This is a genomic window from SAR202 cluster bacterium, from assembly GCA_009392515.1.
GTDB lineage: Bacteria > Chloroflexota > Dehalococcoidia > Lucifugimonadales > UBA6952 > UBA6952.
Window position 1 is genome coordinate 1 of record VFGE01000031.1, and the last position, 57,671, is coordinate 57,671.

The following is a 57,671-nucleotide window of genomic DNA, read 5'->3' on the forward strand; positions in this document are numbered from 1 at the left end:
GAAAATCAGACAATTTTATTTTTGGGAAATAGTGCAAATTATAATGAAGGTCACATTGAAAAATCATATTGGCTTCCAAAGGATTGGCTAGAAATATATATAGAAGCTGTTGTGCCCAATAATAATGATAAAGTGGTATTGGTTTGTAATGATGGACTTAGGTCAGCATTATCAGCAAAGATATTGGACGATTTAGGATATAGCAATACTGTGGTTTTAAGTGGTGGTTTAGAGGCATGGAAGTCTAATAACCTGCCATTAACTACTAAAAGTGATAACAAATATGATTATCCGGATGATGTTTTTGTACACCCTCTTGGGAATCGTGAACTTATGCTTAAATACTTAACATGGGAAAAAGCTTTAGTTCAAGAAGATCAAGAATAATTAGGTCAGTTCTATTTTATAAACTGAGAACCCATTTTTATAGTAAATTTTCTTAAATCCTTGCTGAATCATGAAATCAAATTTATCTAGGCCTTCTTTTGGATAATAAATTTTTTCTAATTCCCCAACATAGATATATTCAATATTATATTTTTCTGCTATATCTTGGGCCAACTTTTTATTTTCTGTTGAAAAGAAAACTTTTACATCTTGGATCCTTGTGTTTATTTCTTCAATAGACTCTCCGGATGTTCTTTGTTGTGTTTGATGCCATCCCCATCCGATGACTGTAGGGTTTCCAGTATATATCGATATACGGTTGCCCCACATGTATCTATGAGGTTCAGTAGTAGCTTCAGCTATAACAGGTGATCCTGGTATATTATTTCGTATCCACATAATACCTTCTAAATCATGGTTTAAATTTAAACCATTCATTTCAGGATTCCAGAGAGGTGCTTTAGTATCTGTATACGATGCGTATTGCATAAATTCCATACCATTTAAACTTTTGAATTCTGTGGTGAATCGATTATTTACTCTTGAGGTTGTACCAAATATAGCAAATAAAGATGCATTTATAACAAAAAATCCAAGTAAAAATATCCAAAAGAATGTAACAATTCGGTTATTAAATATTAATTTAGAATTTATAGATTCGAGTAATATAGTGAGTAAAAACGCTGAGCCAATAGAAAAGAGAATCCATGCTTGATTGTAGAACTTAAAGACTGTGTTCATTCGATTTATATCATTATCAATAGTAAATATGTCTACAAAAATACAAATACTTAACGAAAGTAATATGAAAAACAAGGGAAATAAATAGTATCGATTTCCTAAAGAATTCATATATAAATCTGGAATCATTAATTTAAGCATTATTATTAAAATGACAATAATACCAACGGTAAAATATCCAAAATATAGTGTGAAAGATAGGATCACCGTAATTGCTGAAATAAGAATAATACTAATTGGGAAAATTAGGTTTCTTGGGATAGGTAAAGATGTGTAAAAGCTGAGTGTTTTTAGAAGAAAATATGAAAGAAGTATGAAAAGAAAAAATCCATATATCGATAGAAAATCCGAAATAGCTGTTTGTTCATTACTTAGATGGAATCCTGACGTGTAGATTGTATTATCCAAATGATATGGTAGATATAACAGGTACGAAATAGTAATAAGTGACGAAGAAATTAAGATGAGTTTTGTAATTTTTTGTTGAATCGATGATAGTGAAGTAAAAATCCCAATAAATATAAAAAATAATGAAATGACTAAATATGTTGGATAATCCCAGGTGTTAATTACGGAAAGAGATCCCAATATTAGTGCAAAAGATAAAAAACTTGCGATAAATTTTTTTGTAAAAATTCCCTCCTGTTTTAGTAAGTTAGTACAAACATTTAAACCTACAAGTATTGCTAATATGGTAAATGGAAGGGCGATTAAATGGGCATGTAAATCAGCGAATAGAAAGGTCCAAAAAGGGAATTCTGTGATACTAAATTGTGGTTCCATCATTCTACTTGGTCCCCACCAGTCAAATCGTGTTGGGTTCATGAGATAACTTGGATTATCAATGATTTGAAAAAGTATTCCAAAATTACCTGATAATGTTATGAGAAATAGAGTAACAAAACCAGCAAATATAGATGTTCTGCTGAGATGTATTTTTTCACGGTAAAGAGAATAAATATTATATCCAATTGAGAATGAGAGAATTGCAGTAAATGCATACAAAGTTGGGATGGCAAGATTGTACGCGATTTCTGGAAGAATACCAGAAAGGATTATGTACACAGCTATAAAAAACTGTCCAAAATAATAGTAATTGATATACCCACCGGCAAACCATGGATCGTATGGCGGCATTGTTGTTGATTTTATAATTGCATTTAGATAGGCAAAATCCATTGGTTTTTCACCACCTAGATATGGATGCCATAAATCCGGATTAAACCATCGTATTAGTACAAATAATCCAAATGCTGAAAGAAATATCAAATCTTCTATAACAAATAGTTTGATATTATTTTTTATCGTTGTGACTATATAATCTTTGTTTGTATAAAAAATTCTTATCGAAACTGCACTAAGTATAACCACAATTAATATTATTGAAGACATTGTAAATGTAAGGATATTTAAATAAACAAACATCCATGTGATGTATGCGATTACAAATAGTGAAAGTAATTTATTGATTCCAAATCCTTTATCGGGTAAACCGTGAAAGATAATTAGGGATATAGGTAAAAAAAGAATTGTTACAATTTCTAATAAGATAAACCATGATAAAACGGGTAGTTTTGCAATTAATATATTTTCAGAGAAAATATTATTCCATGTTCCACCGTTGCTGTTTGTTATTTTGTCTTCAAGAGTAAGCATAGAATTTAGCTTGGATGGGTAATTTGTTCGTCCACTATAAATAGTTTGGTATATTTGGTCCGGTTTATAGTGTTGGGTATTCTGAAAAATTAGTACTACAGGGTGATCATAATTTACAATGTCGTTGTCACCATAACCTAGGTTTAAATAAAATCCTGAATTGTCATCCGTTGGAAACCCGATTGGTGTAGGTATGTTATTGATGGAGAAAGTATCATGTTGGAAATGGATACCTGCGATTTCTGGATATTGAGTAAATGATTTAATTAGTGAATATCCTAATTTTTGATTGAAAAGATTATTGTAATATGAAGCGCTAATTGGATATTGGGATGAATTATTAAATATGGCATTGTAAGTTCTATTACTATAAAAGATCAAATACTCAGATGATGACAAATCTATGGCTATATCAAATCCTTTATCTTGTGTGTCAGATTCAAATATTGGTATTTGTTTTACTTGATAACCATAAATATCAGGGATGGATTCATCCCAGTGATTATCATTTATAATTTTTGTTCCTTTTGGGATATTCCCATTGATCCATTTACTTGCCTGAACGGCTGTATGGTCTTTTGTGTACATATTTGTGTATGCCAGACCATACAAAATTGATGATGCAGCTAGTATTGCAATTATTATTGAAAAAACTGGACTTAAAAGGTTCTTTTTTTGACCTAAATAATTTTGTATTTTGAATAAATATCCAGAACCTATAATGATCATTATGGGTATAAGGGGATACATATATCGAGAAAATTTAACATCTACTGTTGCAATAGTTATGAAATAAGCAAATCCCCAGACTAAAAGAAGAATTTCATTCATTTTGGGATATTTAAAGTTATAAATAATTGCTGATGTAAATAATACCCATAGCGAGACACCTGTTAGTAATCCAATGTTCCATTTAGTTGTTTGCAGAAATTCATAAATAAAATTTGGAGAATTTAAATACTGAATGGTATATGGAACTATACCTGCAGTATTTACAATGTTGATTTCTCGAGTATTCCATTCCCAAAATTCTTGAAAATCTAGTATTGAATAGGGATTTAGAACTATATAGGTGGAAAGTATAACAAATCCTGTGATTAGAAATAATTTGAATTGACGAAAATGTAAGGTAATTGATTTATGATCAATTTTAGAGATCAGAAACAGAAGAAATAAAATAGAAAGTGGTATTCCTAGTGATAATGCACTGATTTTGAATGAGAGTGCGAGGCCAATACAAAATCCAGTAACAAGATAGTGTTTGAGGGATTGTTTATTATATAACTTAAGCATGGACCAAAAACTAGCCAGAATGAAAAATACTGAAAATGGCTCAGGTCTATAGTAGTGACTATGCTGAATACTTGTTGGTAAGAAGGCAAACAGAACAAGAGAGAACAATGCTGCCCTGCTTCCAAAAATGTTTTTAGCAATCAGATATATAAATACCATTGAACCTATATCAGCTATAATCGAAAGTGGTCTACCTATAAGGTAAAGATCATATACACCAAGTGTGAAAAAAGGAGAAAGAATTATTTTAAAAAATAATAATAGATAAATTATTGTGCTTCCTATTGGAAACCAGTGTGGGTTTAAAGGACTTTTATCACTATTTAAAAACGTTTGTACTGAAGGCAGTCCAGGCTCGGTTAATTCAAATGGTGGCGCTTTGATACAATCAAGATACCCCAAAGAATTCATGAGGACTTTATACATGCAGTCTACACGCATATATATGGATCGTTCGTCAGGATGAAAATAATAACCACTATCCCAATTCACTCCATACAAGCGTATCAGGAAACCTATAACTATTATTGTAATTATTATAGGTTTATTTGTGAATCCGGCATTGTTTTTAAATAATTTATTTTTCCAGTTAATCACCAGGTTTATCAAGCCTAGGGTCTTTGGTTTATTTATTAGCAATAAATTTTAACATTTCAGCTGTTCTGCATGAATATCCCCATTCATTATCATACCAGCCTAGTATTTTAACCATTGAATTACCTAATACCATTGTGGATAAAGAATCGAATATACAACTATAAGGACTGCCTCGGAAGTCACTAGATACTAAGGGTTCGTCACAATATTCAATTATTCCAGCCATAGAACTTTCAGCTGCATTTTTATAAGCTTGATTAATATCTTCAGATGTTACTTTTTTATCTAATGTAGCTACAAAATCAACTACAGATACGGTTTGGGTTGGAACACGGAGGGCAACACCATGAACCTTTCCTTGTAATTCTGGCATTACAACAGCGCATGTTTTTGCAGCACCAGTAGAGGTAGGAATTATATTCCCGGCTGCAGTTCTTGCTCTTCGTAAATCTTTATGGTTCCCATCGAGGACTTTTTGGTCATTTGTGTAGGAGTGTACCGTTGTCATTAAACCTTGGTTTATACCAAAATTATCATGAAGTACTTTCACTAGTGGAGCTGCGCAATTCGTAGTACATGATGCATTGGATAGTATTTTATGGCTATCTGGATTATATTCATTTTCATTTACTCCTAAAACCATTGTCAGATCTGCATTGGATGCTGGAGCGGTTACTAAGACTGTTTTCGCACCATTGTTGAGGTGTATAGATGCACTTTCTCTATCCGTTAAGTTGCCAGTAGATTCTACAACTATATCAACTTCATATTTAGACCAGTCTAAGTTCTCAGGATTACGGTCACTTGTTTTATTTATTTTATGACCATCTATTTCAAGAATGTTTTCATTGTGTGTAACTGTGCCATTATAGGTTCCATAGGTACTATCATATTTGAATAAATGAGCGTTAGTTTCAATACTGCCCCCATCGTTGATGGATACTACTTCTAGGTCATTTTGATATTGTTCCATTATAACCCTAAGTATTTGTCTTCCAATCCTTCCAAACCCGTTTATACCTATTTTTGTTACCATGATTTAATCCTTATTATTATGATAAGAAAGGAAATGCCGATTTCCCTGCGTATGATACACTTCCTTTTAACTCCTCTTCAATACTTAATAATCGATTATATTTCGCGACTCTTTCACTTCTTGCAGGTGCTCCAGTTTTTATTTGCCCAGCACCTGTTCCGACCGCTAGGTCAGCAATAGTTGTATCTTCGGTTTCTCCAGATCTATGACTAATCACATTGCTCCATTTAGCATTCTTTGCTAATTCGATTGCATCAAAAGTTTCAGTTATACTTCCAATTTGATTAAATTTTATAAGAATAGAATTACTGCTAGTTTTTTCAATTCCTTTTGTTAGTCTTGCAACATTAGTGGTATATAAATCATCCCCAACTAATTGAATTTTATTTCCTATTTGTTGAGTTAAGTTAGCCCATCCATTCCAGTCATCCTCTGCTAATCCATCTTCAATACTTAATATAGGATATGAATTTACTAAATTAATTAAATATTCGACCATTTCATCACTATCTAGATTTAGATTATCTTTTTTTAGTTCATACTTTGAATCTATATAGAATTCTGAAGCAGCGACATCTAAACCCAAATAGCAATCTACTCCTATCTTATAACCTGCATTTTCTATAGCTTTTAATATTATTTCTATTGCAGCTTGGTTAGATTTCATTTCTGGAGCAAACCCACCTTCATCTCCTACATTAGTTGATTTACCTTCTTTAGAAAGTAAAGATTTGAGAGATTGGTATGTTTCTGCACCAAATTGTAAAGATTCAGTGAAAGAGTTTAATCCAGAAGGTATAATCATAAATTCTTGAATATCTGTGGAGTTTGAAGCATGACTACCCCCATTTAAGATATTAAACATTGGAACAGGTAAAGACATTTTGTTATTGGTTATATTGGATATGTATTGATATAAAGGAATTCCATTTGAATTTGAAATTGCATGAATTGTTGCAAGGGATACTCCTAAAATAGAATTTGCTCCTAAATTAGCTTTATTTTCAGTGCCATCTAATTCAATTAAAGTTTTATCAATAGTTTCAATATCGGTGAATTTCATACCTGATAATTTATTCGCAATAGTATTATTGACATTGGTAACAGCTTTTAATACGCCCTTGCCAGAAAATCTATTTGGATCATTATCTCTTAATTCAATTGCCTCATGTGCACCTGTGCTAGCTCCCGATGGAACGTTAGCAGTACCGATACTATTATCTGATAAAGTAACGGAGACTCTTATGGTTGGATTAGATCTGGAATCTAATATTTCTTGAGCAATTATTGATTTTATCTGAAAGTTATCTGACATGTTTTTCCTTATTTATCGTATAAATACTGAAATTGAAGCACTGTTTATTGCATCCATAATTATGTCAGGATAAATTCCTAGACCAATGACCCCAATTAGAGAGGTGATTAACACCAATTTTTCTATATTAGTTGTAGAGATTGTTTGAGTATCATTAGGTTCATTAACATACATTTCTTTTATAACCATTAAATAATAATAAAGAGAGATCAGACTGTTGATAAGTGCAATAATTACCAACCATAAAAGATCTTGTTCTACTGCCGATAAAAATAGGTAAAACTTAGATATAAAACCTACAAAAAATGGCAAACCAGCAGTTGACAACAAGGCAACAGTTATACTTAGAGCAAGAAATGAATTAGTTTTATATAGCCCTGATAAATCACTAATGTTTTCTTTATAAGTTTGATTATAAAAACATATTAAAGCGGCAAATATTACTAAGCCTGAAAAAGCATAACCTATAGAGTGCAATATTATTGCACTATAGGAGTCAACAGTGTTTGCAGCTAATCCAACAAGAATATATCCCATATGACTGATTCCTGAATATGCAATAAGTCTTCTATATTTCGTTTGCGCTATAGCTGTAATGTTCCCTAATGACATGGTTAGAATTGCCAAAATAGCAACAATAATTACAAGGCTTGAGTGAGACCCCTCAAAAATTTCAGAAAAAATTCTTAGTATTAGGGCGATACCAGCGAGTTTTGAAGCTGTAGCTAAGTAACCAGCTATTGGTAATGGTGCTCCTTCATAAATATCTGGAGCCCAAGTATGAAATGGAACTGCAGCAATTTTAAATCCTAGACCTGTAATTAAGAGGAAAAGACCGAACATGAACAGTGGTGGTAGGCTTTCGTATTGAGACGCATATAAACCTATTGATGAGAAGAAAGTTGGATTAACAATATCATTTTTTATAAGTTCAGTATAAATTTGACTAATACCATAAAGAACTAATGCTGAGGTAAATCCACCAAGTAAAATATATTTAATACTTGATTCGTTTGTTTTTTCAGGATCGTTTCCAAGTGAAACTAATATGTATAGACTGAAGCTTAGTAGTTCTAAACCAATGTATGCAGTTAGTAATTCATTTGCAGCTGACATTATCATCATCCCTGCAATTGAAAGAATAATTAATCCATAAAATTCACCTTCATGATTTACATGTTTATCAACGTAATCGATAGACATAAGGATTACAAAAATACCCAGAATAATAAATATAAATTTAAAAAGTAAAGAAAATGAATCTAATTTTAATAGCCCACCATATACTAGTAAGTCTTTCATTTGATTATGGTCAGTAGTAGATAAAATATGAATATTTCCAATATCAAAAAAGAAAGTAATATAAATTGCTGTAAATATAAGTCCAGTTACTGATGCAAAAGGTAGAATATATTTATTTCTTATACGAGTAAAAATTCCAATACCAATTATTATAAATCCAAGAGCAGTAATTAAGATTTCAGGTATGAGGTATGATAAATTGTTTGTTATATTTTCCATGAACTATCCAGCTAAAAATTTGACAAATATGCATTAATTAATTGTTTTACTGATTCATCGACAGCATCAATAAAATATATTGGTAAAACTCCCATAAATACGATAAAGAAAGCAAGAATTATGGACGGTATCAATTCAAATCTACTAATATCAGGTAAATTTGCCCATTTTTCAGAAACAGTACCAAAAAATATTCTGGCAATTAATCGTAAGATATATATAGCTGTTATAGCTGCACCAATTACTCCTAGTATTGCCATAAGTGGATTTGTTTGAAATACTCCAATAAATATGAATAATTCTGCAACAAAACCACTTAATCCAGGTAACCCTAAAGAAGTTAAACCTGCTATGACAAATAAAGTTCCAGTAATACCCATAGGTTTAATTAAACCATCGAGTGTTTCAATGTCCCTGCTATGTGTTCGTTCATATATTACTCCAACTAATGCAAAGAATAGTGCGGTCATTATTCCATGTGAAAACATCTGAAGAACTGATCCAGCTGTACCGATGACATTTAAAGTTGCAAGCCCCATTAATACATATCCCATGTGACTTACACTACTATAACCAATGACATATTTCAGATCTTTTTGAGCCATTGCAGATAATGCTCCGTATACTACATTTATTGTACCCAGAATAAGTAAGAGCCACATCCATTCTTGTGCACCTGCAGGTAAAAATTCAATACATCGTAAAATTCCATAAGCTCCTAATTTCATTAATATACCTGCGTGGACCATACTTACAGAAGTTGGTGCTGCAACGTGACCGTCTGGAGACCAAGTGTGAAAAGGCCACAAACCAGCCAAGACTCCAAACCCAATGAAAAAGAATGGGAAAATAAAAATCTGGAAATCATTTCCAATATTTGCGTTTATTAAGTCTTTGAATAAGAAACTATTTTGATTAGCAACAATAAATGTGGATAAAATTCCTATCCAGATAAGTATGCTACTTGCAACAAGGACAAGCATTAATTTTAATGCTCCGTATTCTTTTGTCCTATTAAATGTTTCGAATTCTGAGCTGTGACCCCATACTGCAATTAGTAAATACATTGGAACAACTGCTAATTCATAAAAGAAAAAGAAGAAAAAGAGATCTTGTGATATAAATACACCATATACTCCAATAATTAGAAGAATATATAAGATAAAGAATTCTTTTATTCTTTCGGTTATTTTGCAAGAAATAAGGGTTCCGGTTAGATAGACAATTCCCACTAATAAAACCATTAATGCGGATATCCCATCTACTCCAAAGTCTAGACGGATTGATAAACTGCGTAACCAAACAACCGAAAAATCAAATTGATTTGGATCTCTGGTTTGTGCAAAAGCCATAAACACATATAAAGAGAAAATACCAGAAATAGCAGAGCCCAAAATTGTTATATTTTTTATAGTTTCCTCATTATTTTTGGGTATAAATAATATTGCCAGTAATGTTATTACTGGTACGATAAGTATTAAAGGTAATATCCAACTATCCAATTAGTACTCCTATAAGATTTTACCTGTTTCAAGAAATATCCAGATAAGAACAATGACAGATATACTAAGCACAATAAATAGTGCATAGTTATATACTTTTCCTGTTTGCATATAGCGCAATTTGTTTGAAGTTGCCTTAATAGCTTCTCCAGGGGTGTTTATTCCTATGTCATTTACAAATGCTCGATCAACATAAGATACAAGAACAGTTATTTTGTTAACGACGTTTGAAACTATCCAATTATATGCATCATCCAAATAATATTTCTGAGAAATAAGATTATTTAAAGATTTAAATATTCCTGAATGAAAAATAGATTTGTTTACATAATTTTCTTGATATAAAAAGTATCCAGCAATAATGCCGCTCAGTGCAAACCCAACTGAAAGCGCGGTAAGAATTAAATCAAATTCAAAGTGAAGAGGATCATCAAGAAAACCCCATGTTACTAAATACATAATATCAAGGAGTGTGTCTTGATATATTAAACACGTTATTATTCCAAACACTATGCTAAATAATGTGAGTATGATTATAGGAATGTTCATTGTTTTGGGTGCTTCGTGAATATCTTTGTATTCAGTTGTTGATTTAGACCAAAATACGAGTATAAAGACTCTTGTCATATAAAGGGCACTCAGAAAAATAAATCCTAAACTTAATAAGAAGTAAATATTTGTAAAATCTATTTTGCCATGGGTTACACCGTGAAGAAGCATATCCTTACTAAAGTAGCCACTGAGTGGCGGAATGCCAGAGAGAGAAAGCGCGCCAATGAGGAAACATACGGTAGTGATGGGCATATAGTGTCGAAGATTACCCATTTTTCGTATATCTGTTTCTTCGTGTAAAGAATGCATTATATTACCAGCAGAGAGAAATAATAGGGCTTTTGAAAATCCATGAGCTACAAGATGAAGCATTGCTGCTGCATAACCACCTGTTCCAATACCAAAAATCATTAATCCCAAATGGCTGACTGTTGAATAAGCAAGAATTTTTTTCAGATCATTCATTACCAATGCCATTGATGCAGCAATGATGGCAGTAATTAGGCCTACAATTGTTACAACAGTAAGGGCTATAGTAGAAATTTCATATAATGGAAATAACCTGGCTGTAAGATATATACCTGCTGTAACCATTGTGGCTGCATGAATTAAAGCACTTACTGGTGTTGGCCCTTCCATTGCGTCAGGTAGCCAAATATGTAGAGGGAACTGTGCAGATTTACCCATTGCTCCAAGGAAAATCAAAAGACAAGCCCAATTAAGCTCAGCGGTGCTATACATACCTTGTTGGGCAGCGAGGATAATATCAGGGATATGGAAAGTTCCAATCGATCCACTACTAGTTGTGAAACTAGCGCCCAATATTAAAATACCAACCATTAAACCAACATCACCTATACGGGTAGTGATAAATGCTTTTTTTGCTGCATCAACTGCAGTTTGTTTTCCATACCAAAAACCTATAAGTAAATAAGATCCTAAACCTACTAACTCCCATGCCACATAAATTAATAATAGGTTGTTAGCTAAGACAAGAAAGAGCATTGCTGCGATGAAAAATGATATACAAGAAAAATACCAAGTTTTTCTTGGATCATCATGCATATATGATACTGAGTAAATAATAACTAACGAACCGACAATACTTATCAAACCTAACATTGTTACTGTAAGGCCATCAATGATTGCTCCAAAATGCATTTCAATATCACCAATAACAAACCAAGGATCGATACCATTCCAACAAACTCCTATTACGTCACAACCATATCTTGGCCATGTATGGGTGACATAAGTACTAAAAACAGTTATAAAAATTCCAATACCAATAAATGAGACAATAATCGGAATAAAGTATGTATATTTGATTTTTGTTCTCGCTAATAGGCCTAAAGCAACAAAAGAGATTATATAGAGGACAGGTGCCCACCATACTATTCCCAGATTACTTGGAGCTTGTAAAGCCGCTTCATTTAATTCCATTAATACATTTCCTTCGGTAGTTTGTTACCATTTCAAAACATCGAGTTTATCAACATCAGTGTTACGTTTTTCTTTATAAAGTTTCAACACAATAGCCAGAGCCAATGCTACTTCTGCTGCAGCTATTGTTATGATAAAAATTATGAGAATATGTCCTAAAAATCTTGATTGATCTAAAAATGCGCTAACACCAATTAAGTTAAGGTTTACTGCGTTAAGCATAAGTTCTATTGCAAGTAAAATAAGTACTGCATTCCTTCGAGAAAGAACTCCATAAATACCAATAGAAAATAATACTATGCTTGCAATTTGTATGTGTATAAGACTTAACTCATCCATTATTTATTACTTTCTGTGTTTGATACTACAATTGCGCCTATTAAGGCCACTAACAAAATGACGGATACTATTTCGAAAGGAATTCCCCAATACGAAAAAAGTTCTATCCCAATATTTTTCATATCTGTACCCAAGGCCCCAGTTACAGTATTTCCACCGGTAGTAATGAAGGCAATTGTGCCTGTTATAAAAAATAATATTGAACCTATGAGGGAGTATTTCCAATGTTTGTTTTTAACTTGAAAATTAAAATCTGAAATATTAGTTAGCATTAGTGCAAAAAGAATAACAATAATTATTGCTCCGCCATAAAGCAAAATTTGTACTATTGCCAAAAACTGTGAGAGTAAAATTACATAGACTCCAGCTATACCAAATAAGGTGATTAATAAATAAAATGTAGCGTGTACTACATGGCGACTTGTAACAACACCTATTGCAGATACTGTTATGATCGAACTTAATATGTAAAATACTAGTAAACTACTCATTTTATTCTTTAGATTCCTTTGACGGTTTTACTGGTGGAGCCCAATTTGTTTCTTTTTGATAACTTTTACCCATTTCTAGAAGTTGTTGTAAATTTGCCCTGTTGCCATTTCGATTGACAACGGATAATTCATGTTGATGGCTCATCTCAATCGCATCAAAATTACATACTTCTACACAAATTCCACATAATATACAGCGGCCTAAGTTGATTTCAAATGCATCTATAATTTTTCGTCGTTTACTTTCACCAGATTCATTTTTAGGATTATCTTTCATTATTGCACTCATACAACTTGTAGGACAATTTCTTACACATACCATACATCCGGTACAATATGGTTCATCAACAACGTCATCGTACATAAGAACTGGAAATCCCATATAACGATCTGCTATTGGTAAATGCTTTTCAGGGTATTGCGCTGTTACGACAGGTCTGAAAAATTCAGAAATTGTAGTCATTAAACCTTTTATACTACTTAACATTTATATTCCCTCAGGTAATTTATAATTTCTAGCTTTACGTAACATTTCTTCTGCATCTATTTTTGCAGGACTTGTAAATCTGGTATACAAAACATATCCAATTATAACTGTCATCAATATATTTATAATCGACAATACCAAAAGAGGTATATCGTAAAAAATGATTACTGATGAAAATATTACATTTGCAAATGATAAAGGTATTAAGACTTTCCATGCAAAAGACATAAGCTGGTCTATCCTCATTCTTGGAAAGGTTCCTCGAAACCAAAAGATGATCAACACAACACCGTAAGATTTAATAATTGTTATAAAAAACCCAAGTACTATGTTTTCTTGTAAAGATACAAATGGAATATGCCACCCACCAAGGAATAAAAGAGTAATCAATACAGCGATGGTAAAAGTTTGTATATACTCTGCTAAGTAGAAAACAGACCAATGGGCACCACTATATTCAACAAAAGGACCTCCTACAATTTCGGATTCTGCATGATATATATCAAAAGGTATTCTTCCAACTTCAGCTATACCAGCTATGAAAAAGAGTAGCAGTCCCAAAGGGAGATAAATTGCATATGGAATTATATTTTGTTTATCGACAATTTCTTTTAAATCTGTTGTTTGACATATTATTAATACTGAAATCGCAACCATGATTATTGGTATTTCATAACTAATCAATTGCGCTGTTGATCGTAATCCCCCAAGTATTGCGTATTTATTAGCAGATCCCCATCCAGCCATAACTAATCCAGTAATTGAAACAACAGTTAAGGCGATAACAAAAAGCAGTCCGAGATTCATATTATTTACTGCCAATACTGAATTATCACTTGCTATAGGTATGGTAACCCATATAACGAATGGAGGTACAAAGACAATAATTGGAGCAAGCCAATATATCCATTTATCTGCTGATTCTGGGATTATATCTTCTTTAACAAGAAGTTTTATGCCGTCTGCGAGGGATTGTAAAAGTCCTTGTGGGCCTACACGGTTAGGACCAATTCTTCGTTGTATTTTTCCTAAAACTCTTCTTTCAAGCCATACCATAGATAAAACGACTATGGTTAGCCCACCAAAAAGTGCAATAATTTTTATCTGTAATAAGAAAAGGTCTACAATACTCATCGATCTACTTCACCCAAAACAATGTCAATTGAACCTAAAATCATAACTGCATCAGAAACATAGGCATTTCGCATCATATGTCTTAAAGCCATTAAGTTACAAAATGATGGGGGACGAATTTTTAGTCTATAGGGTTTATCTGAACCATCGCTAACTAAATATACCCCAAAATCCCCACGAGGATTTTCAGCATGTACAAAAATATCGCCTTCTGGAGGTCGTGCAATTCTTCTAACATTTGCTGCGATTTCTCCATCAGGTATTTGCTTTAAAGCTTGTTCAATAATTTTAACTGATTCTCTTATTTCTTGAACTCTGACAAAATATCTATCCCAAACATCTCCACGATCACCCACAGGAATATCAAAATCAAACCTTTCATAAATAGAATATGGATCATTTTTTCTCAAATCATAGGAAACGCCTGACGCTCGTAAATTTGGGCCAGTAAGTCCAAAGTCTATAGCATCTTCAGCATTGATTAATCCAATATTCCTTGTACGGTTTAGAAATATTTCATTAAACGATAATAAGCTATCTGCTTGATCAACTCCTTTTTTTATTTCGTCTATTAGCCAATAAATTTTTTCAAAAAAATCAGTTGGTAAGTCTTCTTTTACCCCCCCGATCCTAAAGTAATTATGCATCATTCTTGCACCACTTACAGATTCGAAAACAGATTGGATTTTTTCCCTATCTCTAAATCCGTAAAGTATGGGAGTACTAGCACCAGCATCCATTCCCATGGTTCCGTAAAAAAGGAAATGACTAGCTATGCGATTAAGTTCACATAAAATTACTCTTATATATTCTGCTCTCTCTGGTATTTCTACTTCCATTAATTTTTCAACTGCCATACAAAAAACAAGTTCATTATTGAAATTAGCTAAATAATCTAATCGATCAAAAAGAGTGACGATTTGTGCATATTGTTCTCCTTCAGATAGTTTCTCTGATCCGCGATGGAGATAACCTATATACGGATCCACATCAATGACTCTTTCTCCATCTATCTGAAGTACCATTCTGAAAACACCGTGAGTAGATGGATGCTGAGGTCCCATATTTAGTAGCATATCTACACTATTTAAACTTTGTTGATTAGTCATACTTTACCATTCTTTATAATCGTTGAAAGGAAAATCTTTTCTTCCTGGATATCCTTCAAATTCTTCGTATAATAGCAAGGGGGATAGATTCGGGTGGCCTTCAAAAACAACCCCAAATAAATCGTGGCCTTCCCTTTCGTACCAATCGCTACCCTTCCACAAACCAATACATGATGAAATTAATGGTTTATCTTTATCTAGACTTGATTTAATAACATATCGATGGTTGAGGGTTGTAGATTGTAAGTGATAAACAGCTTCAAATCTATCTTCATAGTCAACAATACTCAGGCATAAGAAAAGGTTGCAAGATGTTTCAGGGGAGTTCTTGAGAATTGTAAGAATATCTAAAAGGTCTGTTCTTTGTATATGTATATTAATTTCTCCTAGAAAAGAAGTAATAGTAATATCATATGTACCCAGAATATTTTCAAGTGTAGTAATCTTTTCTACTATGATTGGATCTAAATCTGCAGAAACTTCTTCTTCTGATATTGATTCAGTTGTTTCTTCTTCAGCCATTTCTTCTAGCGTCCTGTTTGATTTTTTCTTGTAATCTTAATATGCCTTCCATGAGTGCTTCTGGTCGTGGAGGACAACCTGGAACGTATACATCAACTGGTATAATGTGATCTACTCCCATAACTACTGAGTAAGATCGATAGTAAGGACCTCCATTAGTAGCACAACTTCCCATGGCAATTACCCATTTAGGTTCAGGCATTTGTTCATAAAGTAGTTGAATAGGTTTTGCCATTTTTTTAACAACAGTGCCTGCAACAATCATTACATCGGCCTGTCGTGGTGAAGGCCATGGTGTTACTCCAAATCTATCAAGGTCATGGTGTCCCATATATGTGCTCATCATCTCAATTGCACAGCAAGCTAATCCAAAAGTTAAAGGCCATAAAGACGACGTTCTAGCTAAGGCTAATAATTGGTCAATTTTGGCAGTAATTACACCAGGGGTACCAGACTTTTGAAGTAGACTTTGTGCCGGTACATTCCCAGAACTTATAGAATCAGGTGTTTCCCAATTATCATTACTTGTAGGGATTAAAGGGATTGAGAGTTTATGATCTCTTTTAGGAGTCCAGGATTCTGGTTGCATTTTATTTATTTCCATTGCAGAACTCCTTTTCTCCAAGCATAAACAATTCCTAGAATTAGTATGGCAATGAATACCATCATTTCATAAAATACTAGATTTGATAATGCCACTGTAAATTCGCCATTAACATTTTCTTTAATTTCGTTGAATACAGCAGCCCAAGGAAATATAAAAACTGCTTCAACATCGAATATAAGAAATAAGATTCCAAATATGTAATAACGTACATGAATTTGTGACCAAGAAAATGGAGTAGGTCGTATTCCATTTTCATATGTGATTAGTTTATCAATAGATTTTCTTTTGGGAGATAATATAAATGATGCTATGAACATACCCAAAATAGAAATAACTCCAAATGCAGTTGCTATTAAAATAGCAATCCAAGTGTCTTGAATTATTTGTACTTCATTACCCACAAGAATCCTCTGAATGAAATCTATGAAAAAATGTTCAGCAGGTATAAATTGTATCAATCCAATTATAGGGGTGTCAAACTTCTAGAGGATGTTTTTTATAACTTCTTATAATATGATGGTGGTAATATAAATTTTAACGTAAATTGTGCTAAATTTATGTCTACTATAAAATATTGTTCTTCATGTGCTACTGAAATGATTCTTAAACCTTTTGAGAATATCAATAGGTTTTTTTGTATTAATTGTGATCGTATGGAATTTATAGACCCCAAAGTTGTGACTGGTGTTTTATTTACAATTAAATCAAAAGTTTTATTAATCCAAAGAAATCTGGAACCTCAAAGAGGGAAATGGACTTTTCCTGCTGGGTTTGTGGATAGAGGCGAGAAAGTAGAAGATGCGGCTATACGAGAAGTTTTTGAAGAAACGGGTTATATTGTAGAACTTGATAAACTAATAGGAGTATATTCACAAAAAAATGATCCGATTATACTCATTGTATATGGTGGGCACGTTGTTGGTGGTGAAATAACTGACAATTCAGAAGTTCAAAGCATACAAACTTTTCCAATAGATAAATTACCTGTTTTAGCTTTTGAAAGAGATCAGAAAATTATAGATGAGTGGATGGAACAATAAGCTATTCTTGAAGATATTTTGAAAATATATCAATCAATTCTTCTAATGAGCGGTCTTCTTTATAATTTTCAGGTGTTTCATTAAGCGCAATTTCTGTCTTACTAACAAAATCATAGGTGTCTGCTGCAGCTTTATGAAACATTCCACTGAGATTTGCAGATTCAAAAGTTGAACTGATTTCTAACATTTCACCAATCCATCTATTTGATTTAGTATGAACTTCACTCATGCCATTCATACGTTTTAACATTTCAGACTGACTTTTACTAAATTCAGCAATTAGGCTGTCGTATACTCCTAAAATTTTGGCAGTTGATAAAACAGAAATATTCAAAGCTATAGTACCCTTAGTCATTCCTGCATAACACATTTTAATCGCAGAAGCTTGTCCAATTTCAGAACCTATATTATTCACTTTAATACCCTTGCCGTTTAGACTTTCTAAAGGGGTTGTATCAGGCCCACTAGTATAAAAAACTGGTTGGTAGTTTTCTGATGGAGGTCCCCCGATAATACCACCATCGATAAAAATCGCTGATGTACCGTTAAAATATTCCGACATTTTTTGAGTTGTTTGTGGAGCGATTGCATTGCAATCTGCAAAATAAATAGATTTATCTAATGATTTGATAGTTTCTGAAATCGTTTTGGCAAAAGGTACAGCTTGTGATGGGACTAATATAGATAGGATCAAGTCGGAATTTTCAACTAAGTTTTTTAAATTTCCTACATCTTGTATTTTTGCATATTTTGCTAACGATTTGGTCCTTTTACTTCTTCCTTCTAATGAAGTGATTACATTAACGTTATTATTTATGAGTTGTGCTCCAACAGCATGCCCCATATCTCCGGGGCTAATTATTCCGACAGTAATATTTTTCAAAATACTCCTTATTATATTCTTGCTTTCACATTCGAAAGTTGTTCATGGGCTTTAACTAATGCTTGAGTACCTTCGTCTCCTAGTCCTTGACTTAATAACCCTGCAAATAACTGGCTGACAAGCGAAGTACCAGGTATTGCGACGTTTAGTTCTTGAGCTGACTCAATAATTAGTCTCAGATCTTTTTGTTGTAGTTTAATCATAAATCCAGGATCAAAATCACCTTTAATTAGTCTAGGACCTAGTGTGTTTAATTGCCAAGAAGCCGCAGCGCCTCCACCAACGGCTTCAATAGTAGTAGGTAAATCTGCCCCGGATTTAGCGGCGAAAACCATTGCTTCAGCTACAGCATTCATGGTACCAGCTACTAATATTTGATTTACTAATTTAGTAGTTTGCCCCATACCTGAAGATCCTGTGTGGATTATATTTTTACCCATTGCTTCAAATACAGGTAGGCAAGTATTAAAATCTTCGTTACTTCCACCAATCATTATTGAAAGTGTGCCTTCGATAGCTCCCCAAGAACCACCGCTAACAGGTGCATCAAGTAATGAACTTTGATGTTTGCTTAATTCCTCATTGATATTTCTAGTTATCTTCGGAGAGATTGTACTCATATCAATTACAATACTATTTGCTTGAATACCTTGAATTACTCCATTTTCTCCGAGAATTATTTGTTCAACATCTGAAGAATCAGTAAGCATAGTAATTATACATTTGGCATTTTCTGCAACCTCTTTTGGATTACTAGCTACTCGAGCTCCTAATTCACTTAGTTCCTTAGTTTTTGATTTGGTACGATTGTATACAATGAGGTCAAAATTACTCTTAATTAGGTTTTTTGCCATTGGAAGACCCATAATTCCTAATCCGATAAATCCGATAGTTTCGTTTTTTACATTCATGTTGTGTCCCTCTTGGTAAATTTGCGACATTAGTATAGAGTAGTAGTACAAACTGTAAAACAACGTAATTGCGGAGTCAACAGGAGTTCCATAGTGTTTCATAAAGTGTCAGAATTATTTAACAATTCTGACTGGTATTTAAGTCTAATCGACTTATTAAAAACCAATCTTTACACAGAGGTCTCAGTACCTGATTGTGGCAGATCACTATTGTTTAATTCACTAAATTTTAGATTCAATTCACCAATTTTGTATTTGACTCGTGATATTAATCGTGCAGAAACCTTAGTTAATGATTTATTAATGATTACAGGTTCTCAAAACCAGGTGTTTTATTATCCTCCACTTGAAAACATACCATTTGAATTTTTACATATTAACTCCATGACCTACACTCAAAGATCCAAAGCTTTATCTGCAATCATTGAATCAGAAAAAACACAATATCCTCCGATAGTTGTTGCCCCAATTTCTGCCATTACAAATAAAATAATTAGTTCTTTTGAAATGAAAGAAAAAAGGCTGATTATTAAAGAAGGCACATCATTAAAAATGAAAAATTTGTTATTTTTACTATTACAGTTTGGCTATAAATTGAACAAGTTTACTGAAATGGAAGGACAATGTAGTCAAAGAGGTGGAATTGTTGATATTTTTTGTCCGATCTATGCAAATCCAATTCGAATGGAGTTTTGGGGCGATGAGGTAGTAAGTTTACGCAGTTTTGATACTAATTCCCAAACTTCCTTAGAAGTAATGAATGAAGCTATAATTTATCCAGTAAGCGAAGTCGTTTTCCCAACAAATAATGCCTCAATTGAATACTTTGGTAACCAAATGGGACAGAAGCAAAATATTCAACAATTTTCTGGAGAGCTCAAGTTTAATAATAATTTCGAATTCCCCGACTTTTACGCTGGTATATACAATAACAGTTCATTATTAGATTACTTTGATAACACAGGTTTGGTAATTATTGATGGTAAAGAAAAAATACTCGAGAAATATTATGAATTGTATGAAGAAATACTTGATCGTCAAAATACTTATAGTAAAACGAACGCCTTACCAGAGGATTTCCAGTCTCCCTATTTCTCATATACTGAATTTAACAATTTTGTAGATAATCTTAATAAAGTTATCGATATTAAAGAGTTTCAGTCAAAAGGTTTTAATGTGCCCATCAAACCGATTTTAGCTTATCAAAATCAATTTGATAAGTTAATAAGCGATATAAAAATGAAGATTAAAACTGGTATGGTTATTGTTGTGTCTTCATATTTGAATAGAATTAAGGAATTATTTCAAGAGTATGAAATACCATATGAAATTCTAACAGATCAAACAAAAACCATCAGAAAAAATATAGTAACAATAGCAGAAGGTAATTTAAAAGAAGGACTTTTAATAGAGCAGAATGAAGAAGTATTAATACTTAGTGATAATGAAATTTTTGGATACAGTAAACAACGGAATATTATAGTTAATGAGAATAAAACCCGAGGTGTATCCTCAATATCTCTTGATGAGTTTAGTATTAATTCTTTTGTTGTACATATTGATCATGGTATTGGGAAATTTATTGGCACTACTGTTATGAGTGAATATGGAGACAGTGAAGAATATATGGTTTTACAGTATGCAGATAAAGGAAAGATTTATGTCCCAACGCATATGTCTCATAGAGTCAGTTTATATAAGGGATCAAGTGGTACAAACCCATCTTTATCAAGATTATCCACATTGGAATGGAAAAGAACAAAAGCGCAAGTAGAGGAAGACACTTTAGAGATTGCTAAAGATTTACTTGATTTATATGCCCAAAGGAGTTTAGCCAAAGGAAAGAGTTTTCCTAGTGATAGTTTATGGCAAATAGAATTAGAAGATTCTTTTCCATACATTGAAACTGAAGATCAAATCAGAGTTATAAATGAGGTAAAAGAAGACATGGAATCTGAAACACCTATGGATAGATTAATTTGCGGTGATGTAGGATTTGGGAAAACGGAAGTTGCTCTAAGATCCGCATTTAAAGCTGTTGATTCAGGGGCTCAGGTTATCATTTTAGTACCAACAACAGTATTAGCAACTCAACACTTTGAGACATTTGTTAATCGATTAAAACCATATCCTATTACGATCAAAATGTTGAGCAGATTGGTTCCTAAAAGTGAACAAAAACAAATAATTACTGATTTATCGAATGGTCAAGTTGATATTTGTATAGGTACTCATAGATTATTACAAAAAGATATAAAATTAAAAAATTTAGGATTAGTTATTGTTGATGAAGAACATCGATTTGGTGTACTCCAAAAAGACCGACTTAAAGAAATGCGTTTAGGAGTTGATTATTTATCTATGAGCGCAACACCAATACCTAGGACACTTAGTATGACTATGTCTGGATTAAAGGATATGAGTACTATAGACACTGCACCAGAGTATAGATTACCAGTTAAAACTTTTGTATCTGAAGAGAGTGATGAACTAATTGCAGAGGCAATAAAAAGAGAATTATCCCGGCAAGGTCAAGTATATTATTTGCATAATCGAGTTCATTCCATTCATATGATTGCGAGTAAATTAAAAAAATTAATACCTAATTTACGAGTTGCTATAGCTCATGGACGGATGTTGCCGGAAAGTTTAGATAAAGTTATGACCGATTTTGTAGCAAAGAAATTTGACGTATTGGTGTGTACAACCATAATTGAATCTGGACTAGATTTGCCTTCAGTAAACACATTAATAGTAGATAATGCTGATCGTTTTGGGCTTGCACAATTATATCAGTTAAGGGGACGGATCGGTCGTAGTTATAGACAAGGATATGCTTATTTTACAATTCCGGAATTTAAAATTATTACTCCACCTGCACAAGCAAGATTAGATACTATTTTAGCATCTTCTGATATAGGTTCTGGTTATAGAGTAGCGAGTAGAGATTTAGAAATTCGAGGTGCTGGACAAGTTCTTGGGAAGAAACAGAGTGGTCATATTACAACGATAGGTTTTGATCTCTATATGAAAATGATTTCTCATGCAATGAAAAAAGTGAAAGGACAAGAATTGCTTGATGATAAGGATGCAAAACTATTTGAAAATCAAAACCCAAAAGGCCCACATTTAAAATTAAATTTAAACGCATTAATTCCTACTGAATTTATTCCGGAGGTTTCCACTCGTATTTCTCTTTATAATGAATTGGCAGAAATTGATGCTATTGAAGATTTATATACCCTAAAGGTAGAAATTATTGATAAGTATGGCCAAATCCCTATAGAATTTGAGAACTTATTTACCGTTGCACGTCTTCGTTTAATGAGTTTTCAATGTGGAATTGATTCAATAATATTAAAAGGAAATATTTATCATATTCGATTCGATCAAACAATAAAATCCTTAAAGTATATATTGGAAAGTAATGAAGAACTTGATATCAATGTTAAAAACAGAAGTTTAAATTGCAAGGTTTCTAGATACTCAAATATAGATACACTTGATAAGTTATTTAACTTTATTTTTGAAATCAAACATCGTGTAGAAAGTATTCACTAAGTTGTAAATGTACTAAAAACTCTCTATTTCCTGTTTGTCCTTTTATTGGTGAAGAGGTGAAATTTTTGATAGCAAACTGATTATTTATCAGCCAGTTTGTTAAACGTCCAATAATTAGTGAGTGTGTTTGGTAATCTTTGATAAGACCTTTTCGTCCAACTTCCTCTTTTTTAGCTTCAAATTGAGGTTTTAAGAGCCAAATGATCGAGCCATTATTTTTTAAATGGGTAGAAATATTTTTTAATAATAGACGTGCTGATATGAATGAAACATCCATAGTAATTAAATCTACTTTTTCATCCAAATTAAATGGATTTCGCGCATTAATTCCTTCCATGCACACAACTTTAGGGTTGATTCTTAATTTATAATCTAATTGGTTTTTACCCACATCAACAGCATAGATTTTATTTGAACCATTTTGTAATAAACAATCAGTAAATCCGCCTGTAGATGAGCCGACATCAAGAGCAATACTTTCTTTTGTTTCTATATGAAAAACCTCTAATGCGTGCTGGAGTTTATCTCCGCCTCGACTAACAAATTTTTTGGATTGATTGACTTTTATTGTAGAAATACTGGGGTCAAATAATGTTCCTGGCTTGGTTACTTTTTGATCATTTACGTAAACTTTTCCTGCCATGATTAATGCTTGTGCTTGAGATCGTGAATTTGCAAAATTTAATTCATGAATAAGAAAATCAATTCTTTTTTTTCTTTTTGAAGTCATATCTACTTCTATTTATCTAAATGATTTAGAAATTTACAAGAGATATTATGTTACATTAATTGACATAATATATATATAGAAACTATAATCCGTTGGTAAATTTTTTTATTTTTTTGTTATTTTGTTATGCCTAAGAGAACTTATCAACCAAAAAAACGTAGAAGACTTAGAGTGCATGGTTTTCGAAGTAGAATGAGCACTAAGGGTGGTCGAGCGGTGTTGAGCCGTCGACGTGCTAAAGGTCGTCATTCTCTTACCGTATAGTCACATTTAGTCAATCCTGTATTGTTTCGTATAATAATTTTGCTTATTGGAATTTATGTACAAGACCATAAAAAAAACGGTGGAGTTTAAGTCCGTCCATAGTCTAAATTATGGTTATTCAAGTAGATATATGAGAGTAAAGATAAAGAATAATTCTCAAATATCTACAAGGGTAGGATATTCAATTAGCAAAAAAATAGGAACTGCAGTTACGCGCAATTTGGTAAAACGAAGATTGAAAAATATAATTGGTGATTTTAAATTAAAACCTGGATGGGACATTGTCGTAGTAGCTAGGGTAGGAATAAGAGATACCAGTTATGATGAATTAGTAGAAGATCTGAAAAGGATATGTAGTAAATTGGATTTATTTCAATGAGCTTATAAATGATAAGTGAAATAAAGTGACATTATTAGCAATAAAAATAATTAGGTTATATCAAAAAGTAATATCGCCTTACTTACCTTCTGCATGCAGATACGAACCAACGTGTTCCGAGTACTCAATAGAAGCTATGAAAAGATTTGGAATCATAAAAGGCATTTTTTTGACGGTGAAAAGATTATTACGATGTAACCCATTAGGTGGAAAGGGATATGATCCTATTCCTAAGTAATTCAATTAATTTAGAACTTTAACTTATGTTTAAAAGAAAAAATATATTAACCTACTTAATGATAATTGCAATAGTGATTTTATCAGGTTGTGATAGTGATAGATTCACAGCGGATTATGGTTGGGCTAGTCCAATTCTAGTAGAGGACTCAGTTATAAGCATGTCAGAGAAAGGTATGGTTTTTGTTGCAGATACCAATTTACTTCCTGTGACAGGAGAATCTGAAAACCAAAGACCTTCTGCAAAATTTTCACCAGAAGATAGTCACCAGAATTGTGATTCCGATTACTTAGATAAAGCTGGAGAAGCAATTTATAGTACACCTGGATACAGTGCTAATAATAGTACAGTAATTGTTGGCTATTATACTGGTTTAGTTGTAGGTTTGAGATATCCAGATTTAAGCTTGAAATGGTGTAATTTTATAGATCCATTATCCAAAGGTAATTCTAATGGAGGGTTTTTTAGCTTTTTAAGTTTTGGGCCGAGGCATCAACCGGACACCTTAATTGGTAATATTACTGTTCATGATGGGTTAGCTATAATGGGAACATCTAAAGGTTTTATTTTGGCAATGAGTGTTGATACTGGAAATATTAAGTGGTGTTTTAATGGAGAAGTCACTACTGCTATTTGCCAACCTGAGTCTATAATGGGTTCTATTTATGACTCTCCTTTAGTAGATGCTGGTAAAGTATATATTTCTTCCTTAGATGGATCAATTTATGCATTGGATGTATATGAAGGAACTACCAAAATACCTAATGCGACTTTTTTTCAAACAGAAAATAAATCTGCTTTAATTTCTAGACCATCTGCGACATCGGGTATGTTTATAATTAACTCGCTCGATAGAAACATTTATGTAATAAATAAAAAAGATGGATCAATTATTACGACTCTATTTAATGATACTGAAAAAGCGAGTGGAAGATTTTGGGCAGGTTCTTTGATTGATGACAATCAAGTATACTCTGTTACTACAAATGGAAGATTGTATAAATTTGAAATAGATACTTCGGGACGAAAGAAAAATATGACATCTGTACAGCTAAAAAACAGGGGTCAAACAGCTGGAGAAGATATTTTAATTACAAGTTCTCCAATATTATTAGACGATACTTTGATTATTGTGGATTCTATTTCCGGTAATATTTGGGAAGTTTCATCAAATTCCTTTCAATCTACTAATATTGTGGAACTTTCTCCTGTTAAACATGGTTCTGACGAATCATGGCAGGGTATTCCTTCTGAACCTTTAGCAATTGATAGAACTATGTATTTTCATTCAAGTGAGAAAAAATTCTTATGTAAAAAAGATTTGCATCAAGATGCAATAGGCTGTTTATCAGTAACGGAGAAATAGAGGTATTATGGGAGATTTATGGAACGCATTGATTTTTGATCCAATGTTAAATAGCTTAATAATATTATATACATTTTTAGGAAATAACTTTGGTTTAACAATTATTGTATTTACTTTAATCGTCAATATAATAATGTTGCCTTTGAGACTTAAACAAATACGTTCTACAAAAAAACTTGCTGTACTTGGACCAAGATTACAGGCTATTCAGAAGAAATATGCAAATGATTCTCAGCGTAGAGGACAAGAAACTATGAGAATCTACAAAGAAGAAGGTATTAGTCCACTAGGTTGTTTAGGTCCATTAGTAATTCAAATGCCCATATGGATAAGCTTGTATTGGTGTATATATGCTTTAATTCCCACGTTTCCAGAAAATTTTGCAAGCTTGACTTCACATATGTACGATTCTCTAGAATTTTTGGATACAGCTATTCCGTTGAACAGTACATTTTTAGGTTTAGATTTGGCACAACCAGTAGCATTATTTGCATTACTTGTGGGCGGTTCGATGTGGGTTTTGCAAAAAATGTCCATGATGGAATCTACAGATCCCAGACAACAACAGACACAAAAAATGATGTTATGGATGATGCCTTTCATGTTTGGATTTTTATGTTTGCAATTTCCATCCGGCTTATCTATGTATTGGATGACAAGTAATTTAGTTGGTATAGCAGTTCAATACTTCGTTGCTGGTTGGGGTGGTTTGATTCAAAGTACAGATACAAATCAATCTACAACAGTAAAACAATCAATAATAAATGAAGACGATGTTTCTTCAGAAGAGGAGGATTTAGATGAGAAACAGCATAAAAATAAGCGGCAAGACGGTAGAAGACGCAATAGAAATAGCTCTAATAGAACTCGACGTAAGCAGAGATGAAGTATCCATAGATATCATATCAGAAGGTAAGTCAGGTCTTTTTGGCATTGGTGCAACAGAAGCAACCGTAAAGGTTACTCGGCTAGGAGATTCTTCCGCAGCATCAGGTACAGCAATAACATATCTAAATGAAATATTATCTTTTTTAGATGTTGATGCTTTAGCAACAATCAGAACTGTAAACAATAGTAAAAACAAAGGACCAGTTATTGATATACAGGGTGAGGATGCTGGTTTACTTATAGGTAAAAAAGGTGAAAATCTAAGTGCATTACAATTTATATTAAATAGAATATTAAGATCTAACAGTGTCGATTCATTTGTTACGTTAGATATAGAGCAATACAAGGAAAGAAGATCGCAATCATTAAATACTTTAGCAGCTAAAGTTGCCGATAGGGTGATGAATAATAAACGTTCAATAACCTTGGAGCCGATGACAGCTTCAGAACGAAGAGTTATTCATACAGCTCTTGCAGATCATCCAGGTGTTAAAACCGAGAGTTTTGGTTCAGGGTATAACCGTAAAGTAGTGGTTATGCCAAATAACGCTTAAGAATTCTTTAGATTTAACCTGACCAATTCAATACTGTCTTTTAGATCGTGTTTTGTTTTTGGAGCAATATAATTAGGGTCATTTTCGACCTTCAATGTTACAAATATTGGTCCTGGGGTGTTTAATATAGTTTCAATGTCTAAAGTGAAATCTTCAATATTGTCAAATTCAAACGTTTTTGCATAACCTACAGCATCAGCCATTTTTGAAAAAGAAAGTTGGCTACTTGAAGGTATCGGTTGATTTCCTGATCCTGCATATGAACCATTCTGGACTACAAAATGGATGAAATTTTCAGGTTGAACCTCGCTAACGGTTGCTAATGAACCTAAGTTCATTAGCAAACTCCCATCGCCGTCTAAAACGATAACTTTACTGTTTGGTTTAGCTAATGCAATACCTAAACCAAGTGAGGATCCTTTACCCATACAGTCTTCAAAATATATATCCAAGTTTTGATTATTGCTAACAGAATTCCACACATGGCTACTTGATTCACAAGCAACCACAACTTCATCTTTTCGGTATTTACCAAGCTCAATAAGACAATTTTCAATCAACATTTGGTTTATCTATATTAAAGTGTACCTAGTTCTTTTCGAAGATCTTTAATTGCGTCATTCGTAGAACGATTTCTTGGATCTCTAGTTCGTCTACCAATTGGCTCATTTTGTATTTCAGGAACAGAATGGATATGAACAAAAATTGGACCTTCTGCTGTGAAAATTTCTTCTACCTTTCCAGCAAAGTCCTCGATGTTATCAAATTCGTATGAAGCAGCATAACCTGCACCAGCAGCCATTTGTGAAAAATTAGCTTCATCGGCTGCTGCAATAGGTTGACCTCCAGTTACTGAAAAGTACCCATTATTAAGTACAAAATGGATCAAATTTTTTGGTTTTGCTCCAGCAATAGTCATCATTGTACCTAGGTTCATATTGAGACTGCCATCACCATCGAAACAAACAACTTTTGTATCTGGTTGGGCTAGGGCTAAACCCATTGCAAAGTTTGATGCTTTACCCATTGCTCCGCCAACACTTACATCTCTTGATGGTTGGTCACTAGAATCTAACCATCCACGTGAACCCGTCATAGTAGGTATCGCAATCGCTTTACCTCTAAATTTTTTTATTTCTGCCATTAAATCGTCGTTATTTATCATAGTTAACCTCGATACTAATTTTCATAAACATTTGTCTGATAAAATAAATTATCCTTCTTTGATTATTTTTCTTTCTTCATCCAAATTCATTCTGTTGAATCCATGATATTCATCACCCACGAGAACTGCTACAGGTTTTTGGGTCGCTGCTGCAGTTTGAAATGCAAGTGTAATTCGATCTGCATCTCCATCATGCTCAACTAGATAGTATTGTATTCCCCATGCATTAAGAGTTGGTTCAGTAAGTCTTGCGGCTGAGTCAGGAGTTATACCCCATCTAGTCCAGCCTCGGTACCCAATAATCATAACTATTGGTAAGTTACAATCTAATCCAAGTCCACGAATAGAATCTCCGGACTCCATCATCCCAGTATTTTGTACTAAGCAAACAGGTATTTTACCACCAACGATAACCCCTGCTGCTATTGCCATAGTTTCTGCTTCTCTTCCAACAGTGATAACTTCAATGTTAGGATCTTCTTCCATGGCGATAAATAAATGATTAGTCTCGCTGTCAGGTAGATAAATCACATGAGTCACATTGTTTTCTTTAATTTTATCTAAGATAGTTAGAGGGCTTAACATAGCCTGTTGTTCAGTCATCAGAACCTCCCCATTGAGTAAAATTGCTACAGTGCTCACAATATAATAGAAATGTTTTTCTAAAGCAAGTAAATAGATGCATTTATTTTGCTTACCTACTTTGTTGTTAATATATTTAATATAATGCATAATTTATGTTGGTAATAAAAATAAGGAACTACTTAAAATGGAAGAGTTAAATAATAGGTCTGTTAGTTTAGAATCAAAATTTGCAGATATAATGGTGCGTCTTTGACTTACCTAAAACAGAAGCTGAAATTGAGGCTTTACAACAGAAAACTTTAGCTGCAGACTTTTGGGATAATTCTTCTTTGGCTAAAGATGTAATGCAACGTTTAGCTGATCTAACAAATTTTGTTCAAAAGTGTCGTTCCCTCGAGTCAGATATTAGTGAATTAGTAGAATTAACTTCAATCATAGATGAGGATGATGTTGAGGTTGAGAAACAATTACTTGAAGAAATTACCAGGGTGGAAGAAGAATTATCTATTGTAGAATTCAATTTACTCTTTTCAGGTGAGTATGACGATTCAAATTCTATACTTGCAATTCATGCTGGAGCAGGAGGTACTGAATCTCAAGATTGGTCTCAGATGTTGCTCAGGATGTATTTAAGATGGGCAGAGAAGAAAAATTATTCTGCTGAGATAATCGAGTTATCAGAAGGTGATGAAGCAGGTATCAAGAGTGTACTTATTTCCATAAAGGGACGATGGTCTTATGGGAATTTGAAATCAGAAAGAGGGGTTCATAGGTTAGTTAGAGTATCCCCGTTTGATGCTTCAAAATCAAGACATACTTCATTTGCATTAGTTGAAGTTTTACCAGATACAGAAAAAAATGTTGATGTAACAATAGATAATGATGATTTGCGGATAGATGTTTTTCGAGCTGGAGGGCATGGAGGGCAAAATGTGCAGAAAAATTCTACAGCAATACGTATAACTCATTTACCTACTGGAGTTGTAGTCGTTTGTCAAAATGAAAGATCACAATTACAGAATAAAGAACTCGCAATGCAAATATTGAAGGCACGATTACTAGATATAAGAATGAAAGAATTAGAGAAAGAACATTCTGAATTAAAGGGTGAACACATATCTGCAGAATGGGGAAATCAAATTAGAAGTTATGTTTTACATCCATATAAAATGGTAAAAGATCACAGAACTGGGCATGAAGATACTGATACTAATTCTGTATTAGATGGTAATATCAATGATTTTTTACAATCATATCTGTTAAATCAAGTCTCTAATGATACTTTCTAATTATTTTTCTAAAGCACTGATTATTTGGTCAGAATAACTGCCTTCTTCTACTTCTAGTATATGGTCAACTACTTCTCTAGGTGACCAATCTTCTGCAGATGGTTTGGTATCAAGCTCTTCATCAGTTAATGTGCTTAACATTCCGATTAATTTTCCGCGACTTTCAGCTAACTCTTCAAGAATTTGTTCTGCTTCACTCAAATGTACGCCTAAAGATCTTACAGTTTTCGCTAGGTGAATAGTATGTTCTATTTCATGAGCAACTAGTCTGTAAAATATAAAACGTACAGATATATTATCTCTATTTGGTATTGGTAAAGTCATAGCCTCATCGGGAACATTTTGTAATTTAGCTATGACTTTTGCTCTAGATTCTGCCATATTTTTTAAATAATCATTTACTTTACTCATATTATCTCCTTATTTTTAATGTAAATTTTGGTTGGTTGTTAATGGATATCTGATTCGGTCTACCCAAACACATTCATCAACTTTAATATTCATTACATTGATCTCTGGCCCAAGTGATTGGACTAACCATTCACATAATTCCATCCAAGGTTGTTCTAAATTGTAACCTCGACGGAGTTCAAAATAAATATGTTCCAAACCAACAGCTTTTGCGATTGTCGGCAATACATCGATCATATTATTTTCTCGTAGTAATTTTGTTTCTGCAGATTCTAAGATTACATGCTCGCTACCTGCCTCTAAATCTTCAAGTACTGCTTTGATGGCATCATCAGAGTTCATTGGAGAAACAGGCTTTTTCTTTCCAATTTCAGTAAACACTCTGAGTCCCATTGATTTTGCTTCCTTAATAATATCAGTACGTACTCCTGGAGGCATATCAGGGATACTATCTTCACTAACTTCTATAGCACTAAATCCTAACTCTAAATTTTTTTCAAAAAATTGACGATGTTTACCCTGAACATAAGCCATTTCAAATACCATACCACCTATATAAGAACCAACATTATGTTTGGCTAAAGTTTTGTTTCTTTTTGAAAACCATATATCGTCATAAGTACTAATTGTTCTACGATGATTTTGAATTTTTACCCAGTCAATAATATCTTCAAAATCGTCGAGATAATCATCCATCATTGAGGTTGTCCACATAACATCAGTAACGCAAGTTACACCTTTAGACCTTGGTTTAGGATTAGGCAAATTTATTGAGATGAAATTAAATGAAGGTTTAGTCATTTTTGTTCCTTTGTTTAGTAAACTGGAGCTTCAATTTTAGCATCAACCTTTTTTGCAACTACTTCTTTTCCGGTTGTTTTAAATATGGTTTGATATTTTCTTGAAAGTATTCCGTAATATTGAATTAAACTTTTACCTTGTCGAGGAGTTAGTACATTGGGAATATTTTCACTGCTTATACGAATAGGTAGTATGGAAACTCTTTTTCTACCTAAGCTGTCTATATCTACCTGTGCAATACAAGAATCTCGCTCTATTGATCGAATTGCTGTTCCTCCAAATGAGAAATTCCCCAAACTGTAGAAAATTGGTTTACCTTTGTAAATTTCTATTCCTTGGGGTTCATGAGGATGATGACCCATAATAATATCTGCTCCTGCATCTATTGCAGTATGAGCCATTTCTTCTTGATACTCTGTGACATAGCATGGAGCAATTTCTACTGGTACACCTAAAGATCGAGCATTACCCCTTGCAGTTTGTCCCCAGTGCCAACTAATTATAACTATATCTGAATTAATTTTTGCCCTACGTACATCTTCTTTCATTACTTCTAAATGTTCTGGATTAGCCCAACTAATTATTCTTGGAATTGAACCTGGTTGATATGGGGCATTATATGAAGCTTCGTATGCGGTTTGTGCATTTACTACTGCACATCCAGGTTTGTTTTCTCCTGCGGGAAATGTTAAAGGAACATAACAAGAGGTGTATGATAAAAATCCAATTTTTCTGCCCTTAGAGTCAAGATAAACAGGTTTATGTGCTTCATCTATATTCATCCCAGAACCAGCATGCGGTATTTTTGCTTTATCTAAAGCATTGAGAGTTTGAATAAGGCCTTCCTCTCCATAATCCATGGTATGGTTATTCGCAGTAGAAACAGCATCTACATTTGCGAATTTCAATATTTTTTCAATTGGACCAGAGGGCATTCGCACATGTCCTCCACTTCCTGATTCTGTTTTACCTGGAAGAGTAGATACTGATTCATCACATATTACTCCTTCGACATTTGCTAAGGTGATGTCACCATTTTGCAGAATTGGTAAAGCGTTCCCAAAGGCAATTTCCGGATCAATAGCTTCTGTAATTATTACATCTCCTACCATTACTATACGTAAGGTCGAATCAGATTTTTTAGGCATCTATATCTCCTTAAATCAATGTGGCTCTGCTCGGTTCCATACTTCAACAAGTGTTCCTATACAAGTTTTAGGATGAAACCATGCAACATAATTGATATCAAGACCCGGTTCAGGAACTGCTCCGATCTGTTGTATACCATATTCTGTAGCTTGGTCGATTACTTTATGGACATTTGGAGACCATGGTCCGATATGATGGAAAGCAGCACCTTTTAGTGCTCTCTGCGCAACGAATTTAGCTGTACCACTATCTTCATCTGCAGGTATACTAATTTCAATTACACAACTACCTATTGGGAATTCTTTGAGATAAACAGGGTCATCGGGTCCGAGTCTTGGTGTACCGTCAGGGTTTGTTTGACGAGGTCCTCCTCTATCGCGTGTAAAGTCTTGTGGTAATTTAAAACATTCTTCCCAAAGAAACTTTTGTTCTTCATAACTTCTTGCAGCTATACCTATATGGGCCATTCCATTAAAGTTTCCATTTCCTCTGTATGCTGGATGTGGATAATAATCTTCTGACGAGCAAACCATTAGCTGTAATCCAAAAGTTGTTTCTGGATCCAAAAGCACTGGGGTTTTCCCATTCCATCCCTCGAGTTGATCGCTTCTGATTTTTATACCTTTTGATTCAAGATGTTTGATATCTTCAGTTAAATTATCGGAATTTAAGCACAAGTGATGTATTCCACCAGAAGATTTCTCTTGAATGAATTCATAAGCTTCTCCCTTTTCTGTTATAGGAGTAGCAAATTCTACACACATTTCGGCAATAGGCATAAGTAAGCTGTTTACATCAGGAAGGGATCCTGGATTGATTTTTGATATAGGTGTCCGACTTTGATCAACTGACATACCAAATCCATTGCAGTATATATCTCTAGCTTTATCAAGGTCAGGGGCTAATATAGTTACATGGTCAATTCTAGTGAAAGACATACATTTCTCCTTTTCAGTTATTATTTAGAGAATATAAAGGGCTAGTTTCTTCTATTTTCCCTTCTTCCGATAATTTTTCTAAGTGAGTTCGAACGTTTCGGGCAGCAGCCTCTCTAAGATTAGGATTTAAATCTTTAGGATATACAAAATCTACAATTTCATAAACTGTTTGAGATGCATTTTTAGTTAAGGCATCAATAATTTGCGTTTCTCTTTTTGTGCGGTGCTGTATATAAGATTTTATTTTTGCAGTCCCATCTTCTACTAAAGCTCCATGTGCTGGAAAAACTTTTGTGGGTTTATGGGCAAGTATAATTTCTAGACTATTCATATACTGTTTTAAATTTCTTACTGAAGATGAAGAACTTCCTAATACTGTGTCTCCTGTAAACATAATTTGTTCTTCTTGTAGAAAATAGCAAATATGGTCATTTTCATGCCCTGGTGTGTAGAGAGCTAAAAGGTTGATATTATCATTAACCTTTAATATTTCTTGATCTTCTATAGAAAATACAATTCCCTCTTCTAGAATCATCTGCAATTTAGGTTTTAAATTTATATGGCATCCAACTTTACATTGAAATGTTTTTTGGAGACGATCAACTCCCCCAATATGGTCGTAGTGACCATGGGTAATATAAATGTTGGAAATATTTGGAGAGCCTAATTCTTTGTGATAGGCAAGTATTTGATCAGTCCAACTTCGATAATGTTCGCCAGTATCCATGACAACCATATTAGTATCAGGATCCCCAATGAAATATATACTTGAACCTCCTGGGTGATAAGTGCCGAACGGACTATCGTCTTCATTGATATGGACTCTATAAACATATTCAGAAATTTTCATAGATGATTTTTTCTTTCTTTTTGTTGGATAAATATGAAAAAAATGTCTCATAGATAGCTGTTGATAATTATAGGTTGTTTATTTTTGTCGTCAACATCTATAAGTTGTTTATAATTTCTTATATACTTGCTTCATTCGATTATAACGCTATTCATTCTATTTTTATGTAAATGGGGGGATATACAAAATGAAAGGTCCTTTAGAAAATATACGTGTTTTGGATTTTTCAGAAATTATAGCAGGTCCTTTTGCAGGTATGCTTTTATCTGATATGGGCGCTGATGTCATAAAAATAGAACCACCTTGGGGAGAGCCGTGGAGATTTTCTCAGCCAATCGTTCCAAATGAAAGTCGGACATATATTAGTTTAAATCGTGGGAAAAAAAGTCTTACCTTGGATTTAAATAAAGATTCTGCAAAGCAAATTATCTATGATTTAATCAATGATATAGACGTTGTAATTGTAAATTACCGTCCAGATGTCCCCGCAAATCTTGGGATAGATTATGATACTTTGTCAAAAATGAATCCTAAATTAATTTATTGTCAAAATACTGCCTACGGAAGTGAAGGAAATGATAGTTATCGTCCAGGTTACGACATAATTATCCAAGCTATGAGTGGATTGATGGCTGCTGATGGTAAACTTAATGAAGGTATACCACAATCTATAAGTGCGACTGCTCTTGCTGATTTTTCAACTGCATTGACTATGAGCATGTCAATATGTGCGGCTTTACATGCCAGATCAATCACTGGAAAAGGACAAAAAATAGAAGCTTCTTTATTAGCAACAGCATTAGCATTACAGACTACAAGTTTTTTAGAAGTTGAAATGGTTGATAAAGAACCAAAAGAAGAGCTAATTGAAACAATTAATTTATTGAGAGAAACCGGTGCTCCTTACAGTGATATCCATGATTATGTTGATGGAATAAGACTAAATAATCCTGCAGCATTCGGCATTAGAATGATTTATTACAGAACCTATCAGGCTAAAGATAGTGTTATAGCTGTAGCCTGTTTAAGTGACAGACTTAGAAAAAAAATGGCAGATGCTATAGGAATTTATGATCGAAGGTTTGAACCAGGTTACAAAGCTGATCTGGAAGATAATATTGCATTTACTCAAAATCTTAGAAAAGAAGTAGAAGAACTATTCCTTACTAAAACTGTAGAAGAATGGATGGAAGTCTTGGATAGTGCTGGAGTTCCATGTGGCCCTGTAAAATTCGTATCTGAACTTATGACAGATAATCAAGTTATTGCAAATGATATCATTCGTGAACATGAACATCCGTTGGTTGGAAAAATAAAAATGATAGGGCCTATAGTTAAAATGTCTGAAACTCCACTTGTCCCACATGATCCATCTCCGACGTTAGGTCAAAATAATGATGAGATATTAAGTGCATTAGGATATTCAGAACAAAAGATAAAAGAATTGAGAGATTCTGGGGCTGTTGGTGAATAATTATTAAATTAAATTGTTCTTAGGTTACATATGTCTACTTTTAAAAATCGTGATCGTACTCTCAAAGATTATGTTGAATCTTTAAGCGCAATATGTAATTTAGAAAAAAATACGGGATGTATTGATAGATCTGTTTTTGGTGGATTAGATCGTCTACTTAGTCAATGGTCACTTCGTGAAACTATAAATCCTTTATTTCAGAAATTTAAAAGTAATAATTTATATCCTGTGGCATATTCTGAACTTGATCAGAAACAAAGAATTATTTGGGTAAAAAAAATTCTACAGATACTAGAACAAGTAGATCTCACAAGTCCTTCTGGTATTCTAAATAAGTTCGACCAAGAATTAGTATATTTTAAAGGAATTACAAATGCTTTAGCTACAAAGCTAAATAAATTAAATATATTTAAGTTAAATGATTTGTTATATCACTTCCCACGTAGATATAGCAGAATTACCACAATAGATAAATTAGTTCCTGGTCAAGATTCTACTATTTTGGCTAGATGTGATGGAACACAAGTAGTCTTTTTGGGTAATAAAAGAAATTTTAAAGCGACAGAAGCAATATTTACTGATCAATCTGGCACAATAAAAGTTATCTGGTATAACCAAACATATTTAAGTAAACAATTATCGACAGGTAAACTTTATATTTTATCTGGTAAAACAAATATTCATAATGGATACAAAACTATAGAATCTCCAGATTGGGAATTAGCTGACGCTAAAATGGCAAATCAAAAATTTTTGAACGTAGGAAGGCTTTTTCCTGTTTATGGAAAAACTGAAGGTGTTTCGCAATCAAGAATACGTAAAGTAATAAGAGATTTTTTGAGAGATTTTGCTTCTGAAATTGAAGAATATTTACCTGAATCACTCATACTTAAAAATAGCCTTTTGAAATTGAGAGAAGCATTAATACAAATGCATTATCCATCATCATTATCAAGCTTAGAACAGTCACGAAGAAGACTAGCTTTCGACGAACTATTTTTATTACAAATGTCTTTTTTGTATTATCGTTCAGATATAGAAAAGGATATATCATCAATTAAAGTGACAAATATAAGTGAAAGCCTCACACAGTTTATCAATATTTTACCTTTCACATTAACTGAAGGGCAAAAAAAGGTTATTAGAGAAATAATTGATGATTTATCAAATTCTCATAAGCCAATGAGGAGATTATTACAAGGTGATGTAGGTAGCGGAAAAACTGTTGTAGCATTAGGATCTTTGTTGTCTGTTGTTGGAGCAGGATATCAGGGTGTATTAATGGCACCAACTGAAGTATTAGCTGAACAGCATTTTTTGACAGTTAAAAAATTACTTTCAAATGAATCAAATCAATCAGACTCATATTTTCACGTGAGTAATTTAATCAACAACAGAGACTGTAGGATAGGAATTTTGATAGGAAGTATGCCAAGAAAGAAAAAAGAAAAAATTCAAGAAATGCTGGAAAATGGCGAATTAGATATTGTGATTGGTACTCATTCAGTAATTCAAGAGAGTGTGATAATTCCAAAACTTGCTTTAGCAGTAGTTGATGAAGAGCATCGATTCGGTGTGGATCAACGAAATGCTTTATTTGAAAAGAGAATTGATCAAAATACTATCCCCCATATGCTTGCCATGACAGCAACTCCCATTCCTGCGTCATTAGCTATGGCTATATATGGAGATTTAGAATCTTCTGTAATAGATTCTCTTCCAGAAGGTCGCCAAAAAATAAGAACAAGAGTTGTGGATAAAATTAACAGAAATAAAATGTATGAATTTGTTCGGAAGCAAATTGATCAAGGTCGACAAGCTTTTGTCGTGTATCCACTTATTAATGAATCTGAATCGATTAATGCAAAAGCTGCAATCATTGAGCAAATACGATTACAAAAAGATATATTTCCAGATAGAATTGTGGGTTTACTTCATGGGAAAATGAAGATGGAAGAAAAACAATTAGTCATGGATAGTTTTAGAGAAGGGTTAATTGATATATTAGTTTCTACACCAGTAATTGAAGTTGGGGTTGATATACCTAATGCATCAGTTATGATTATTGAAGGGGCAGACAGATTTGGTATTGCGCAATTACATCAATTTAGGGGACGGGTTGGTAGAGGCAAACATGAAAGTTACTGTATGCTAGTTGCTGAGGATCCATCAGAAGATTCTCTAGAAAGACTTAAAGCTCTAGAGCAAGTATCCGATGGTTTTAGACTTGCTGAAATTGATTTGGAATTACGAGGAGAAGGGAATGTTCGGCAACATGGCAAAGTTCAGAGTGGTCATGATTTTCTGAAAATTGCAAATATTCAAACAGATTTTAAATTGATGCAAATCGCAAGATTTGAAGCTAAAAATATTATTGAGAACGACCCATTTCTAAAGGAAGAAAAAAATCAGGGCATTGCAAATGCTTTGATTAATATTTGAGTGTAACAAGTCATATTGTTTCTTTACCAAATGTATAAATATAGAAACTAGGTTTTTTTACTTAATACTGAATACATAGAATCAATAGGCGCTTCTAGTCCTGTCCATAATTTAAATGATAATCCTGCTTGTTCAATTAGCATACCTATACCATTAATTCCGATTCCACCGTACTTTTGTACCTCTGAAACAATTGGTGTTATAGGCGGGTTGTAAACAAGATCGTAAAAAATCCGACATTGTTTTACAAGATGCTGTGGTAGGGGTAACTTTCCTTCAAGTTCGCTGTGTTTCATACCGAATGAAGTGCAGTTAATAATAATATCAAATTTTGAAAAATTTTCAGTTTGATCAAATTTTGAAGATATGGTTTTAATATTTCCGAGGTGTGAAAATTTATTAACAATATCTTCTGCTTTATCTTGTGTTCGATTAATAATTGTAATTGATTGACAGTTATTTTTTAGGAGACCATAAATTATAGCTTTAGAAGATCCTCCTGCACCCAACACAAGTATATTTTTATTAGTAATAGAGATATTATGCCTGTCGGTTAAATCTTTAATAAAACCACTTGAATCTGTATTTTCTCCATGGAGTTGACCCTCACGATTTATGATTGTATTTACTGCCCCAATCGTTTTTACTTCATCTGATAAACTGTCTAACCAGGGAATAACTTGCTCTTTATATGGTATTGTTACATTTGCACCGAGTACTTTATCTTGCTTTAATAGATCTATTCGGTTTTTTAATTCAGGTAGTGGTGTATCCCAAATTTCATAGTTTGCATTTATATTATGGGTTTTTAGTGCTAAATTTTGGATTATGGGTGAAAGAGAGTGTTTGATAGAATTACCTATAATCCCAACTTGTAGTTTCATTTTACATGCTTCTTTATATTTTATTATTTTGTCTATCCAAATAAGATTGCAACATTATTGTTGCTGCAACGTCATCAATAAATTGTTTTTGTTGTTTTGATTTTTTTTTTGATTTTGGTTTTTCAAATGTACGTTGTGCTTGAATCGAAGTGAAACGTTCATCCCAAGTTTCTATTGTGATTTGTGTTTGATTCTGTAAAGCATCTTTAAATTTTAAGGTAGATTCAGTTTGTTGATTTTGATTCCCACTTAAAGATAAAGGGAGTCCTATAATAATTTTAGATATTGAGTTAGTTTCAGTTAACGAATTTATATGATCAATATCTTTTTGAATATTTTCTCTGAAATAAATTGCATGTGGTAATGCAAAAATATTTGATGGATCGGAAATCGATATTCCAATGCGTTTATTTCCAAAATCGAGACCTAGTATACGATCCATTAGCCACCTAGTTGTTTGATAATTATTTCTTCATTCATATTTATTGCTTCGTTTACTTTAGAGATATCCTTGCCGCCTCCAGTAGCCATATTAGGTTTACCACCTCCGCCTCCTTGTAAGAACTTTGAAGATTCTTTAATTGCGGCAACAGCAACAGCTCCTTTTTCTACTAAGTCATCTGTAATTACTAGTAATGTATGAGGTTTATTGTCGATAATAGCACCTAAGTTAATAATTCCGGATTTGATATTATCTCTAAGTAAATCGGCAATATTTTTTATATCTTGTGGGTTAAAAACATTTACCATGCTTGTAATAATTTCGATATTATTGATAATTTTCATTTTTGAGGATAATTCTTTGGCTTGATTTACAAATTGTGTTTGTTGATAAGAATTTAAACTTGATTTAAGGTTTTTATTTTCTTGTAATATAGAATCTAATCTAGATTCGATTGTAGTTATATTTGTTTCAAGTATCTGTGCTATTCGTGTAAGAGTAAATTGATCATTTATCGAATATTCCGAAGCTGTTTCTCCTGATATAGCTTCAATTCTTCTCATGCCAGAACCAATATTTGTTTCATTAATTATTTTTATATAACCGATTTGCCCAGTGTTGTCTAAATGTGTACCACCGCAAACTTCTATACTAAATGGTTCACCTGTTGCTATTGTAACCATTCTGACTTCACTTCCATAACGATCTCCAAAAAAAGCGAGAGCTCCGTTAGCGACTGCATCTCTATATGTTGTTATGTTTGTTGAAATAGAATGATTATTTCTCACTTGTGTATTTGCAAGGTTTTCAACAGCTTTTATTTCTTCTAAAGACATGCTACCAATATGAGTAAAATCAAATCTTAATCGATCATTTCCTACGCTAGAACCTGCCTGTCTTACATGTGTACCTAATATTTCTCTAAGGCTACTATGTAATATGTGAGTTGCTGTATGGTTTCTGGAAGTTCCTTGTCGGTAGATACTATCTACATTGGCTGTACTATCTTCAGTAGTAAATACAGTCCCATTCGCAACGTAACCTTTATGGGAAATTATTCCAGGTATTGGTGATTGCGTATCTTCAACAACAAATGTTCCGGTTTTAGTTTGTATATATCCCTTATCTCCGAGTTGACCTCCTGCTTCTGCATAGAAAGGTGTAGAAGAAAGAATTATTTCTCCATTTTGGTTAGATTCAAGTTTTTCTATTTGCTGACCGTTAGAAATAATTGCGATTATTTTAGAATTCCCCTCAATTTTCTCGTATCCAATAAATGAAGATTCAGAATTTATAGAGTTGTATATCTTGTTTGCTTCAATATCTCCAGTAAAATCAGCGCTTGATCTAGCCTTAGTTTTTTGACCTTCCATTAATTGTTCGAAATTATCTGTATCAAGATTAACACCATTTTCTTCAGCAACTTCCTTGGTAACTTCAATTGGAAACCCATAAGTGTCATGTAGTTTGAATATTTCTTCTCCCGGTATAACTCCGTTGTTTATGCCTTGTTCAATTAGTTGCATAAGATAGTCATATCCTCGGTCTAGAATTTTAGAAAATTGTAGTTCTTCTTGGTCTAATACTTTGTAAATAAATTTTTCTCCTGCAATTAGATCAGGATAGTGCTGACCCATTGTTTCAATTACCGTTTTTGAAACTTGGTTTAGGCATAAATCATTAGATTCAGGATAAATCTTTTTTGAAAATCTAATTGCTCTTCTTATCAATCTTCGTAATACATAACCTCTTCCTTCATTACTAGGAACTACACCATCAGCTATAAGGAAAGTCGCAGATCGTACATGTTCTGCAATTACTCTAATGGCATAATCAGTATCAGTATTAGAACCATATTTTGTTTTATATATAACCTCAACCTTTTCGATTATTGGAATAAATAAATCTGTTTCATAAAGTGAATTTACTTTTTGTAAAATCATTGCTGCTCTCTCAAGACCCATTCCTGTATCGATATTTGGATTAGGTAATGGGGTTCTATTTCCTTCCAAATCTTGAAAGTATTGCATAAAAACAAGATTCCATAATTCCAAAAATCTCGCACAGCAATTTGGTCCACAATTATCATCATTATTTGCTGTACATGGTCCACCAAAATCATAATGCAATTCACTACAGGGTCCACAAGGACCTTCTGCACCAGCTGGTCCCCAAAAATTATCAGAATCTCCGAATCTACGTATTCTATTTTCTGGAATTCCAGCATTTATCCATAAATTAAGTGCTTCATCGTCATCGGTATAAATAGTTGCCCATAACTTTTCTTTTTCTAGTCCTAAATAGTTTGTTACAAAATCAAGAGACCAGATAATCGCTTCTTTTTTAAAATAATCACCAATACTAAAGTTTCCTAACATTTCAAAGAATGTAAGATGAGTTTCGTCTCCAACTTCTTCTAAGTCAGTTACTCTGAAGCACTTTTGAGAACTGGTGAATCTGGTAATATCAGTGGAAATTTCTCCAGTAAAATATGGTTTAAATTGAACCATACCAGCTGTAGTTAATAATAATGTGGGATCTTCAGCAGGAATTAATGAAGAACTTGGCATTATTTGATGTTTTTGATTTTCAAAAAAATCTAAGTATTTTCTTCTTATTTCTGAACTAAGCATTATGGCCTTTCGGTTCAATATTGTTAAGATTATTTATAAAAGATTACTCCTGTAAATGGTTTTTTGACAAGCATTCTCTTTCTAGGTATTTAATCTTTATGACAGTAGAATATAATGTGCTAATGGAAAATAACACAAAAGTAACGCAGGCTATTACAGAAAAAGATCAACAAGATTGTTTTTCGATTCGAATTGAAGTTTTTGTTGAAGAACAAGGTGTTCCTAGCGAAGAAGAACTAGATGAATTAGATGAAACTTCTTTTCATGCTATAGCTCGTATTAATACTTATCCTGTTGGAACTGGTAGGCTTATACCTGAAGGTAATAATAATGGAAGAATTGGAAGAATGGCTGTTCGAAAAGATTATAGAAGATTTGGTATAGGAGGGTTAGTTTTAACGTATTTGGAAGAAATAGCAGTGAATAAAGGTATAACACGAATTACTTTGGATGCTCAAGAATATGTTAAACAATTTTATTTAGATCATGGATATCACGTACAGGGTGATGTATTTTTAGAGGTGGGGATTCCACATGTTACAATGGTTAAAATTATAAATTAAGGAGATAAATATGAAAGTTTACTGTGGTTTGCCGAGAGATAATTTAAAAGATATTCCTAAACTTGCTCAAGCAGCAGAAGAGTTAGGTTTCGATGGCATATCTTTTGGAGAATTAGCACATGATTCATTTTTGTTATCAACTTTGGCTTTAGAACATACAAAAAAAATAAAGGTTGGTACCTCTATAGCTATTGCTTTTGCCCGAAGCCCAATGGTTTCTGCTTACATGTCATGGGATTTACAGCGGATGTCTGATGGTAGGTTTGAATTAGGATTAGGTTCACAGGTGAAAGGTCATAATGAACGACGATTTGGAGTTCAGTGGTCTGCTCCTGCACCGCGTATTAAGGAATATGTTGAATCTATACGTGCAATTTGGGATTGTTGGCAAAATGGATCACCGTTAAATTATCAAGGAAAACATTATTCAATTACTTTGATGACCCCAGAATTTAATCCTGGTCCTTTAGATTGTGAACAACCTCCAATTTATATAGCTGCTGTTGGTGAAGCTATGACTAGAGTCGCAGGTAATGTTTGTGATGGGATACTTTTGCATAGTTTTAATAATAAAAGATATGTTGATGAAGTAATTTTGCCAAATATAAAAGAAGGTGCTAATTTGTCTGGACGTAATTTAGAAGATATTTCAATATCAGGCGGTGGAATGATCGCAACAGGAGCAACCGAAGAACAAGTTACGCAACAAAGAGAAATTTGTAGAAAAAGAATATCTTTTTATGGTTCTACCCGTAGTTATAAAACCGTTATGGATATGCATGAATGGGGAGATACCTGTCTAAGATTACATGACATGTCAAAAGAAGGTAAATGGGATGAAATGCCCAACTTAATTGATGATACTATGGTGGATACTTTTAGTGTATCTGGGACATATAAAGAAATTGGTCCCTCTTTGAAAGAGCGTTTTGGAGGGTATGCTTCACGAATTTCAATTGGCCTTCCTTCTGATATAAAAGATTATAATGATGTTGGCGATTTACTTACATATCTACATGAATAATTGATTTAAGGGGTTGTAAATTGGCTTTAGAAATAGTTGGTTTTGTATTAGCTTTTATGATGGGGGCTTGCATTGCTAATGGTATTCCTCATTATACCAAAGGAGTGACTGGTCAATCTCACATGACAGTTTTTAGCAAACTTTCTTCCCCTATAGTAAATGTGTTGTGGGGATTATTTAATTGGTTGCTAGCATTTATTTTATACTTATTATTAAATTCCTTAATTGATAATTTTACTAATATACATATGATTATTACTATTGGTGGGGGAGTATTTATTTCTTTACGTTTAGCTAAATTATGGAGTGACCCTAACGCTAAATTGCCATGGCATAAAGAGTAAAAGGTTTATATTTTTCTATGAATAATATATTTTTAGTTGGTTTTTCAGGTACTGGTAAATCGGAAATTGGACCGATTGTTTCTAATATACTGTCATACAAATTTATAGACCTTGATACCGAGATAGTTAAATATTTCAATAAATCTATTGATAAGATATTTTCAGAAGATTCGGAAGAGGTATTTCGAAAGAAAGAAAGTGAATTATTAGAATATTATGGATCTTCATCACAACTTGTTATAGCCACTGGTGGTGGGGCTATAATTTATAATGATAATTATGAATTAATGAAATCTAATGGTTTCATTGTTTGCTTAGAAGCAACTCCACAAACTATATACAATAGACTTACAAGTGAGGATGGAAAAAACGAAATACGACCAGTTCTAAAAGATAATGTAAATATAGATTCCATCACGAATATAAAAAACAAAAGACAAAAATATTATGCTAAGTCTGATTGGACTATACATACTGATAATCTAACACCTTACCAATCTGCTGAAGAGGTATCAAAAATATACAAAACTTTTGTTAATTTAGATACTTCAAAGTTCATTCAGAAAGATATGAAAGCCGATTTAGCTGGAATAGTTACTTATACTAATGGAGTTTGCCCTATATATTCCGGTTGGGATATATATAAGGATATTCCGAAAATTTTTTCACGATTAAATATTCAAGGCAATTTATTTCTAATTTCTGATACCAATGTATATAGCTTATATGGTCAAGAAGTAGAAAAATATATTGCTTCTACAGGTAAACAAGTTTTTTCTCATGAGTTAGAACCTGGGGAACATAATAAAACCTTTGATGCAATATCTAATGTCTATAGTTGGCTAGCAGAATCAAAGGCACAAAGACGAGATACTATTGTTGCCTTAGGTGGTGGAGTAGTTGGAGATATGGCCGGTTTTGTAGCAGCAACATATAACCGTGGGTTGGGATTTATACAAATTCCAACTAGCCTAGCAGCTATGGTTGATGCATCGGTTGGTGGGAAAACAGCAGTTGATTTACCAGAAGGGAAAAATCTTGTAGGCGCTTTTTATCAACCTAAAGTGGTAATTGCTGATGTATCTACTTTGAAATCTCTACCGCATCGTGAAACCATGGAGGGTTGGGCTGAGGCTATTAAACATGGATTAATATTAGATAAGCAATTATTTGAGGTTTTTGAAAACCGATATGAAGAATTATTAAATTTAGAACCTAACCTTACAACAGATGTTGTCAAACGAAGTATTCAAATAAAGGCAGAAATTGTATCTCAAGATGAAAAAGAAACTAGAGGTATTAGGACTTTATTAAATTACGGTCATACAATTGGTCATGGACTTGAAGCTGCAACTGGATATCATCAATTATTACATGGAGAGGCAGTATCAATAGGAATGATGGGTGCTGCAATGATAGGAAACAAAATGGGTATCACAGACAGTTCTATATTAGAACGCCAATTATCTATTTTGAAAAAGTTTGATTTACCTATATCCTTTAATAATATTACTATTGAATCAATAAAATCAGCCATGTCTCTCGATAAAAAAGCAGTAGGTTCATCGATAAATTGGGTTCTACTATCTGAGATAGGGCGAGCTGAAGTAAATTCAAATGTTGATAATTCTGTGGTGGACAGTGTTTTAGAAGAATTATCCTCTTAATGTTGTTAGTAAAGTTAATGATGCTCCAGTCATTATTATTAAAATAATGATTCGCGTAAAAAGTTGTTGATTAATTATTGGTAGAATATTTTTCCCAATAAAATATCCAATTAACACTGATGGTATGAGGAATAAATTTGCAGCTAATGTATCACGTGTTATAAAACCACTTATAAAAAGTGATACCACAGTAACTGTATCAATGATAGAAAAATAAAGTGCTAGATTGTTTCTAAAGTCTAATTTCTCCCATTTTTGGTTGATGAGAAAAATAGTAATTGGTGGTCCAGATAAGCCCGAGGTACTCACTAATATACCACTAAAAAATCCAGCGAACATGGAGGTTAATTTCTCCCGTTTAATAATTATTGTTTTTCCTGTAAAAAGAAATAAAGCAGCTATTAAAATTATAATAGATATTATTATTTTTAATACGTACATATCTAAATTGGATAGTATGATAATTCCCAGTGGTATTCCTAAAATTGCAGAACCAGCGATAGGGAGAATTTTGTCTGGTTTTAAATATTGTTTATTTTCAATAGCGATAATATAGTCATTAATTAAAACTAAAGGCATGATTATTGGTACAATAATTGTTAAATCTAGTACTGGCAAAAGCAAGGGCGTAGAGACCAATGCAAACCCAAAGCCAACAGTGGTTTTCACGGTTGATGCAAATAAAATAACTAAAATTAGAATAATAATGATGTTGGTTTCTAATAACATATTTGAAATACTATCTGATTAAATCAATTTCTTTCGACTAAATTTTGAAGTAATTCATGGTATTATTACCACGATATGGATATATTGCTTTATTTAGTGGTTTTATTATTAACTTTTCTTGGTGGATGGTTGTCTGGCTTATTTGGTGTTAGTGGGGCTGTAGTAACTGTCCCATTTCTTTTGTATGGTCCGCAAATTCTCGGTATGCCAGCAATAGATATCAAGCAAGTTATGGCTATATCTCTGGTTCAAGGCCTAGTATCTAGTTTTACCGGGGCATTAGTTTATAAAAAGAGTGGTTTAATTGATAGAACTATTGTCATTTGGGGAGGTATGCTAGTTGCTGCAGGAGGTTTAATTGGTGGTATTCTTTCTAAGTGGTCACCGGATACACTCTTATTATTTATTTTTGGTTCAATGTCTACAACAGCTGTTATTTTAATGCTATCGAATTCCGGAGAAAGTATAGAAGATAAGGATAATAAATCTACGAATTATAAGATTTTAGCAATATTTTTTCCTGAAGGATTAATGGCTGGTATGGTTGGTGTTGGAGGTGGTTTTTTAACAGTTCCAATTTTGAATAGACTAATGAAAATCCCACTACGAAACGCAATTGCGAGTTCTCTTGCGATGACATTTTTTGCAGTTTTTGCTGGATTATTAGGTAAAATTATTACTTTTCAGGTACCATTTATCCTTTCATTATTAGCAGTGGCAGGAGGAATACCTGGAGCAAAGTTAGGAACATTTGTAAATTCCAAATTAACTTTGAAAAATTTACGTTTTGGATTTGTTATATTATTGACGGTAATTTCTATAAGAATATGGTTCGATGTAGCAACAGCTATACTATAGCAAGATTTTCTTTAACTTGAGATATAACTTCTCTAGGGATTTTTTCTAAATAGGCTTCTGGTCCATTATCTGGGACAGGAGGATTGGGTATTGGATGAAGAACAACATATTCAAACTCTATGCCTGCTTTTTCGCATTTTTTTAATATTTCAGTAATTTGAGTAACTATTTGATTTACGCCACCCATTAAGCAAAAAGCTTTTGCTAGATTTTCAGACATAAAATCCACTGCTTTGCCACTTTCAATCAAATTGGCTGCATGATGAAAATCTGGCCAAACTAAACCTTGTTTTTTAAGTTCATCTGGGTGTGGACCATTCCAAGGAATATCTAAATTATCTACAAGCATTGGAGAATATTCGTAATAACCAGCAGCCATTGATTTACCCATTAGCATTGCATCATCTTCATCTTCACAAAAAACGGTATGGAAAACAGTACCAAGTTTAACGTTGTTAGGATTTCTACCTGATTTTATAGCGCCTTCTTTTATTCTATTAACTGATATTTCTATATTTTTTATATCTGTACCAACTCTGATAAAAACACCGTCTGCACACGATCCTGCCATTTCTAAAGTTTTAGGTCCTCCAGCGGCCAACCATACAGGTACATTTTGAGGAAACGGAAGTTTTGCTGGTCTTGCTGCCCCAACTTCAACTTCTTCTCCAGCAAGCAGGGATTTTATTATATGAATTCCTTGTTCTAATTCCTTTATTTTAGCAGGTTTTAGCCCAGCCAAACGTACTGCTGTATCACCTACCCCCATTCCTAATACTGTTCTATTTGGTGCAAGTTCGGCAACAGTTGCAATGCTTGAAGCTGTAACAGATGGATGCCTAGTAATAGGATTGGTTAATAACGGCCCAATAGTAATTGATTTTGTAGCTTGAGCTGCACCTGATAAAAGGACATAATTATCTCGTAATCTTAAGGGCGAGTCAGGGAGAAAAGCACAGTCCCATCCTGCCTGTTCAGCTCGAAGTACATCTAAAGCAAATGAAGAAAGAGAACTAGTATTATGTCTATTTAGTCCGAATTTGGGTATATTCATCAATCTTATTATTAGTTGTTTTTATTGGCTATTACAGATTTTATTCGTTCAGCAACAATCACATCTTCTCCGTCATTTAGTCCAAACATATGAATATCGATAAAGTCATCATTTTTGCCGGTTACTGAAACTCTTGTCCAAATTGGTGGGTCGCCAGCTTTTAACATATCTACAATATCTTGAGCTGTATAGTTGGCATTGCTATTAGGTTTAATTCGTAAACCGAAAGGCATGTGTCCTATGACATTATCAATAATAGAAACATCAAGAGAGGGTATGTCTTTAATTCCATTAATTATTGTCATTGTCATAGTTTCAGATTTCGATAACCTATCTTCATGATTAAGACTCATCCATCGTTTTACTGCAGCTAAAACACCAATCATTTCTTGTCTGTCTACCTTTTGAGGTCTACCAACGCCGCGTATTCTCCGCCCTTCGTAACCTACAAAAGACTGTAATGAAAGTTTATATATCATTTCTTTTGTTCCTAATGCTAATCCAGTAGATTGAGGAGCTCCTAAATATTTGGCTGCTATACATTGAAAATCTGCGCCCATTCTCACATATTTCCCCAAATTTTCTAAAGGATATATTTGTCCAGCTGCATCAACCATTACTGGAACATTATGTTTTTTAGCAACCTCAAGAGTATCTTCTAGCGAAAGTGCATTTGGATCTATATTTTGTTCTACTGCATAGTAATGTACAGCAACGGTATTTTCATTGATCGCTCTTTCAAGATCATCTTTGGTTGTTTTATCTTCTGATCCAAAATCTATTAACCGAGCTCCTGCAAGTTCAAGACATCGGTCATACCAATAGTGTTGTCGTTTTTGTATTAGAATTTCATTTTTCATGCCTGTAGTATTAGGCAATTGTTGGATGAAATCATCGTTGTCGCCTGCCATAAAAGCTGCCGTAGCCAATGTTAAAGCAGAGCCAGCGCCTGAAGTTATATATGCAGCAGGAACATTTAATAGATCAGCCACTGCTGAACCTGCTTTTTCTTCTAATTCCATCAAGGGTATATAGGCTGATTCTGCTAATTCCATAGCTTCTTTTACTTCCGGGACAGGTGTAGACCCTCCCAACATCGTAACACTTCCAATAGCATTGATTATTGGAGTGGCACCTAATGATTTATATATTTGTCCCCATTCACTATTCATATTTTTTTCCTTTATCAATATTTATTTTCAACAATCTTTAATATTAATTACAGTCCTTCCTTGAATCTTACCTTCAAGAATGAGCTTTGCCGGTTTTTCTATTTCACTTAAAGAAACTTCATTTGTAATATTTTCAAATTCTTCTGAGGTAATAAGATCTCCTAGTCTTTTCCATGCATCGTTTCTCATATTTGTTGGGCAATACACCGAATCAATTCCAATAAGTTGTATTTTACGTAATATAAAAGGTAAAACAGTTGTTGGTAAATCATTTCCTGAAGCATTTCCACAACAAGCAACACTGCCACCATAGTTTATTGCAGATAAAACATTTGCAAGTAATGTACTGCCTACAGTATCAATACCTCCTGCCCATTTACCAGAATTTAATGGCCTCGACATAGCTAATAAATCGTCTCTTGACATTATATTAATAGCTCCAAGATCTTTTAAATATCCTTCTAACTCCATTCTACCTGTTACAGCGGTTACAGAATATCCTAACTTGTTTAATAGCATAATCGATAAACTTCCAACCCCTCCTGCAGCACCTGTTACTACTATTTCGCCACTAGAATTTGTGATTCCTGAATTTTCTAGTTCTATAATTGATAACATTGCAGTTAATCCTGCTGTCCCAACAGACATAGTGTGTTTTAGAGAGATGTTATCTGGTTTTTTTATTAGCCAATCACTGTTTACTCTAGCTACTTGTGAATAACCACCTGAATGAGTTTCTCCTAGCCCCCAACCCGTTACAATAACTTCATCACCTGTTTTAAAGTTATTATTAGATGAAGAGCTTATAATTCCTGCCAAATCAATACCTGGAGACATTGGGAGGTTTCTCATAATACGAGCTTTATTTCCATTTACAGCCATACCGTCTTTATAATTCAGTGAAGAATAATGTACATCTATGGTGGTGTCTCCATCTGGCAAATCTTCAAGTCCTATTTCAGTAATTTTTATATCTAATTCTTCAGATTCAAGCTCTGCCCTTAAGGCTTTGAAAGTATTTGACATCGCATCTCCTAAGTAGATTTTTCAATCGATACTTGTACTATACTTCAAGATATAAGTGCCTTCAATAATAAAATATGATGAATTAAGTATTTTTTTATCTTTGGTTTATTGAAGGTTAGGTAAGATATCTACGATTTTCTTCACATTTAGTTGATACTTGCCTACTTTTCGAATTATATGCAATAATATCATCATTATTTTAATGCGGAATTAAATCTATTTTGGGTTTATTAACCGTATTTACGTTAAGGAGGATTCATATGATTAAATTTTCTTCGTATGTTTCGTTCATTTTAGTTACAGCTTTGATAGGTGTATCAATGGTGGCATGTGATAGCTTGCCTTCATTAGGAGAGGAAGAAGAAGCTGAACCATTAGAAATAGGTACATTACTGGATTATACTGGTGATTTGGGTGTATATGGTAAACCTATGCGTAATGGCGCCGAATTAGCAGTGACTCTTTTGAATGATGCAGGTATGAATGTTGTACCAGTTCATAAAGACTCAGGAACTGATGCAAAGGTTGCTAGTGATGCTGCTCGAGCATTGCAAGCTGCTGGCGTATCTGGAATAGTTGGTTCATTATCTAGTGGTGTTACTACAGCTGTTGCAGAATCTGTAACAATACCAGGAGGTACTGTTTTAGTTTCACCAGCTTCCACAGCTCCTTCTATTTCAGTAATTGATGATAACGATCTATTATTTAGAAGTACTGTATCCGATGCAGCACAAGGTTCTGTTTTAGGAAAACTTGCTGATGAACTTGGATACAAAAAAGTTGGTATTTTATATGTAAATAATCCTTATGGTGAAGGTTTAGCAAACATCTTTACTGCTAATTTTAGCGGTACTGTTCAAGCTGTTCCTCATGAAGGTGAATTGTCAACATATATGAGTGAAGTGACTAAAGCTACTGAAGGTGGAGTTGACGCTTTAATAGCCATGAGTTATCCAGGTAGTGCTCAAGTATATATTAGAGAAGCATTAGAAGGTGGATTTGCTGATACCTTTATGTTTGTCGATGGTACTAAGAGCCAAGATATGTTAGATAGCTTAGGTGCTAATAATTTTGAAGGTATGTATGGTACAGCACCAGGAGCTCCTCCTAGTGAAGCTAAAAATACTTTTGAAGAACTCTATGAAGCTCGATTTGGTGAAATTCCTTCAGATCCATTCCTTGGTGAAACATTTGATGCATTTGTGATGATCGCACTTGCAACAGAAAAATGTTTACACGATGGTGGTGACGATGCTAACTGTGATGGTGCTGGTGTTGCAGCTGCAATCCGTGACGTCTCAAATGCACCTGGTACTAAAGTCGGCCCTGGTGACTTAGCTCAAGCAGTTGAATTGATACGATCAGGTGAAGATATTGACTTTGAAGGTGTTGCTGGTTCTCAAGAAATTGATGATAATGGTGACGTTTTGAATTCAATTGAAATCTGGAGTGTTAAAGGTGGAATGATAGAATCTACTAATAGATTTGAAGCTCCGTAATTGATATAGAAATATAATAAAAAGAGGCCTATACAGGCCTCTTTTTATTTGGTCTTAAGTTTACTTAATTTTTCTTTCTATTGTTTCAGGAATTATACCGCTAGGTTTAAACAAGAGCATAACAACGATTAACAAACCTACCATGAAGTAGCGTAAATCTGGACTAGAAAGGAATCCTGGTAAAAACTGAGTTGTTGACCAAACACCCCAAACGATAAATGCTCCAGCTATTGCTCCTCTATTATTTCCACTCCCTCCAACCATTAACATTGTCCATATAATAAACGTAGAGAGTAAGGGTCTAAAAGTGAAAGGGTCTAAAAAGCGAAATCCGTGTGCAAATACTGCTCCTCCAACACCCATAATGAAAGCACCAAGAATAAATGATTGTACTTTAAATGAGAAAACATTTTTTCCCAGAGATGTTGCGGCAATTTCATCTTCTCGAATTGATTTTAAAACTCTACCCCAAGGCGATTTAATAATTCTTTGAACGATTAGGTAAATAACTAATAAAATTACCATTGCGATGATCGCATATAGTATATCGTAATATTTTGGTGCAACTATATCCCCAAGAAATTTTGGTATGCCATACATACCTCGACCACCATTAGCTAACCATGCTTCATTTAAAAATATCAAACGAATAGTTTCAGCTATACCTAGGGCAGCCATACCTAAATAATCTTCTCTCAATCGTAAAGTAATTAATGCAATTGGAGCAGCAATAAGTGCGCAAACGAGACCTGCGAAAATCAATGCAAAAAAGAACCACAAATCTATACCCAGATTAAGGAATCCCAATATTTCTGGTAAGTTCCCTCCAAATATATAATCTTCAAACAAGTCAGGCTCGGGTGGTTCGATTGTTATTAGGGCAGAGGAGTATGCACCGATAGCAAAAAATCCAGCAATTCCAATATTAAAAAGACCGGTGAATCCCCAATGGATATTTAACGCAATTGAAAATATTCCATATATGCTAGCCATAATTATGAAGCCAGAAATATAAATTAATATGCCACCTAAATCCATTAGTCTTTTTCTCCAAATAATCCGTTAGGTTTTACAAGCAACATTGCAATCATTATTGTAAAAGCTACAGCTGGTTTGTATGTGGGATTTAGCCAAGCTGTAGAAGCTTCCATAGAAATGCCAATTATTATAGCTCCAACTAGCGCACCAATAGGTTTCCCGATTCCTCCTAATATTACACTAGCAAATATAGGTAGTAAGATTTTCCATCCTGTCATAGGAAGAATTTGTGCTTGAGAGACTGCCAACATAGTTCCTCCTGCTGCGGCCAAACTTCCACTAATTATCCAAGTCCACATAATGACGATACTAGTATTAATTCCAGTTGATAAGCTAAGATTAGGATTATTAGCAGTAGCTCTCATAAATTTTCCGTACTTATTATATTTTAGGAATAAGTACACACCTATAGTCATCAGTACTGCCATAATCCCCAAAATTATATTATCGGGAGGTATTCTTATATCAAGAGGTAGCATATAAAATTGTTTTGATTCTCTAGGAAAATATTCAGGCTCATTTCCCCATAAAAATTGCACTAATCCACGTATCATTATTGCAACTCCTAATGAAGCTATGCTGATAAGCATTGTAGAAGCCTGACGAGATCGCAATTTTTTGTAAATTAATTGGTCTAATATCACGACAATTATTGAAGTTAATAACATAGTCAAGGGAATTGCTAGTATCACAGGCAGACCAAAAGTGAATGGTCCTAATCCTGTTCCAGTAAAACCTATTCCTGCGAAAATTACTGTGACAATAGTTAGAGAAATATATCCACCTAATGTCATCAAATCGCCTTGTGCAAAATTTCCAAATCTTAATATACCAAATACTAAAGTTAAACCTATTGCTCCCAAAGAGTAAATAAATCCTAAAAGCAGTCCATTGATTATTAAACTAGGTTGCCCAAAAATAATAAGAATTGATAGTGCTGTAATAAATATGATCCAAAAATAATCGAAATTTTTTAAAGTCATTAGTTTGAACCTCCTAAATATAACATTCCAACATCTGGGTTGTTTAATAAGTTCAAACCTGTATCATCTATTTTATTTTCACCAGTAGCTAAAACATAACCTCTGTCAGCAATCGAAAGAATTTTTTTTGCATTTTGCTCGACAATAAGTATGGTTACACCACTTTTATTTATTGATTCTATTGTTTCAAAAGTAGCGTCAGCCATTATAGGTGATAAACCTGCAGAAGGTTCGTCTAGTATCATTAACGACGGTTTTGAAATTAAAGCTTTTGCAAAGGCTAAAGTTTGCCTTTGTCCACCTGAAAGCGTTCCGGCTTTTGTATTCATTTTTGTGTCTAATATTGGGAATAATTCCAATATTTCTTCTAAACGTTTTTTAAAATCAAATTTTAGAACCAGAGATGGTATTTCAAGATTCTCTTTAATTGTCATGTTGGTAAATACATTTTCAGCTTGCGGTACATAAGAAATACCTAGCTCAACTATTTTTTGAGGAGATGAATTAGTAATATTGTCGGTCATAAACTCAATATCACCTTTTTTAGCTTCTAATAAACCTACTATTACTTTAAGTAATGTTGATTTTCCTGATCCATTAGGTCCAATAATTGCTACTAGGTTACCTTCATTTACTTGTATAGAAACAGAGTGAAGAATCTCTGTTTCTCCATAACCTGCATTAATATTTTTTACATTTAATAATGTCATTCACCCTCCTAAATAGGCATTCACAACATTTTGATTTGATTTTATTTGTTTTGCGGTACCTTCAGCGATTTTTGTCCCATTACTTAAAACTATTATTGGGTCGCATAAGTTCATAATAAAATTCATATTATGTTCGATTATGAGAAATGTGATACCTAATTCTTCATTGCTTCTACGTATATTATCCATAAGATCATTTACTAAAGTTGGATTCACACCAGCTACAGGTTCGTCAAGTAATACTAATTTGGGGTCAGACATTAAAGTTCTAGCTAATTCTAGTAGTTTTTTTTGTCCTGTAGAAAGATTTCCTGCATATTCATTGGTTAGATGGTTGAGTCGTATAAAGTCCAATATATCCTTAGCTTTATTAATATTGGTTTCTTCTTCTCGTTGAATTTTTTTGAACGAGAATAGAGGAGACCAGATATTCTCACCAATTTGATTTTTTGGAACAACTAATAAATTTTCTAATACTGTCATTTTTTTTAATTCACGGGGTATCTGAAAAGTTCTAACCAGTCCTTTTTTGAAGATATTATGTGTTGGTTCTTTATCAATTAGATTTTGGCGAAAAAATACATTTCCACTATCTTGAGGTAAAAATCCAGTAATGAGGTTAAATACAGTTGTCTTACCTGCACCATTTGGGCCTATTAGACCAGTTATAGACCCAGAAGATACATTGAATGAACAATTGTTTACGGCCTGAATTCCATCAAATGATTTTGATAAATTTTCAATAGTTAGTATGTTATTATTAGGCATTTTTTACCATTATATGTAACAGCTTTATTGCTACTTTTCGTAGTTTTTCCACCCAAGAACCACCATTTATGACTACAGTATACCTTCATTTGTTCAAACTATCCAAAAAATATTAATATTCATTTGAGATGATAATATTAAATTAACAAAAAGTGATTTAAAAGTATTAACTTTTTCTCAAAAACCAATATTATAATTAATTAGATTTAGATAAAAATTATGAGTATTTAATGCATAGTTATCCGCGACAATATAGGTATTTGTATTTATTATTTGCTGTGCTAGGTTCTTTGGTTAGCCATATACCTTTAACAGTTGGTGTATTTTATTCTTGGGGATGGGCATTTGATATAGAAGTGGTTAATTTTTTGGAATATGGAATTATAGTAGGAGCTACTACTGGAAGTATATTGGGGATTTTAATAGGAAGACAATCTACTCGTGAAAGCTCAAGAGAAATTGCCTGGAGGCTGCAACCTAAATTTTGGAGTGTGGCGATTGCATTGATTACCTTGGCATTTATTATTAAAAGCCTTAGAGAGTTTATATTCTAAGACCTTTAAATTTTATATTATTTTACAGGTTCTCCGTAGTTATTTGAATCAGGATCACCCTCTTGAAACATTGTCCAATAGATAAATATAAAAGCAGGAATAAGTAAATAAAAACCAGGAATGAGCATTAGTATAAACCAGGGGGATTTGTTAGTATCGTGGAGCCTTCTTACAATAACAGCAATTCGAGGGACAAAAAAGAGCAATATAATTATTATTTGTATTCTCTGTATCCAGTTTATTAAGTTCAGTTCGGTAATCAGATTGTTAGCGTTTATCTCCAAAAAAGCTGTAATTATACCGAAGCCTAAACCAATAAAACATTCAAACAAAACCCAGTAGTTGAATTCTGATCTGCGAGCTCTTCCCTCAAATCCGAAATAATTATCTACTAAAACTGATTTGATTGCGTCTGTAAAATTCATAATTTATATATATATATTTAAAATAGATATTATTTTACAGGTTCTCCGTAGTTATTTGAACTAGAATCTCCTTCTTTGATTATTAACCAGTAGAGATAAATAAAAACTGGAATCACTAAAAGACTTAAGGGTATCATTATTAACACCCACCAACCAGATTTGTTAATATCGTGAAGTCTCCTTACACCAACAGAAATACCAGGTATAAATAGGAGTAATGAAACTATTAATTGTATTCCAGCTAGCCATGCTAAAGATGTCAATGCGGAGATGATATCATCAGTGTTTGTGCCTAATAAATAGGCTAGTATAGTAAATCCTATATTAATTAGAATATTGAACAATAAAAAGTAGTTATATTCTGATCTTCGGGCCCTTCCGCTGAAGTTGAAGTAATTTACTATTAAGACAGATTTAATTGCGTCTACAAAACTCATAATTACACCTACTTTTAGTTTTAAGTATATTTAAAACGAATTGTTATAATTTATATAAATATTTTTAGTCATTAATGTCAATATACTGCCCATATTATTACGACATCCGGAATAGTAATTAGGGTATAAATAGCAAGAATGAAAAATATGCAGATAGTATTATTCAGTAATTTCGCCACGTGCTAATTTTTCTAATGGCAATAAGGCGTTA

General features: G+C 33.2%; 57 protein-coding genes and 1 pseudogene (1 of these 58 running past the window's edge). 19 read left to right on the plus strand and 39 right to left on the minus strand.

Going from position 1 to position 57,671, the window contains the following annotated elements; translation table 11 throughout:
• Nucleotides 1–387, plus strand: a 387-nt coding sequence (locus FI695_04470) for a hypothetical protein (protein ID MQG51216.1), incomplete at its 5' end; no start/stop codon positions are given.
• On the opposite strand, the gene FI695_04475 is transcribed toward FI695_04470, so the two are convergent.
• The 14 genes from FI695_04475 to FI695_04540 all read right to left on the minus strand — a co-directional run bounded on the left by FI695_04475 (nt 388) and on the right by FI695_04540 (nt 17,049).
• Nucleotides 388–4,569: a hypothetical protein gene (locus FI695_04475; GenBank protein ID MQG51217.1), complete on the minus strand. Its 4,182-nt coding sequence runs from the start codon at nt 4,567–4,569 to the stop codon at nt 388–390.
• 133 nt (nt 4,570–4,702) lie between these two features.
• Entirely contained in the window at nt 4,703–5,710 is a 1,008-nt protein-coding gene (gene gap, locus FI695_04480) for a type I glyceraldehyde-3-phosphate dehydrogenase (protein ID MQG51218.1), read from the minus strand.
• 16 nt (nt 5,711–5,726) lie between these two features.
• Entirely contained in the window at nt 5,727–7,025 is a 1,299-nt protein-coding gene (locus FI695_04485; protein MQG51219.1) for a phosphopyruvate hydratase, read from the minus strand.
• A gap of 12 nt (nt 7,026–7,037) precedes the next feature.
• A complete protein-coding gene (locus FI695_04490) occupies nt 7,038–8,546 on the minus strand; it encodes an NADH-quinone oxidoreductase subunit N (protein MQG51220.1) in 1,509 nt (502 codons plus the stop codon).
• Between the two features lie 11 nt (nt 8,547–8,557).
• Complete coding sequence (locus FI695_04495; protein ID MQG51221.1) at nt 8,558–10,048, minus strand: NADH-quinone oxidoreductase subunit M; 1,491 nt, start codon at nt 10,046–10,048, stop codon at nt 8,558–8,560.
• Between the two features lie 9 nt (nt 10,049–10,057).
• The gene (nuoL, locus tag FI695_04500; GenBank protein ID MQG51222.1) at nt 10,058–12,043 is read right to left on the minus strand and encodes an NADH-quinone oxidoreductase subunit L; all 1,986 of its coding nucleotides are present in this window, start codon (nt 12,041–12,043) and stop codon (nt 10,058–10,060) included.
• Nucleotides 12,044–12,067: 24 nt separating this feature from the next.
• Nucleotides 12,068–12,382 carry an NADH-quinone oxidoreductase subunit NuoK gene (gene nuoK / locus FI695_04505; GenBank protein ID MQG51223.1) on the minus strand — a complete coding sequence of 105 codons (315 nt, stop codon included), beginning with the start codon at nt 12,380–12,382 and terminating at the stop codon, nt 12,068–12,070.
• Nucleotides 12,382–12,873, minus strand: a complete 492-nt coding sequence (locus FI695_04510; protein MQG51224.1) for a hypothetical protein — start codon at nt 12,871–12,873, stop codon at nt 12,382–12,384. The genes nuoK and FI695_04510 overlap by 1 nt, the downstream gene beginning before the upstream one ends.
• Before the next feature lies 1 nt (nt 12,874).
• Complete coding sequence (locus FI695_04515) at nt 12,875–13,360, minus strand: 4Fe-4S dicluster domain-containing protein (GenBank protein MQG51225.1); 486 nt, start codon at nt 13,358–13,360, stop codon at nt 12,875–12,877.
• Nucleotides 13,361–14,494, minus strand: a complete 1,134-nt coding sequence (gene nuoH, locus FI695_04520; protein MQG51226.1) for an NADH-quinone oxidoreductase subunit NuoH — start codon at nt 14,492–14,494, stop codon at nt 13,361–13,363.
• A complete protein-coding gene (locus FI695_04525; protein ID MQG51227.1) occupies nt 14,491–15,603 on the minus strand; it encodes an NADH-quinone oxidoreductase subunit D in 1,113 nt (370 codons plus the stop codon). The genes nuoH and FI695_04525 overlap by 4 nt, the downstream gene beginning before the upstream one ends.
• Before the next feature lie 3 nt (nt 15,604–15,606).
• Nucleotides 15,607–16,125 (minus strand): NADH-quinone oxidoreductase subunit C, encoded by a 519-nt coding sequence (locus FI695_04530; GenBank protein MQG51228.1) that lies wholly within the window; start codon nt 16,123–16,125, stop codon nt 15,607–15,609.
• Nucleotides 16,118–16,714, minus strand: a complete 597-nt coding sequence (locus FI695_04535; protein ID MQG51229.1) for an NADH-quinone oxidoreductase subunit B — start codon at nt 16,712–16,714, stop codon at nt 16,118–16,120. The genes FI695_04530 and FI695_04535 overlap by 8 nt, the downstream gene beginning before the upstream one ends.
• 5 nt (nt 16,715–16,719) lie before the next feature.
• Entirely contained in the window at nt 16,720–17,049 is a 330-nt protein-coding gene (locus FI695_04540; GenBank protein ID MQG51230.1) for an NADH-quinone oxidoreductase subunit A, read from the minus strand.
• Between the two features lie 240 nt (nt 17,050–17,289).
• Here FI695_04540 and FI695_04545 point away from each other — a divergent pair, with 240 nt between their 5' ends.
• Nucleotides 17,290–17,772 (plus strand): NUDIX domain-containing protein, encoded by a 483-nt coding sequence (locus FI695_04545; protein ID MQG51231.1) that lies wholly within the window; start codon nt 17,290–17,292, stop codon nt 17,770–17,772.
• A gap of 1 nt (nt 17,773) precedes the next feature.
• Here the strand turns inward: FI695_04545 and FI695_04550 are convergent, their stop codons facing one another.
• Both FI695_04550 and FI695_04555 read right to left on the minus strand, forming a co-directional pair.
• On the minus strand, nt 17,774–18,655 hold the full coding sequence (locus FI695_04550) for an NAD(P)-dependent oxidoreductase (GenBank protein ID MQG51232.1): 882 nt from the start codon (nt 18,653–18,655) through the stop codon (nt 17,774–17,776).
• An 11-nt stretch (nt 18,656–18,666) separates the two neighbouring features.
• Nucleotides 18,667–19,566: an NAD(P)-dependent oxidoreductase gene (locus FI695_04555; protein MQG51233.1), complete on the minus strand. Its 900-nt coding sequence runs from the start codon at nt 19,564–19,566 to the stop codon at nt 18,667–18,669.
• A 93-nt stretch (nt 19,567–19,659) separates the two neighbouring features.
• Here FI695_04555 and mfd point away from each other — a divergent pair, with 93 nt between their 5' ends.
• The gene (gene mfd, locus FI695_04560; protein ID MQG51234.1) at nt 19,660–23,127 is read left to right on the plus strand and encodes a transcription-repair coupling factor; all 3,468 of its coding nucleotides are present in this window, start codon (nt 19,660–19,662) and stop codon (nt 23,125–23,127) included.
• Here the strand turns inward: mfd and FI695_04565 are convergent.
• Nucleotides 23,099–23,857 carry a TlyA family RNA methyltransferase gene (locus FI695_04565; GenBank protein MQG51235.1) on the minus strand — a complete coding sequence of 253 codons (759 nt, stop codon included), beginning with the start codon at nt 23,855–23,857 and terminating at the stop codon, nt 23,099–23,101. The genes mfd and FI695_04565 overlap by 29 nt on opposite strands.
• Before the next feature lie 126 nt (nt 23,858–23,983).
• Between FI695_04565 and FI695_04570 the strand changes: the two genes are divergently transcribed.
• From FI695_04570 to FI695_04595, 6 genes are read left to right on the plus strand one after another with little or no spacing between them, the layout of a single operon-like run.
• Nucleotides 23,984–24,121, plus strand: coding sequence for a 50S ribosomal protein L34 (locus FI695_04570; protein MQG51236.1), 138 nt, complete (start codon nt 23,984–23,986; stop codon nt 24,119–24,121).
• A gap of 55 nt (nt 24,122–24,176) precedes the next feature.
• Complete coding sequence (rnpA, locus tag FI695_04575; GenBank protein ID MQG51237.1) at nt 24,177–24,500, plus strand: ribonuclease P protein component; 324 nt, start codon at nt 24,177–24,179, stop codon at nt 24,498–24,500.
• Nucleotides 24,501–24,525: 25 nt separating this feature from the next.
• Nucleotides 24,526–24,738, plus strand: coding sequence for a membrane protein insertion efficiency factor YidD (yidD, locus tag FI695_04580; protein MQG51238.1), 213 nt, complete (start codon nt 24,526–24,528; stop codon nt 24,736–24,738).
• Nucleotides 24,739–24,763: 25 nt separating this feature from the next.
• On the plus strand, nt 24,764–26,104 hold the full coding sequence (locus FI695_04585; protein ID MQG51239.1) for a PQQ-like beta-propeller repeat protein: 1,341 nt from the start codon (nt 24,764–24,766) through the stop codon (nt 26,102–26,104).
• A 7-nt stretch (nt 26,105–26,111) separates the two neighbouring features.
• A complete protein-coding gene (locus FI695_04590) occupies nt 26,112–26,990 on the plus strand; it encodes a YidC/Oxa1 family membrane protein insertase (GenBank protein ID MQG51240.1) in 879 nt (292 codons plus the stop codon).
• The gene (locus FI695_04595) at nt 26,905–27,546 is read left to right on the plus strand and encodes a protein jag (GenBank protein ID MQG51241.1); all 642 of its coding nucleotides are present in this window, start codon (nt 26,905–26,907) and stop codon (nt 27,544–27,546) included. The genes FI695_04590 and FI695_04595 overlap by 86 nt, the downstream gene beginning before the upstream one ends.
• Here FI695_04595 and FI695_04600 read toward each other — a convergent pair.
• From FI695_04600 to FI695_04610, 3 genes are read right to left on the minus strand one after another with little or no spacing between them, the layout of a single operon-like run.
• On the minus strand, nt 27,543–28,109 hold the full coding sequence (locus tag FI695_04600; protein ID MQG51242.1) for a thiamine pyrophosphate-binding protein: 567 nt from the start codon (nt 28,107–28,109) through the stop codon (nt 27,543–27,545). The genes FI695_04595 and FI695_04600 overlap by 4 nt on opposite strands.
• Nucleotides 28,110–28,123: 14 nt before the next feature.
• Nucleotides 28,124–28,711: a hypothetical protein gene (locus tag FI695_04605; protein ID MQG51243.1), complete on the minus strand. Its 588-nt coding sequence runs from the start codon at nt 28,709–28,711 to the stop codon at nt 28,124–28,126.
• Between the two features lie 48 nt (nt 28,712–28,759).
• Nucleotides 28,760–29,443 (minus strand): hypothetical protein, encoded by a 684-nt coding sequence (locus FI695_04610; protein ID MQG51244.1) that lies wholly within the window; start codon nt 29,441–29,443, stop codon nt 28,760–28,762.
• A gap of 80 nt (nt 29,444–29,523) precedes the next feature.
• On the opposite strand from FI695_04610, the pseudogene FI695_04615 reads away from it, so the two are divergent.
• A pseudogene (locus FI695_04615) lies at nt 29,524–30,585 on the plus strand (peptide chain release factor 2).
• On the opposite strand, the gene FI695_04620 reads toward FI695_04615, so the two are convergent.
• The 5 genes from FI695_04620 to FI695_04640 are packed head-to-tail and all read right to left on the minus strand — an operon-like array spanning nt 30,586 to nt 34,785.
• A complete protein-coding gene (locus FI695_04620) occupies nt 30,586–30,996 on the minus strand; it encodes a DinB family protein (protein ID MQG51245.1) in 411 nt (136 codons plus the stop codon).
• 15 nt (nt 30,997–31,011) lie between these two features.
• Nucleotides 31,012–31,797 (minus strand): hypothetical protein, encoded by a 786-nt coding sequence (locus FI695_04625; GenBank protein ID MQG51246.1) that lies wholly within the window; start codon nt 31,795–31,797, stop codon nt 31,012–31,014.
• Nucleotides 31,798–31,811: 14 nt separating this feature from the next.
• Entirely contained in the window at nt 31,812–32,945 is a 1,134-nt protein-coding gene (locus tag FI695_04630; protein MQG51247.1) for a CapA family protein, read from the minus strand.
• Nucleotides 32,946–32,960: 15 nt separating this feature from the next.
• Nucleotides 32,961–33,884, minus strand: a complete 924-nt coding sequence (locus FI695_04635; protein ID MQG51248.1) for a hypothetical protein — start codon at nt 33,882–33,884, stop codon at nt 32,961–32,963.
• 13 nt (nt 33,885–33,897) lie between these two features.
• A complete protein-coding gene (locus tag FI695_04640; protein MQG51249.1) occupies nt 33,898–34,785 on the minus strand; it encodes an MBL fold metallo-hydrolase in 888 nt (295 codons plus the stop codon).
• A 136-nt stretch (nt 34,786–34,921) separates the two neighbouring features.
• Here FI695_04640 and FI695_04645 point away from each other — a divergent pair, with 136 nt between their 5' ends.
• Both FI695_04645 and recG read left to right on the plus strand, forming a co-directional pair.
• A complete protein-coding gene (locus FI695_04645; protein MQG51250.1) occupies nt 34,922–36,208 on the plus strand; it encodes a CoA transferase in 1,287 nt (428 codons plus the stop codon).
• 30 nt (nt 36,209–36,238) lie between these two features.
• Entirely contained in the window at nt 36,239–38,650 is a 2,412-nt protein-coding gene (gene recG / locus FI695_04650) for an ATP-dependent DNA helicase RecG (GenBank protein ID MQG51251.1), read from the plus strand.
• A 47-nt stretch (nt 38,651–38,697) separates the two neighbouring features.
• Here recG and aroE read toward each other — a convergent pair whose 3' ends face one another.
• The 3 genes from aroE to alaS are packed head-to-tail and all read right to left on the minus strand — an operon-like array spanning nt 38,698 to nt 42,609.
• Nucleotides 38,698–39,534: a shikimate dehydrogenase gene (aroE, locus tag FI695_04655; GenBank protein ID MQG51252.1), complete on the minus strand. Its 837-nt coding sequence runs from the start codon at nt 39,532–39,534 to the stop codon at nt 38,698–38,700.
• 13 nt (nt 39,535–39,547) lie between these two features.
• Entirely contained in the window at nt 39,548–39,976 is a 429-nt protein-coding gene (ruvX, locus tag FI695_04660; GenBank protein ID MQG51253.1) for a Holliday junction resolvase RuvX, read from the minus strand.
• Entirely contained in the window at nt 39,976–42,609 is a 2,634-nt protein-coding gene (gene alaS, locus FI695_04665) for an alanine--tRNA ligase (protein ID MQG51254.1), read from the minus strand. The genes ruvX and alaS overlap by 1 nt, the downstream gene beginning before the upstream one ends.
• A gap of 122 nt (nt 42,610–42,731) precedes the next feature.
• Here alaS and FI695_04670 point away from each other — a divergent pair, with 122 nt between their 5' ends.
• Genes FI695_04670 through aroB form a run of 4 tightly spaced genes read left to right on the plus strand, consistent with a single transcriptional unit; the run spans nt 42,732 to nt 46,207 of the window.
• On the plus strand, nt 42,732–43,172 hold the full coding sequence (locus FI695_04670; GenBank protein MQG51255.1) for a GNAT family N-acetyltransferase: 441 nt from the start codon (nt 42,732–42,734) through the stop codon (nt 43,170–43,172).
• 10 nt (nt 43,173–43,182) lie between these two features.
• Nucleotides 43,183–44,196, plus strand: a complete 1,014-nt coding sequence (locus FI695_04675) for a TIGR03617 family F420-dependent LLM class oxidoreductase (protein MQG51256.1) — start codon at nt 43,183–43,185, stop codon at nt 44,194–44,196.
• A 20-nt stretch (nt 44,197–44,216) separates the two neighbouring features.
• Entirely contained in the window at nt 44,217–44,540 is a 324-nt protein-coding gene (locus tag FI695_04680; protein MQG51257.1) for a hypothetical protein, read from the plus strand.
• Nucleotides 44,541–44,557: 17 nt separating this feature from the next.
• Complete coding sequence (aroB, locus tag FI695_04685) at nt 44,558–46,207, plus strand: 3-dehydroquinate synthase (protein ID MQG51258.1); 1,650 nt, start codon at nt 44,558–44,560, stop codon at nt 46,205–46,207.
• Here the strand turns inward: aroB and FI695_04690 are convergent.
• Entirely contained in the window at nt 46,196–46,936 is a 741-nt protein-coding gene (locus tag FI695_04690; protein ID MQG51259.1) for a hypothetical protein, read from the minus strand. The two genes, aroB and FI695_04690, sit on opposite strands and share 12 nt — an antisense overlap.
• A 75-nt stretch (nt 46,937–47,011) precedes the next feature.
• On the opposite strand from FI695_04690, the gene FI695_04695 reads away from it, so the two are divergent.
• Entirely contained in the window at nt 47,012–47,794 is a 783-nt protein-coding gene (locus FI695_04695) for a sulfite exporter TauE/SafE family protein (GenBank protein MQG51260.1), read from the plus strand.
• Here FI695_04695 and FI695_04700 read toward each other — a convergent pair.
• From FI695_04700 to FI695_04710, 3 genes are read right to left on the minus strand one after another with little or no spacing between them, the layout of a single operon-like run.
• A complete protein-coding gene (locus FI695_04700) occupies nt 47,784–48,848 on the minus strand; it encodes an LLM class flavin-dependent oxidoreductase (protein ID MQG51261.1) in 1,065 nt (354 codons plus the stop codon). The two genes, FI695_04695 and FI695_04700, sit on opposite strands and share 11 nt — an antisense overlap.
• An 11-nt stretch (nt 48,849–48,859) precedes the next feature.
• On the minus strand, nt 48,860–50,020 hold the full coding sequence (locus tag FI695_04705) for an aminotransferase class V-fold PLP-dependent enzyme (protein ID MQG51262.1): 1,161 nt from the start codon (nt 50,018–50,020) through the stop codon (nt 48,860–48,862).
• Between the two features lie 27 nt (nt 50,021–50,047).
• Nucleotides 50,048–51,046 (minus strand): oxidoreductase, encoded by a 999-nt coding sequence (locus tag FI695_04710; protein ID MQG51263.1) that lies wholly within the window; start codon nt 51,044–51,046, stop codon nt 50,048–50,050.
• A 260-nt stretch (nt 51,047–51,306) separates the two neighbouring features.
• Between FI695_04710 and FI695_04715 the strand changes: the two genes are divergently transcribed.
• Entirely contained in the window at nt 51,307–52,545 is a 1,239-nt protein-coding gene (locus tag FI695_04715; GenBank protein ID MQG51264.1) for an amino acid ABC transporter substrate-binding protein, read from the plus strand.
• Between the two features lie 60 nt (nt 52,546–52,605).
• Here FI695_04715 and FI695_04720 read toward each other — a convergent pair whose 3' ends face one another.
• From FI695_04720 to FI695_04735, 4 genes are read right to left on the minus strand one after another with little or no spacing between them, the layout of a single operon-like run.
• Nucleotides 52,606–53,583, minus strand: coding sequence for a branched-chain amino acid ABC transporter permease (locus FI695_04720; protein ID MQG51265.1), 978 nt, complete (start codon nt 53,581–53,583; stop codon nt 52,606–52,608).
• Entirely contained in the window at nt 53,583–54,566 is a 984-nt protein-coding gene (locus FI695_04725; GenBank protein MQG51266.1) for a branched-chain amino acid ABC transporter permease, read from the minus strand. The genes FI695_04720 and FI695_04725 overlap by 1 nt, the downstream gene beginning before the upstream one ends.
• The gene (locus FI695_04730; protein MQG51267.1) at nt 54,566–55,276 is read right to left on the minus strand and encodes an ABC transporter ATP-binding protein; all 711 of its coding nucleotides are present in this window, start codon (nt 55,274–55,276) and stop codon (nt 54,566–54,568) included. Before FI695_04730 ends, FI695_04725 begins: the two co-directional genes overlap by 1 nt.
• Nucleotides 55,277–56,044, minus strand: coding sequence for an ABC transporter ATP-binding protein (locus tag FI695_04735; GenBank protein MQG51268.1), 768 nt, complete (start codon nt 56,042–56,044; stop codon nt 55,277–55,279). It lies immediately after the preceding gene.
• Nucleotides 56,045–56,274: 230 nt separating this feature from the next.
• Between FI695_04735 and FI695_04740 the strand changes: the two genes are divergently transcribed.
• Complete coding sequence (locus FI695_04740; protein ID MQG51269.1) at nt 56,275–56,598, plus strand: hypothetical protein; 324 nt, start codon at nt 56,275–56,277, stop codon at nt 56,596–56,598.
• A 17-nt stretch (nt 56,599–56,615) separates the two neighbouring features.
• Here FI695_04740 and FI695_04745 read toward each other — a convergent pair whose 3' ends face one another.
• The 3 genes from FI695_04745 to FI695_04755 all read right to left on the minus strand — a co-directional run.
• On the minus strand, nt 56,616–57,023 hold the full coding sequence (locus FI695_04745) for a DUF805 domain-containing protein (protein ID MQG51270.1): 408 nt from the start codon (nt 57,021–57,023) through the stop codon (nt 56,616–56,618).
• Nucleotides 57,024–57,052: 29 nt separating this feature from the next.
• Nucleotides 57,053–57,460, minus strand: coding sequence for a DUF805 domain-containing protein (locus FI695_04750; GenBank protein ID MQG51271.1), 408 nt, complete (start codon nt 57,458–57,460; stop codon nt 57,053–57,055).
• A gap of 159 nt (nt 57,461–57,619) precedes the next feature.
• Nucleotides 57,620–57,671 carry the end of a 2-dehydropantoate 2-reductase gene (locus FI695_04755; GenBank protein ID MQG51272.1) on the minus strand. The gene runs 878 nt beyond the window's last position, so the window shows 52 of its 930 coding nt (coding positions 879–930); its start codon lies off the right edge, out of view; the stop codon is at nt 57,620–57,622.

Bases quoted from the DNA above. Each gene is read 5' to 3' on its own strand.
- alaS (MQG51254.1), bottom strand. From the start codon at position 42,609: ATGCTTAGTTCAGAAATAAGAAGAAAATACTTAGATTTTTTTGAAAAT.
- aroE (MQG51252.1), bottom strand. From the start codon at position 39,534: ATGAAACTACAAGTTGGGATTATAGGTAATTCTATCAAACACTCTCTT.
- FI695_04705 (MQG51262.1), bottom strand. From the start codon at position 50,020: ATGAATAGTGAATGGGGACAAATATATAAATCATTAGGTGCCACTCCA.
- nuoK (MQG51223.1), bottom strand. From the start codon at position 12,382: ATGGATGAGTTAAGTCTTATACACATACAAATTGCAAGCATAGTATTA.
- recG (MQG51251.1), top strand. From the start codon at position 36,239: ATGTCTACTTTTAAAAATCGTGATCGTACTCTCAAAGATTATGTTGAA.
- FI695_04635 (MQG51248.1), bottom strand. From the start codon at position 33,884: ATGTCTTTCACTAGAATTGACCATGTAACTATATTAGCCCCTGACCTT.
- FI695_04730 (MQG51267.1), bottom strand. From the start codon at position 55,276: ATGACATTATTAAATGTAAAAAATATTAATGCAGGTTATGGAGAAACA.
- FI695_04725 (MQG51266.1), bottom strand. From the start codon at position 54,566: ATGACTTTAAAAAATTTCGATTATTTTTGGATCATATTTATTACAGCA.
- FI695_04530 (MQG51228.1), bottom strand. From the start codon at position 16,125: ATGGCTGAAGAAGAAACAACTGAATCAATATCAGAAGAAGAAGTTTCT.
- nuoH (MQG51226.1), bottom strand. From the start codon at position 14,494: ATGAGTATTGTAGACCTTTTCTTATTACAGATAAAAATTATTGCACTT.
- FI695_04570 (MQG51236.1), top strand. From the start codon at position 23,984: ATGCCTAAGAGAACTTATCAACCAAAAAAACGTAGAAGACTTAGAGTG.
- FI695_04555 (MQG51233.1), bottom strand. From the start codon at position 19,566: ATGAATGTAAAAAACGAAACTATCGGATTTATCGGATTAGGAATTATG.
- ruvX (MQG51253.1), bottom strand. From the start codon at position 39,976: ATGGATCGTATACTAGGTCTCGATTTTGGAAATAAACGCATTGGAATA.
- FI695_04625 (MQG51246.1), bottom strand. From the start codon at position 31,797: ATGACTAAACCTTCATTTAATTTCATCTCAATAAATTTGCCTAATCCT.
- nuoL (MQG51222.1), bottom strand. From the start codon at position 12,043: ATGGAATTAAATGAAGCGGCTTTACAAGCTCCAAGTAATCTGGGAATA.
- FI695_04750 (MQG51271.1), bottom strand. From the start codon at position 57,460: ATGAGTTTTGTAGACGCAATTAAATCTGTCTTAATAGTAAATTACTTC.
- FI695_04715 (MQG51264.1), top strand. From the start codon at position 51,307: ATGATTAAATTTTCTTCGTATGTTTCGTTCATTTTAGTTACAGCTTTG.
- FI695_04675 (MQG51256.1), top strand. From the start codon at position 43,183: ATGAAAGTTTACTGTGGTTTGCCGAGAGATAATTTAAAAGATATTCCT.
- FI695_04605 (MQG51243.1), bottom strand. From the start codon at position 28,711: ATGATAAATAACGACGATTTAATGGCAGAAATAAAAAAATTTAGAGGT.
- FI695_04515 (MQG51225.1), bottom strand. From the start codon at position 13,360: ATGTTAAGTAGTATAAAAGGTTTAATGACTACAATTTCTGAATTTTTC.
- FI695_04700 (MQG51261.1), bottom strand. From the start codon at position 48,848: ATGAATATACCCAAATTCGGACTAAATAGACATAATACTAGTTCTCTT.
- FI695_04490 (MQG51220.1), bottom strand. From the start codon at position 8,546: ATGGAAAATATAACAAACAATTTATCATACCTCATACCTGAAATCTTA.
- FI695_04740 (MQG51269.1), top strand. From the start codon at position 56,275: ATGCATAGTTATCCGCGACAATATAGGTATTTGTATTTATTATTTGCT.
- FI695_04735 (MQG51268.1), bottom strand. From the start codon at position 56,044: ATGCCTAATAATAACATACTAACTATTGAAAATTTATCAAAATCATTT.
- FI695_04595 (MQG51241.1), top strand. From the start codon at position 26,905: ATGAGAAACAGCATAAAAATAAGCGGCAAGACGGTAGAAGACGCAATA.
- FI695_04645 (MQG51250.1), top strand. From the start codon at position 34,922: ATGAAAGGTCCTTTAGAAAATATACGTGTTTTGGATTTTTCAGAAATT.
- FI695_04640 (MQG51249.1), bottom strand. From the start codon at position 34,785: ATGAGACATTTTTTTCATATTTATCCAACAAAAAGAAAGAAAAAATCA.
- FI695_04525 (MQG51227.1), bottom strand. From the start codon at position 15,603: ATGACTAATCAACAAAGTTTAAATAGTGTAGATATGCTACTAAATATG.
- FI695_04485 (MQG51219.1), bottom strand. From the start codon at position 7,025: ATGTCAGATAACTTTCAGATAAAATCAATAATTGCTCAAGAAATATTA.
- FI695_04630 (MQG51247.1), bottom strand. From the start codon at position 32,945: ATGCCTAAAAAATCTGATTCGACCTTACGTATAGTAATGGTAGGAGAT.
- FI695_04585 (MQG51239.1), top strand. From the start codon at position 24,764: ATGTTTAAAAGAAAAAATATATTAACCTACTTAATGATAATTGCAATA.
- FI695_04670 (MQG51255.1), top strand. From the start codon at position 42,732: ATGGAAAATAACACAAAAGTAACGCAGGCTATTACAGAAAAAGATCAA.
- FI695_04620 (MQG51245.1), bottom strand. From the start codon at position 30,996: ATGAGTAAAGTAAATGATTATTTAAAAAATATGGCAGAATCTAGAGCA.
- FI695_04610 (MQG51244.1), bottom strand. From the start codon at position 29,443: ATGCATTATATTAAATATATTAACAACAAAGTAGGTAAGCAAAATAAA.
- FI695_04695 (MQG51260.1), top strand. From the start codon at position 47,012: ATGGATATATTGCTTTATTTAGTGGTTTTATTATTAACTTTTCTTGGT.
- FI695_04710 (MQG51263.1), bottom strand. From the start codon at position 51,046: ATGTCAAATACTTTCAAAGCCTTAAGGGCAGAGCTTGAATCTGAAGAA.
- FI695_04565 (MQG51235.1), bottom strand. From the start codon at position 23,857: ATGACTTCAAAAAGAAAAAAAAGAATTGATTTTCTTATTCATGAATTA.
- gap (MQG51218.1), bottom strand. From the start codon at position 5,710: ATGGTAACAAAAATAGGTATAAACGGGTTTGGAAGGATTGGAAGACAA.
- FI695_04535 (MQG51229.1), bottom strand. From the start codon at position 16,714: ATGCAACCAGAATCCTGGACTCCTAAAAGAGATCATAAACTCTCAATC.
- FI695_04600 (MQG51242.1), bottom strand. From the start codon at position 28,109: ATGTTGATTGAAAATTGTCTTATTGAGCTTGGTAAATACCGAAAAGAT.
- FI695_04540 (MQG51230.1), bottom strand. From the start codon at position 17,049: ATGTTCATAGCATCATTTATATTATCTCCCAAAAGAAAATCTATTGAT.
- rnpA (MQG51237.1), top strand. From the start codon at position 24,177: ATGTACAAGACCATAAAAAAAACGGTGGAGTTTAAGTCCGTCCATAGT.
- FI695_04545 (MQG51231.1), top strand. From the start codon at position 17,290: ATGTCTACTATAAAATATTGTTCTTCATGTGCTACTGAAATGATTCTT.
- FI695_04590 (MQG51240.1), top strand. From the start codon at position 26,112: ATGGGAGATTTATGGAACGCATTGATTTTTGATCCAATGTTAAATAGC.
- FI695_04510 (MQG51224.1), bottom strand. From the start codon at position 12,873: ATGAGTAGTTTACTAGTATTTTACATATTAAGTTCGATCATAACAGTA.
- FI695_04690 (MQG51259.1), bottom strand. From the start codon at position 46,936: ATGTTATTAGAAACCAACATCATTATTATTCTAATTTTAGTTATTTTA.
- aroB (MQG51258.1), top strand. From the start codon at position 44,558: ATGAATAATATATTTTTAGTTGGTTTTTCAGGTACTGGTAAATCGGAA.
- FI695_04720 (MQG51265.1), bottom strand. From the start codon at position 53,583: ATGGATTTAGGTGGCATATTAATTTATATTTCTGGCTTCATAATTATG.
- FI695_04745 (MQG51270.1), bottom strand. From the start codon at position 57,023: ATGAATTTTACAGACGCAATCAAATCAGTTTTAGTAGATAATTATTTC.